53 protein-coding genes and 1 other RNA gene (2 of these 54 cut by a window edge) are annotated in these 56844 nt (G+C 59.7%); 32 read left to right on the top strand and 22 right to left on the bottom strand.

The features are described from left to right. From JZY08_RS09460 to recN, 6 genes are all read left to right on the top strand, one after another. Positions 1 to 191 carry the 3' end of a cell division protein FtsQ/DivIB gene (locus JZY08_RS09460; RefSeq protein ID WP_281357772.1) on the top strand. The gene continues 733 nt to the left of window position 1, outside the view, so the window shows 191 of its 924 coding nt (coding positions 734-924); the start codon falls outside the window, past its left edge; the stop codon is at positions 189 to 191. Further along, entirely contained in the window at positions 188 to 1519 is a 1332-nt protein-coding gene (gene ftsA, locus JZY08_RS09455; protein ID WP_003513208.1) for a cell division protein FtsA, read from the top strand. Before JZY08_RS09460 ends, ftsA begins: the two co-directional genes overlap by 4 nt. Before the next feature lie 92 nt (positions 1520 to 1611). Beyond that, on the top strand, positions 1612 to 3363 hold the full coding sequence (gene ftsZ / locus JZY08_RS09450) for a cell division protein FtsZ (protein WP_082182642.1): 1752 nt from the start codon (positions 1612 to 1614) through the stop codon (positions 3361 to 3363). Between the two features lie 272 nt (positions 3364 to 3635). Continuing rightward, entirely contained in the window at positions 3636 to 4592 is a 957-nt protein-coding gene (lpxC, locus tag JZY08_RS09445) for a UDP-3-O-acyl-N-acetylglucosamine deacetylase (protein ID WP_216329997.1), read from the top strand. A gap of 235 nt (positions 4593 to 4827) precedes the next feature. Continuing rightward, positions 4828 to 5694 (top strand): outer membrane protein assembly factor BamD, encoded by an 867-nt coding sequence (locus tag JZY08_RS09440; RefSeq protein ID WP_035242236.1) that lies wholly within the window; start codon positions 4828 to 4830, stop codon positions 5692 to 5694. 15 nt (positions 5695 to 5709) lie between these two features. Then, positions 5710 to 7383 (top strand): DNA repair protein RecN, encoded by a 1674-nt coding sequence (gene recN, locus JZY08_RS09435; protein ID WP_216329996.1) that lies wholly within the window; start codon positions 5710 to 5712, stop codon positions 7381 to 7383. Here recN and JZY08_RS09430 read toward each other — a convergent pair. Next, complete coding sequence (locus tag JZY08_RS09430) at positions 7380 to 7994, bottom strand: LysE family translocator (RefSeq protein WP_137037957.1); 615 nt, start codon at positions 7992 to 7994, stop codon at positions 7380 to 7382. The two genes, recN and JZY08_RS09430, sit on opposite strands and share 4 nt — an antisense overlap. A gap of 130 nt (positions 7995 to 8124) precedes the next feature. Here JZY08_RS09430 and ligA point away from each other — a divergent pair, with 130 nt between their 5' ends. Both ligA and JZY08_RS09420 read left to right on the top strand, forming a co-directional pair. Beyond that, positions 8125 to 10299 carry an NAD-dependent DNA ligase LigA gene (gene ligA, locus JZY08_RS09425; RefSeq protein ID WP_216329995.1) on the top strand — a complete coding sequence of 725 codons (2175 nt, stop codon included), beginning with the start codon at positions 8125 to 8127 and terminating at the stop codon, positions 10297 to 10299. A 64-nt stretch (positions 10300 to 10363) separates the two neighbouring features. Then, complete coding sequence (locus JZY08_RS09420; RefSeq protein ID WP_216329994.1) at positions 10364 to 11257, top strand: aminoglycoside phosphotransferase family protein; 894 nt, start codon at positions 10364 to 10366, stop codon at positions 11255 to 11257. 4 nt (positions 11258 to 11261) lie between these two features. Here JZY08_RS09420 and JZY08_RS09415 read toward each other — a convergent pair whose 3' ends face one another. Further along, positions 11262 to 11792 (bottom strand): GNAT family N-acetyltransferase, encoded by a 531-nt coding sequence (locus tag JZY08_RS09415; RefSeq protein WP_035242238.1) that lies wholly within the window; start codon positions 11790 to 11792, stop codon positions 11262 to 11264. Between the two features lie 187 nt (positions 11793 to 11979). Next, complete coding sequence (locus JZY08_RS09410; protein ID WP_216329993.1) at positions 11980 to 12912, bottom strand: DMT family transporter; 933 nt, start codon at positions 12910 to 12912, stop codon at positions 11980 to 11982. A 196-nt stretch (positions 12913 to 13108) separates the two neighbouring features. Here JZY08_RS09410 and gcvA point away from each other — a divergent pair, with 196 nt between their 5' ends. From gcvA to JZY08_RS09395, 3 genes are read left to right on the top strand one after another with little or no spacing between them, the layout of a single operon-like run. After that, on the top strand, positions 13109 to 14011 hold the full coding sequence (gcvA, locus tag JZY08_RS09405) for a transcriptional regulator GcvA (protein ID WP_216329992.1): 903 nt from the start codon (positions 13109 to 13111) through the stop codon (positions 14009 to 14011). Between the two features lie 43 nt (positions 14012 to 14054). Then, a complete protein-coding gene (locus JZY08_RS09400; protein ID WP_137037954.1) occupies positions 14055 to 14663 on the top strand; it encodes a 3'-5' exonuclease in 609 nt (202 codons plus the stop codon). 46 nt (positions 14664 to 14709) lie between these two features. Beyond that, complete coding sequence (locus JZY08_RS09395; protein ID WP_035242248.1) at positions 14710 to 15201, top strand: CreA family protein; 492 nt, start codon at positions 14710 to 14712, stop codon at positions 15199 to 15201. 207 nt (positions 15202 to 15408) lie between these two features. On the opposite strand, the gene JZY08_RS09390 is transcribed toward JZY08_RS09395, so the two are convergent. Continuing rightward, complete coding sequence (locus JZY08_RS09390; RefSeq protein ID WP_003522339.1) at positions 15409 to 15876, bottom strand: chemotaxis protein CheW; 468 nt, start codon at positions 15874 to 15876, stop codon at positions 15409 to 15411. A 68-nt stretch (positions 15877 to 15944) separates the two neighbouring features. On the opposite strand from JZY08_RS09390, the gene JZY08_RS27560 reads away from it, so the two are divergent. The 3 genes from JZY08_RS27560 (at position 15945) to JZY08_RS09375 (ending at position 18063) form a co-directional block, all read left to right on the top strand. Next, on the top strand, positions 15945 to 16259 hold the full coding sequence (locus JZY08_RS27560) for a hypothetical protein (protein WP_137037952.1): 315 nt from the start codon (positions 15945 to 15947) through the stop codon (positions 16257 to 16259). A 141-nt stretch (positions 16260 to 16400) separates the two neighbouring features. Then, a complete protein-coding gene (gene sco, locus JZY08_RS09380; RefSeq protein ID WP_003494931.1) occupies positions 16401 to 17000 on the top strand; it encodes a cytochrome oxidase assembly protein Sco in 600 nt (199 codons plus the stop codon). Positions 17001 to 17184: 184 nt separating this feature from the next. Continuing rightward, positions 17185 to 18063, top strand: coding sequence for a 50S ribosomal protein L11 methyltransferase (locus JZY08_RS09375; RefSeq protein ID WP_216329991.1), 879 nt, complete (start codon positions 17185 to 17187; stop codon positions 18061 to 18063). Between the two features lie 146 nt (positions 18064 to 18209). Here the strand turns inward: JZY08_RS09375 and JZY08_RS09370 are convergent, their stop codons facing one another. Then, positions 18210 to 18383, bottom strand: a complete 174-nt coding sequence (locus JZY08_RS09370; protein WP_003494935.1) for a hypothetical protein — start codon at positions 18381 to 18383, stop codon at positions 18210 to 18212. 293 nt (positions 18384 to 18676) lie between these two features. Here JZY08_RS09370 and JZY08_RS09365 point away from each other — a divergent pair, with 293 nt between their 5' ends. Next, positions 18677 to 20518 (top strand): aminopeptidase P family protein, encoded by a 1842-nt coding sequence (locus tag JZY08_RS09365; protein WP_216329990.1) that lies wholly within the window; start codon positions 18677 to 18679, stop codon positions 20516 to 20518. On the opposite strand, the gene JZY08_RS09360 is transcribed toward JZY08_RS09365, so the two are convergent. Beyond that, on the bottom strand, positions 20515 to 20829 hold the full coding sequence (locus JZY08_RS09360; RefSeq protein WP_003494938.1) for an AzlD family protein: 315 nt from the start codon (positions 20827 to 20829) through the stop codon (positions 20515 to 20517). The genes JZY08_RS09365 and JZY08_RS09360 overlap by 4 nt on opposite strands. After that, positions 20826 to 21545, bottom strand: a complete 720-nt coding sequence (locus tag JZY08_RS09355) for an AzlC family ABC transporter permease (protein ID WP_216329989.1) — start codon at positions 21543 to 21545, stop codon at positions 20826 to 20828. The genes JZY08_RS09360 and JZY08_RS09355 overlap by 4 nt, the downstream gene beginning before the upstream one ends. A gap of 150 nt (positions 21546 to 21695) precedes the next feature. Between JZY08_RS09355 and JZY08_RS09350 the strand changes: the two genes are divergently transcribed. Further along, on the top strand, positions 21696 to 21932 hold the full coding sequence (locus tag JZY08_RS09350; protein WP_035220545.1) for a DUF2164 domain-containing protein: 237 nt from the start codon (positions 21696 to 21698) through the stop codon (positions 21930 to 21932). A 7-nt stretch (positions 21933 to 21939) separates the two neighbouring features. On the opposite strand, the gene pncA is transcribed toward JZY08_RS09350, so the two are convergent. Beyond that, the gene (gene pncA / locus JZY08_RS09345) at positions 21940 to 22566 is read right to left on the bottom strand and encodes a bifunctional nicotinamidase/pyrazinamidase (protein ID WP_216329988.1); all 627 of its coding nucleotides are present in this window, start codon (positions 22564 to 22566) and stop codon (positions 21940 to 21942) included. Between the two features lie 457 nt (positions 22567 to 23023). On the opposite strand from pncA, the gene JZY08_RS09340 reads away from it, so the two are divergent. Then, positions 23024 to 24289: a DUF2778 domain-containing protein gene (locus tag JZY08_RS09340; RefSeq protein ID WP_216329987.1), complete on the top strand. Its 1266-nt coding sequence runs from the start codon at positions 23024 to 23026 to the stop codon at positions 24287 to 24289. 32 nt (positions 24290 to 24321) lie between these two features. Here the strand turns inward: JZY08_RS09340 and JZY08_RS09335 are convergent, their stop codons facing one another. The 4 genes from JZY08_RS09335 to choX all read right to left on the bottom strand — a co-directional run bounded on the left by JZY08_RS09335 (position 24322) and on the right by choX (position 27091). Next, on the bottom strand, positions 24322 to 24747 hold the full coding sequence (locus JZY08_RS09335) for a DMT family transporter (RefSeq protein ID WP_082182626.1): 426 nt from the start codon (positions 24745 to 24747) through the stop codon (positions 24322 to 24324). Further along, the gene (locus JZY08_RS09330) at positions 24744 to 25226 is read right to left on the bottom strand and encodes a DMT family transporter (protein ID WP_216329986.1); all 483 of its coding nucleotides are present in this window, start codon (positions 25224 to 25226) and stop codon (positions 24744 to 24746) included. The genes JZY08_RS09335 and JZY08_RS09330 overlap by 4 nt, the downstream gene beginning before the upstream one ends. A gap of 99 nt (positions 25227 to 25325) precedes the next feature. After that, complete coding sequence (locus JZY08_RS09325) at positions 25326 to 26156, bottom strand: alpha/beta hydrolase (protein WP_216329985.1); 831 nt, start codon at positions 26154 to 26156, stop codon at positions 25326 to 25328. Then, positions 26153 to 27091: a choline ABC transporter substrate-binding protein gene (choX, locus tag JZY08_RS09320; RefSeq protein WP_216329984.1), complete on the bottom strand. Its 939-nt coding sequence runs from the start codon at positions 27089 to 27091 to the stop codon at positions 26153 to 26155. Before choX ends, JZY08_RS09325 begins: the two co-directional genes overlap by 4 nt. A gap of 102 nt (positions 27092 to 27193) precedes the next feature. Between choX and betI the strand changes: the two genes are divergently transcribed. After that, positions 27194 to 27790 carry a transcriptional regulator BetI gene (betI, locus tag JZY08_RS09315; protein ID WP_216331533.1) on the top strand — a complete coding sequence of 199 codons (597 nt, stop codon included), beginning with the start codon at positions 27194 to 27196 and terminating at the stop codon, positions 27788 to 27790. A gap of 163 nt (positions 27791 to 27953) precedes the next feature. On the opposite strand, the gene JZY08_RS09310 is transcribed toward betI, so the two are convergent. From JZY08_RS09310 to JZY08_RS09300, 3 genes are all read right to left on the bottom strand, one after another. Then, on the bottom strand, positions 27954 to 28766 hold the full coding sequence (locus JZY08_RS09310) for a glycosyltransferase family 25 protein (protein ID WP_216329983.1): 813 nt from the start codon (positions 28764 to 28766) through the stop codon (positions 27954 to 27956). A gap of 103 nt (positions 28767 to 28869) precedes the next feature. Beyond that, on the bottom strand, positions 28870 to 31344 hold the full coding sequence (locus JZY08_RS09305) for an ATP-dependent helicase (protein WP_216329982.1): 2475 nt from the start codon (positions 31342 to 31344) through the stop codon (positions 28870 to 28872). 101 nt (positions 31345 to 31445) lie between these two features. Further along, entirely contained in the window at positions 31446 to 31856 is a 411-nt protein-coding gene (locus JZY08_RS09300; RefSeq protein WP_216329981.1) for a carboxymuconolactone decarboxylase family protein, read from the bottom strand. A 240-nt stretch (positions 31857 to 32096) separates the two neighbouring features. Between JZY08_RS09300 and JZY08_RS09295 the strand changes: the two genes are divergently transcribed. The 5 genes from JZY08_RS09295 (at position 32097) to JZY08_RS09275 (ending at position 42431) form a co-directional block, all read left to right on the top strand. Further along, entirely contained in the window at positions 32097 to 33248 is a 1152-nt protein-coding gene (locus JZY08_RS09295; RefSeq protein WP_216329980.1) for an efflux RND transporter periplasmic adaptor subunit, read from the top strand. After that, positions 33245 to 36394: an efflux RND transporter permease subunit gene (locus tag JZY08_RS09290; protein ID WP_216329979.1), complete on the top strand. Its 3150-nt coding sequence runs from the start codon at positions 33245 to 33247 to the stop codon at positions 36392 to 36394. Before JZY08_RS09295 ends, JZY08_RS09290 begins: the two co-directional genes overlap by 4 nt. A gap of 132 nt (positions 36395 to 36526) precedes the next feature. Continuing rightward, complete coding sequence (locus JZY08_RS09285) at positions 36527 to 37939, top strand: FAD-binding oxidoreductase (RefSeq protein ID WP_216329978.1); 1413 nt, start codon at positions 36527 to 36529, stop codon at positions 37937 to 37939. A gap of 91 nt (positions 37940 to 38030) precedes the next feature. Beyond that, a complete protein-coding gene (locus JZY08_RS09280) occupies positions 38031 to 41756 on the top strand; it encodes an AsmA-like C-terminal region-containing protein (RefSeq protein WP_216329977.1) in 3726 nt (1241 codons plus the stop codon). Between the two features lie 204 nt (positions 41757 to 41960). After that, complete coding sequence (locus tag JZY08_RS09275; protein WP_216329976.1) at positions 41961 to 42431, top strand: hypothetical protein; 471 nt, start codon at positions 41961 to 41963, stop codon at positions 42429 to 42431. A 108-nt stretch (positions 42432 to 42539) separates the two neighbouring features. On the opposite strand, the gene JZY08_RS09270 is transcribed toward JZY08_RS09275, so the two are convergent. The 4 genes from JZY08_RS09270 to ssrA all read right to left on the bottom strand — a co-directional run bounded on the left by JZY08_RS09270 (position 42540) and on the right by ssrA (position 44220). Beyond that, a complete protein-coding gene (locus JZY08_RS09270) occupies positions 42540 to 42749 on the bottom strand; it encodes a ribbon-helix-helix domain-containing protein (RefSeq protein ID WP_003494959.1) in 210 nt (69 codons plus the stop codon). 111 nt (positions 42750 to 42860) lie between these two features. Next, on the bottom strand, positions 42861 to 43064 hold the full coding sequence (locus tag JZY08_RS09265) for a DUF4169 family protein (RefSeq protein ID WP_003494961.1): 204 nt from the start codon (positions 43062 to 43064) through the stop codon (positions 42861 to 42863). A gap of 44 nt (positions 43065 to 43108) precedes the next feature. After that, positions 43109 to 43621 carry an SspB family protein gene (locus JZY08_RS09260; protein WP_035220594.1) on the bottom strand — a complete coding sequence of 171 codons (513 nt, stop codon included), beginning with the start codon at positions 43619 to 43621 and terminating at the stop codon, positions 43109 to 43111. 228 nt (positions 43622 to 43849) lie between these two features. Then, positions 43850 to 44220, bottom strand: a transfer-messenger RNA (tmRNA) gene (ssrA, locus tag JZY08_RS09255). Positions 44221 to 44362: 142 nt separating this feature from the next. On the opposite strand from ssrA, the gene JZY08_RS09250 reads away from it, so the two are divergent. From JZY08_RS09250 to JZY08_RS09220, 7 genes are all read left to right on the top strand, one after another. Next, positions 44363 to 44671, top strand: a complete 309-nt coding sequence (locus JZY08_RS09250; protein WP_035242256.1) for a DUF2853 family protein — start codon at positions 44363 to 44365, stop codon at positions 44669 to 44671. A gap of 91 nt (positions 44672 to 44762) precedes the next feature. After that, positions 44763 to 45557: a thymidylate synthase gene (locus tag JZY08_RS09245; protein WP_216329975.1), complete on the top strand. Its 795-nt coding sequence runs from the start codon at positions 44763 to 44765 to the stop codon at positions 45555 to 45557. Beyond that, on the top strand, positions 45554 to 46081 hold the full coding sequence (locus JZY08_RS09240; protein ID WP_216329974.1) for a dihydrofolate reductase: 528 nt from the start codon (positions 45554 to 45556) through the stop codon (positions 46079 to 46081). Before JZY08_RS09245 ends, JZY08_RS09240 begins: the two co-directional genes overlap by 4 nt. Before the next feature lie 143 nt (positions 46082 to 46224). Continuing rightward, a complete protein-coding gene (hflK, locus tag JZY08_RS09235; RefSeq protein WP_082182613.1) occupies positions 46225 to 47346 on the top strand; it encodes an FtsH protease activity modulator HflK in 1122 nt (373 codons plus the stop codon). Between the two features lies 1 nt (position 47347). Beyond that, positions 47348 to 48271, top strand: a complete 924-nt coding sequence (gene hflC / locus JZY08_RS09230; RefSeq protein ID WP_082182612.1) for a protease modulator HflC — start codon at positions 47348 to 47350, stop codon at positions 48269 to 48271. Positions 48272 to 48580: 309 nt separating this feature from the next. Continuing rightward, positions 48581 to 50122, top strand: coding sequence for a Do family serine endopeptidase (locus JZY08_RS09225; RefSeq protein WP_216329973.1), 1542 nt, complete (start codon positions 48581 to 48583; stop codon positions 50120 to 50122). A gap of 90 nt (positions 50123 to 50212) precedes the next feature. Further along, positions 50213 to 50962, top strand: coding sequence for an SDR family oxidoreductase (locus JZY08_RS09220; protein ID WP_216329972.1), 750 nt, complete (start codon positions 50213 to 50215; stop codon positions 50960 to 50962). A 24-nt stretch (positions 50963 to 50986) separates the two neighbouring features. Here the strand turns inward: JZY08_RS09220 and JZY08_RS09215 are convergent, their stop codons facing one another. Together JZY08_RS09215 and serB are read right to left on the bottom strand one after the other, a co-directional pair. Next, positions 50987 to 51559, bottom strand: coding sequence for a GNAT family N-acetyltransferase (locus JZY08_RS09215; protein ID WP_216329971.1), 573 nt, complete (start codon positions 51557 to 51559; stop codon positions 50987 to 50989). Next, positions 51556 to 52446 carry a phosphoserine phosphatase SerB gene (serB, locus tag JZY08_RS09210; RefSeq protein WP_216329970.1) on the bottom strand — a complete coding sequence of 297 codons (891 nt, stop codon included), beginning with the start codon at positions 52444 to 52446 and terminating at the stop codon, positions 51556 to 51558. The genes JZY08_RS09215 and serB overlap by 4 nt, the downstream gene beginning before the upstream one ends. Between serB and miaA the strand changes: the two genes are divergently transcribed. Continuing rightward, positions 52445 to 53341 carry a tRNA (adenosine(37)-N6)-dimethylallyltransferase MiaA gene (miaA, locus tag JZY08_RS09205; RefSeq protein ID WP_216329969.1) on the top strand — a complete coding sequence of 299 codons (897 nt, stop codon included), beginning with the start codon at positions 52445 to 52447 and terminating at the stop codon, positions 53339 to 53341. The genes serB and miaA overlap by 2 nt on opposite strands. Positions 53342 to 53350: 9 nt before the next feature. Here the strand turns inward: miaA and JZY08_RS09200 are convergent, their stop codons facing one another. Beyond that, positions 53351 to 55363: an ATP-binding protein gene (locus JZY08_RS09200; RefSeq protein WP_216329968.1), complete on the bottom strand. Its 2013-nt coding sequence runs from the start codon at positions 55361 to 55363 to the stop codon at positions 53351 to 53353. Positions 55364 to 55744: 381 nt separating this feature from the next. Here JZY08_RS09200 and JZY08_RS09195 point away from each other — a divergent pair, with 381 nt between their 5' ends. Next, positions 55745 to 56844: the 5' portion of an acetolactate synthase 3 large subunit gene (locus JZY08_RS09195; RefSeq protein ID WP_216329967.1), read on the top strand. 694 nt of this gene lie beyond the right edge of the window; the window shows 1100 of its 1794 coding nt (coding positions 1-1100); the start codon lies at positions 55745 to 55747; its stop codon lies off the right edge, out of view.

The raw sequence follows: 56844 nt of genomic DNA, 5'->3' as shown, positions 1-56844 counted from the left end.
TGCCGCAGGCGCTGCAATTGCTCGCGCGGCTCGATCTCGAGGAAAAAGTCCTGTCCCGTGATGTCGCCGCCGTCGATCTGCGGCTGGCGGATCGCACGACGATCCAGTTGACCGAGGGCGCGACAGCCCGTCGCCAGACCGCGGTGGATGCACGCACGAAGGCACTCAAGAAAGCGGAGAAGAACACATGAGCTTTTTTGGTTCTTCCCATTTCGGCCTGCCTCGTCTGAAGCCGCTTTCCTCCAAGCGCAGCCACATCGTTTCTGTTCTCGACATCGGCTCGACCAAGGTTGTGTGCATGATCGGCCGGCTGACGCCGCGTCAGGAAAGCGAAATCTTGCCCGGCCGCACCCACAAGGTCGAAATCATCGGTATTGGCCACCAGCGTTCGCGCGGCGTGAAATCCGGTGTGATCGCCGATCTGGACGCGCTGGAAGGCGTTATCCGTCTTTCGGTCGATGCGGCCGAGCGCATGGCGGGGCTTACCGTCGACAGCCTGATCGTCAATGTTTCGGCAGGACGACTGGCGAGCGACATCTATACCGCGAGCATCGATCTCGGCGGCCAGGAAGTGGAAGCAAGCGATCTGCGCAAGGTTCTGGTGGCGGCAAGCCAGCAGTCCATGCGTCAGGATCGGGCGATCCTGCATTCGCTGCCGACGGGCTATTCGCTGGACGGCGAGCGCGGTATCCGCGATCCGCTGTCGATGTATGGCGACCTTCTCGGCGTCGACATGCATGTCGTGACGGTCGAGCGCACGGCGCTGAAGAACCTCGAACTTTGCGTCAACCGCGCGCATCTTTCGGTCGAAGGCATGGTGGCGACGCCTTATGCCAGCGGTCTTGCGGCGCTGGTGGATGACGAGGTCGAACTTGGCTGTGCGGCTATCGACATGGGCGGCGGCACCACGACGATTTCGGTTTTCGCCGAAGGCCGTCTCATTCACACCGACGCGATCGGCCTTGGCGGCCATCACGTTACGACAGATCTTGCACGTGGCCTCTCGACACGAATCGAAGATGCGGAGAGACTGAAGGTGGTGCATGGTTCGGCTTTGCTGAATGGCGCGGATGAGCGCGACATGATTTCGATCCCGCCGATTGGCGAAGATGATCGCGATCAACCATCGCAAGTTTCAAGAGCACTTGTAACCCGCATCGTGCGGGCGCGTATCGAAGAGACGCTGGAATTGATCCGTGATCGTATCCAGAAGTCCGGCTTCAGCCCCATCGTCGGCAAGCGTGTTGTCCTGACCGGCGGCGCAAGCCAGCTGACGGGGCTGCCGGAAACGGCACGGCGCATTCTTGCCCGCAACGTTCGTATCGGCCGCCCCATGGGGGTTGCGGGTCTTCCGGTTGCGGCGAAGGGACCGGCATTTTCAACCGCCTGCGGACTGATGATCTATCCGCAGGTGGCGGATATCGAAATTCATGCGGCGCAAGGCGGAATGTTCTCGCCGTTTGGTACGGGTAGCGGCCGGATAGCCCGGGTAGGGCAATGGCTGAAAGAGAGTTTTTGAGTGGCCTTGTGGCGTAAGCCGGAGGTTTCAGAGTTGAGTTTTCAAGAATCGGCCAGCGGGGCGATGCGGCCAGAGAAAGAAGGAATGGTAAAATGACGATACAGCTGCAAAAGCCTGATATCACCGAGTTGAAGCCACGCATCACCGTTTTCGGTGTCGGTGGCGGCGGTGGTAACGCTGTCAACAACATGATCACGGCTGGCCTCCAGGGCGTCGACTTCGTCGTCGCCAACACGGATGCGCAGGCACTGACCATGACGAAGGCAGACCGGGTCATCCAGCTCGGCGTCAACGTCACCGAGGGTCTCGGTGCCGGTTCCCAGCCGGAAGTCGGCCGCGCCGCCGCTGAAGAATGCATCGATGAGATCATCGATCACCTGAACGGCACCCACATGTGCTTCGTCACTGCCGGCATGGGCGGCGGCACCGGCACGGGTGCAGCACCCGTTGTCGCACAGGCGGCCCGCAACAAGGGCATCCTGACGGTCGGCGTCGTCACCAAGCCTTTCCACTTCGAAGGCGGCCGCCGCATGCGTCTTGCCGAACAGGGCATCGAGGAACTGCAGAAGTCCGTCGATACGCTGATCGTCATTCCGAACCAGAACCTCTTCCGCATTGCCAATGACAAGACGACCTTTGCCGACGCCTTCGCCATGGCCGACCAGGTTCTCTATTCCGGCGTTGCCTGCATTACCGATCTGATGGTGAAGGAAGGTCTCATCAACCTCGACTTCGCCGACGTTCGCTCGGTCATGCGTGAAATGGGCCGCGCAATGATGGGTACCGGCGAAGCTTCCGGTCCGGGCCGTGCGATGCAGGCTGCGGAAGCGGCCATCGCCAACCCGCTGCTCGACGAAACCTCGATGAAGGGCGCACAGGGCCTGCTGATCTCCATCACCGGTGGTCGCGACCTTACCCTGTTCGAAGTCGACGAGGCTGCAACCCGTATCCGCGAAGAAGTCGATCCGGATGCGAACATCATCCTCGGCGCAACCTTCGACGAGGCTCTGGAAGGTCTCATCCGCGTCTCCGTCGTTGCCACCGGCATCGACCGCGTTGCGGGTATCGGCGAACAGAACGTTGCCGAAATGCGCGCTGCTGCCGCCAAGCCGCTTATCCGTCCTTCCGCGGCCGTTGCTTCGGCTCCGGCCGCAGTTCAGCCTGCCCAGACAGCATCGCAGGCACCAAAGACCGTAGACCAGATCGCCCAGACCATCCGTTCGGCGGAAGCCGAAATGGAACGTGAACTCGGTTTCGCGGCACACCAGCAGCCGGCCCAGGATTTCCGTCCGCAGAGCAAGCTGTTCGCATCGTCCCCGGCTGAAGCACCGGTTCTCCGTCCGGCCCAGCCGGTTCAGCAGGCCGCTCCGGCTCCGGTTGCCCAGGCACCGGTCTACCATGCCCCGGAACAGGTTGCCGCTCCGGCTCCGCGCCTGCAGCAGCCGCAGGCTCCTGTCTACCAGGAACCCGCCCCGGTTGCCCGCCAGCCCGAGCCGGTGCGCATGCCGAAGGTCGAAGACTTCCCGCCGGTCGTCAAGGCCGAGCTGGACCACCGCACCCACGCCGCTCCTGCTGCCCAGGAAGAGCGTGGCCCGATGGGTCTTCTGAAGCGCATCACCAACTCGCTTGGCCGCCGCGAAGAGGAAGAAGTTCCCTCCGACATGATGGATGCGCCGAGCATGGCACCGCAGCAGCGCCGCGCCCCGCTTTCGCCGGAAGCCAGCCTCTACGCACCGCGTCGTGGCCAGCTTGACGATCACGGTCGTGCGACGCCTTCTTCGGCCAGCCACCACGACGACGACCAGCTGGAAATCCCGGCCTTCCTGCGCCGCCAGTCCAACTAAGAGCGATTCCATACGCCTCTTGAAACGCCCGGATCACACGATCCGGGCGTTTTGTTTATTTTGCGTTATTAACAGTAAATTAATTCACGTTTTCAATGATTTACGCGTGTAACAATCCGAAACGAACAGTGATTTGTCGTGGCACGTACATGTGCGTATGTATTAGGCTGGGTAGAGGAAAACATTGACTTTGCCGGTCCTTAAAAACCGGCTTGAAAAACTTGAACGGCGCTTCATGAAGCGGCGCGGTTTGCAAAACAAGGCACATACGCATGACTATCGGACTGCTCGGATTTCAAACGACTATCGCAAATGCTGTTCAGCTCAAGGGCATTGGCGTGCATTCCGGCAATCCGGTTTCGATGACCTTCCAGCCTGCAGAAGCCGGAACGGGCATCGTGTTCCATCGCCTTCACGAGAATGGCAGTGTAACCGAGTTGAAGGCGGTGTCTGCCAATGTCGGCAATACCGACCTGTGCACCGTGCTCGGCCGTTCGCTATCCCAGTCAGTGGCAACGATCGAGCACGTCATGGCCGCCATCTACGCCATGGGCCTCGATAACCTCGTCGTTGAAGTTGACGGTCCGGAAGCGCCGATCATGGATGGCAGCTCCGCACCTTTCATTGAGGCGATCGAATCGGCCGGCATCAAGAATCTCGGTGCAAAGCGTCGCTATATTCGCGTCATCAAGCCGGTCCGCATTGATTCGGGTGCATCCTGGGCAGAGTTCCGTCCCTATGACGGCACGCGGTTCGAAGTCGATATCGATTTCGACGCGCCGCTGATCGGCAAGCAGTCCTGGAAGGGCGACCTGACGGCGGATACGTTCAAGAACGAGCTTTCGCGCGCCCGTACCTTCGGTTTCATGCGTGACGTGGAACGCCTGTGGGCCGCCGGTTATGCACTCGGCTCCTCGCTTGAAAATTCGGTTGTCATCTCCGACGACAACAGCGTCATCAACATGGAAGGCCTGCGTTACGCCAAGGATGAATTCGTCCGCCACAAGACGCTGGACGCCGTGGGCGACCTGGCGCTTGCCGGCGCTCAGTTCATCGGCTCCTACCGCTCCTATCGCGGCGGCCACAAGGTCAATGCGAACGCGCTGAAGGCTCTCCTGAGCGACCGCACGGCCTATGAGATCGTCGAGGCTCCGGCCGCCCGCAATCAGGTACGTGCCCGCGAATTCGTTCCGGTCAACATGCCGGAATTCGCCCCCTGGTCGGCCTGAGTTTGTTTGCAGGCTATTGATTGACAGGAAAAGCCGCTCCGCTTCGGGGCGGCTTTTTCGTAATGCGGGCGAGATGTTTCCTAATATCGCCTGATATTCATGCGATTGCGCGGGCGGATGCCATAAAAATGCGTTAATGCGTCATCATTGCGTTGCCCTGCGGATGCTTTTATGGCTAGAAACGCCAGTGCAAAGCCGATGCTTATGTATTTGCGCGGGAAGTGGGAACTGTCGAATGAAGCATGTAGGGTCTGGTGCAATGAAGGGTACGATGCGGGGGATCGCCGTTTCGTTGATGTTGGTCGGTGCGAGTGTCGCCGTCACGGCCTGCCAGTCCGATCCGGATATCGACATTACCAAGCTCGGCGTTGAGACCGATCCGCCTGACGTTCTGTACAAGCAGGGGCTTGCCAACATGAACGCCGGCAACATGACCGAAGCCTCACGCAAGTTCGAGGCGATCGACAAGCAATATCCCTTTACCGAATGGGGCCAGAAGGCTCTGGTGATGCAGACCTTCATCGCCACGCGCACCAACAAGAACGACGTGGCCATCGCATCGGGCAGCCGCTTCCTGCGCCAATATCCGCGCTCCAAGGATGCTGCCTACGTTCAGTACATGATCGGTCTTGCCTATTCTAAGCAGATTTCCGACGTAACGCAGGACCAGCGCGCCGCGCAGCGTACGGTCGAGGCGATGAACAAGGTGGTCAACGACTATCCCGATTCGGAATATGTCGCCGACGCGCAGGCCAAGATCCGTTTCGCGCGCGACCAGCTCGCCGGCCGCGAAATGCAGGTCGGTCGTTATTATCTTGAGCGCAAGGAATATCTCGCCGCCGTCTCGCGTTTCCGCATCGTCGTCGAGCAGTACCAGAACACCAACCAGATCGAAGAAGCGCTGGCGCGTCTGACGGAAGCCTATTACGCAATGGGTCTTTCCGACGAGGCGCAGACTGCGGCCGCCGTTCTCGGTAACAACTATCCCGACAGCCAATGGTATGCGGATTCCTACAAGCTGCTGAAGGGCGGCGGGCTGGAGCCGCGTGAAAACAAGGGGTCCTGGATTTCGCGTGCCGGCAAGAAGCTTATCGGCGCCTGAGACAGGGCATAGGCCATGCTGGTCCAGCTCTCGATACGCGATATCGTTCTGATTGAAAGGCTCGACCTCGGCTTTGAGGCGGGCCTTTCCGTGTTGACGGGTGAGACGGGCGCGGGCAAATCCATTCTGCTCGACAGCCTGTCGCTGGCTCTCGGCGGACGTGGTGATGGCGGCCTGGTGCGTCACGGGGAGGAGAAGGGGCAGGTTACCGCCACTTTCGAAGTCCCGAACAGTCATCCCACACGGCTTCTCCTGCGTGAAAACGGTCTCGATGATGATGGCGACCTGATCTTCCGCCGCGTGCAATCCGCCGACGGGCGGACCAAGGCCTATATCAACGATCAGGCCATCAGCGTGCAGATGATGCGCCAGCTCGGGCAATTGCTGGTCGAAATTCACGGCCAGCATGATGATCGCGCCCTTGTCGATACCGATGCCCACCGCACGCTGCTGGATGCCTTTGCCGGGCTCAGCGACGATGCCCGTGCCGTGCAGGGTTTCTACCGCACCTGGAAAGATGCCGAGCGGGCGTTAAAGACCCACCGCGCCAAGGTGGAGGCTGCTGCCCGCGAGGCTGATTATCTGCGTTCCTCCGTCGAAGAGCTTGAAGTGCTTTCGCCACGTGACGGCGAGGAGGACGAGCTTGCCGACCGCCGGGCGATCATGCAGAAATCCGAACGTATTGCCGGCGATATCGCCGAAGCAAGCGAGTTCCTGAACGGCAACGCTTCGCCTGTGCCGATGATTGCTTCGATGATGCGGCGTCTGGAGCGCAAGAGCCACGAGGCACCGGGATTGCTGGAAGACACCGTGCAATTGCTGGATGCCGCGCTCGACAGTCTTTCCAACGCGCAGATGGAAGTGGAGGCGGCGCTGCGCCGCACCGAGTTCGATCCGCGTGAGCTGGAACGGGTGGAGGAGCGGCTGTTTGCGCTGCGCGCCGCCGGACGCAAATATAATGTCCCGGTGCCTGATCTGCCGGCGCTTGCGGAAAAAATGGTCGCGGATCTTGCAGATCTCGATGCGGGCGAGGAAAAGCTCGGCAAACTCGAAGCCAATCTCGGCGTCGTAAAAGCCGATTTTGACCGTGCGGCGAAGTCGCTTTCCGAAAAGCGACGCCATGCGGCAAATGCACTTTCCGAGGCTGTCATGGCCGAGCTTCCGGCGCTCAAGCTGGAGCGGGCACGCTTCACCGTCGAAGTCAGCTCCGATCCGGAGCAGGCGACGGCTGATGGTATCGACATTGTCGAATTCCACGTCCAGACCAATCCGGGAACGCGTCCCGGCCCGATTATGAAGGTTGCCTCGGGCGGCGAACTGTCCCGTTTCCTCTTGGCGCTGAAAGTGGCGCTGGCGGATCGCGGTTCCGCACCGACGCTGGTTTTCGACGAAATTGACACGGGCGTCGGCGGGGCTGTGGCGGATGCCATCGGCCAGCGGCTGCGTCGTCTGTCGAAAACCGTGCAGGTTCTGTCAGTCACCCACGCGCCGCAGGTGGCCGCGCGGGCGGCGACGCATCTTCTCATTTCCAAGGGTCCTTCCGGCGACGGAAGCGAGCGTATCGCCACACGCGTGGCGACGATGGAGCCAAACCACCGCACGGAAGAAATCGCCCGCATGCTTGCGGGCGCTTCGGTGACCGATGAGGCGAGGGCTGCGGCCGCCCGCCTGCTTGCCGCCAAGGATTAACGGCTAACGGCCACCGCCACGCCGGAGCCGATCATGACCCCGCCAGCTGCCCGGTTCACCCTGCGGACGATTCTCGGCTCCCGCAGCAGCTTTCTTGCCCGCACGGCAAGAACAACATGACCGCCGATAACAATCGCTTCCACCGCGACGATGACGGACGCCAGCGCCAGAAGGTGATCGACGGTCAGCGAAGCGCCGACGACGTTTGGCAGCAATGCCACGTAAAAGAGCGGCATCTTTGGATTGCCGAGGTTAAGTGCGGTTCCGGTGGCGAATATCGAGATGAGGCTACGGCCGCCATTCATGGGTTGCAGATCGGGAACGACAGGTTCCGCTGTCCAGAGCTTGAAGCCCATCCAGATGAGATAGGCTGCGCCGCCATAGCGCAACACTGCCATAACCGTCCCCATTTCGGCGGCGAGGATGGACAGGCCGAAGGCTGCAAGTGTGAGGAAAATCAAGATCCCAGCGACAGTCCCGGCCCCATAGGCGAGGCCGGAGGCGGCGCCATGGGTGATGGTGCGGGCGACGATGGTCATATTGTCTGGTCCGGGGCTGGCCGCGAACACGAAGAAGGCTGCTGCAAAGGCAATGAGGGTGGTGAGTTCCATGGGGGCTCCGGCATCCGTTTCATCCGGATGTTCAGAATAGCGGATTCCCCCCTGTTGAAAAGCGAGGATGGTTTTGTGTTTGCCAATAATTCGCTAAAAGCATTGCAGATTCATCCGTGAGGCTTCTTCCATGTCGAAAGACCAGACACCCGTCGAAAACCTGACCGAGCTTGAGGCCTCTTCCGAACTTGCGTTTCTGGCGGCCGAACTTGCCCGCCATGATGCGCTCTACCATGGCAAGGATGCGCCGGAGATTTCGGACGCGGACTATGATGCGCTGAAGCGGCGCAACGATGCCATCGAGGCGGCGTTTCCGGCGCTGGTGCGGGCCGACAGCCCGTCGAAGAAAGTCGGCTTCACACCGCTTCCGACCTTTGCGCCGATCGTGCATGCGCGGCCGATGCTCTCGCTCGACAATACGTTTTCCGAAGAAGATCTGCGGGATTTCGTTAGCTCCGTCTATCGCTTCCTCGGACATCTGCCGGATGATTCCATCGCTTTTACCGCCGAGCCGAAGATCGACGGCCTTTCCATGTCCATCCGCTACGAGAAGGGCAAGCTGAAGACGGCCGCGACGCGTGGCGACGGCACGACGGGCGAGAACGTCACCGCCAATATCAAGACCATCAAGGAAATTCCGAACGAACTGCCTGCCGATGCGCCCGATGTGGTGGAGGTGCGCGGTGAGGTCTATATGGCCAAGAGCGACTTCATGGCGCTCAATGCGCAGATGGAGGCCGACGGCAAGCAGACCTATGTGAACCCGCGCAACACGGCCTCCGGTTCGCTACGCCAGCTTGACGCCAATGTGACGGCGAAACGCAAGCTGCGGTTCTTCGCCTATGCGCTCGGCGAAGTCTCGAATGGCGGCCAGCCGGCGCGGATTGCCGACACACAATATGGCATCGTCGAGAAGTTCCGGGACTGGGGTTTTCCGGTCAATCCGCTGATGAAGCGATTCACTTCGGCCGAGCAATTGCTTGAACATTATAATGAAATCGGCGTCGCGCGACCCGACCTCGATTACGATATCGACGGTGTGGTCTACAAGGTCGACCGGCTGGACCTTCAGGAACGGCTTGGCTTCCGTTCGCGCAGCCCGCGCTGGGCTACCGCGCACAAGTTTCCGGCCGAACAGGCCTTCACCACGGTCGAGAACATTGAAATCCAGGTAGGACGCACCGGTGCGCTGACGCCGGTTGCGCGTCTGACGCCGATCACCGTCGGCGGTGTCGTCGTCACCAATGCGACGTTGCATAATGCCGATTACATCGAGGGTATCGGCAATAGCGGCGAGCGCATCCGTCCTGAAGATCATGACATCCGCATTGGCGATACCGTCATCGTGCAGCGTGCTGGCGACGTCATTCCGCAGGTGCTGGATGTGCTTCTGGAGAAGCGCCCGGCCGAGGCGGTGAAGTATGCGTTTCCGGAGAAGTGTCCGGTTTGTGGCAGCCATGCGGTGCGGGAGCGCAATGAGAAGACCGGCAAACTCGATTCGGTCACGCGCTGCACCGGCGGTTTCGTCTGCCGGGCGCAGGCGGTGGAGCATCTGAAACATTTCGTCTCGCGCAATGCCTTTGACATAGAAGGGTTGGGCACCAAGCAGATCGACTTCTTCTTCGAAAGCGACGATCCTTCCCTGTCGATCAAGACTGCGCCTGATATCTTCACGCTGAAGGCGCGGCAGGAGGCATCGCATCTTACCAAGCTCGAAAATATCGACGGTTTCGGTAAGGTCAGCGTCAAGAAGCTGTTCGATGCCATCGATGCCCGCCGCGAGATCGATCTTCACCGGCTGATCTTCGCGCTCGGCATTCGTCATGTGGGCGAAACCACGGCGAAGCTTCTGGCGCGCTCCTACGGCACCTATGAGCATTTCGAGGAGGCCATGAAGGCGGCCGCCGATCCGGCGAGCGATGCCTGGGCCGAGCTCAACAGCATCGATGGCATCGGCGAGGTCGTGGCCCGCGCCATCATCGAATTCTACAAGGAGCCGCGCAATCTCGATGTCATCGACCGGTTGATACGGGAGTTGCAGCCGAAGGAGGCCGAGAAGCCCTCGACGGAAGGCAGCCCAGTGGCCGGCAAGACGGTGGTATTCACCGGCTCGCTCGAAAAATTCACGCGTGACGAGGCGAAGGCTCGCGCGGAAAGTCTGGGCGCCAAGGTGGCCGGTTCCGTATCGAAGAAGACGGATATTCTGGTAGCCGGGCCGGGGGCAGGTTCAAAGCTTGCCAAGGCGGCGGAGCTGGGTGTGCAGACCATGGACGAGGACGAGTGGCTGGCGCTGATCGGCGGCTGAGGCACCGTCATCGCCGCGTTGTTCTGCACCGCTACTGGTCTCATCCTGAAACGGGGAACGGGACATGGATGATCGCATCGTCATCTCTACGCAGCAGGTTCGAGCGCTGATCGCAGGCCAGTTTCCGCAATGGGCGGCGCTCGATGTCAGGCCGGTAGAACTGAGCGGCTGGGATAATCGCAGCTTCCGCCTCGGTGAGGATATGCTCGTTCGCCTGCCAAGCGCTGAGCGTTATGTGGCGCAGGTGGAGAAGGAGCACCGGTGGCTACCGGAACTTGCGCCTCTTTTGCCTCTTCCGATCCCGGAGCCACTGGCGCTCGGCAAGCCCGGAGAGGATTATCCGTTTTGCTGGTCAGTCTATGGCTGGCTTGAAGGCGAGCCTCTCGCCCGGCATCTCGGGCATATCGATCTTCCAACCATAGCCGTTGATGTGGCGGCGTTTTTGAAAGTCCTGCATGGCATCGATGCCTCCGATGGCCCGCTTGCGGGTGAGCACAATTTCCACCGCGGCGGGTCGCTTGCAGTCTATGACGGCGAGGCGAAGGCGGCGGCGGCGCGTCTTGACGATGAGATCGATCGCGCGCTGGCCATGGAGATATGGCAGCTTGCCCTTTCCAGCCGCTGGCAGAGGCCGGGTGTGTGGGTGCATGGCGATATTGCAGAGGGCAATCTGCTCGTCAAAGATGGCCGCCTTTCAGCGGTCATCGATTTCGGCAGCTCCGGCGTTGGCGACCCGTCTTCCGATCTCATTCTCGCATGGAATGTGCTCGATACGGAAAGCCGAGCCGTGTTTCGCCGGGCACTGGATAGGGATGATGCCACCTGGCAACGCGGACGTGGCTGGGCGCTGTGGAAGGCGCTGATCACGCTTGAAGCGCAGCGCGGCCGCAACGAACAAATGGCCGAATGGTCGCGCCGGACCATTCGGGAAGTGTTTGCGGATCATCTATCTGCCTGAAACATCAACGCAGACGCGCCATCACATAGGCGTCGACATATTTGCCGTCGCGATACGCATCGTTGCGCAAGGTGCCTTCACGTTCGAAACCGAATTTCTCATAAAGCCGTATGGCGGCGGGGTTGTCGGTGAAGACGTTCAGTTCGATGCGGCGGATGTCGTGCCAATTGTCGGCCGCATCGATGAGCGCCGCCAGAAGCCTTGAACCAACGCCCTTTCCGGCGAAATCGTCGTGAACGGACATCGCAAGATCGGCGACATGGTACTGTCGGCCGGCTCTGCGGTATAATCCGGCGTTTCCGATGAGTTTCCCATGCCAGTCCGCGACGATGGCAATATCGGTGGGAGCTCGGTTCTCTATTGATTTTCTCGTCTTTTCAACCGTCTGAAAAGGTTGCCGAAGGGTACCGTGCCGGACGCCGGGCAGGTTGAGCATTTCGGTCAAGGCTTCGACGTCTTCAAGCCGGGTCGCGCGCAGGACAACGTCCTTCAGATCAAATGGCTTGTTTGTAATATCCGCTGGTTTCATGTTCATGCCTGTCTCCTTGTGGCGCGTTCGGAGCAGGCGTGACACCCCTGCTCTTATCGGCAGGGGTGGATGTTGATCGCTCAGTGCGCGGACATGCCTCTCCCTGCCGGTTGACCGGTAATTGTCATGTGGCGGGTGGTTGTCGTCTTGATAGCGATCATGAAGGGGAGAATGCTTTTACGATCTGTCACTGTCAAGCGGGTGCCTTGCGCAGGAAATTCCTTAGTTTTGCCGGCAGCCTGCCGTCGATTGCCGCAAGGCCGGCCGCGATCATCGCCATGCCTGCGAAATGCTTGATTTCCAGCTGTTCGCCGAGAATGAGCGAACCGAGCAGGATGGCGCTGACGGGGATGAGGAAAGTGACGAGCGCGAGGTTGGTGGCGCCGGCTGTGGCGAGAATGCGGAAGAAGATGAGATAGGCGAGCGCCGTCGACAGCAGGGCGATGCCGATGAGCGCCCCCCAGGTGCCAAGGCTCGGCATGGCAAGCGTCCATGGCTTGTCGATGAGGAGAGCAGCCGGGATCAGCATCAGCGTCGAGGAGGATATCTGGCCGGTGGCGGTCATCAGCGGCGGCACGCCCATGGCCTTGAAGCGGCGGCCGAATATGCCCGCGAAGGAATAGGAGATGGCCGCGCCGAGAATGGCGATCTGACCCCAAAGGCTGGAGACCGCGCCGCCGAAGGCTGCCGGGCCGATCATGGTGGCCACACCGACAAACCCGATGAGAACGCCGGCCAGCTTGTTACCGGTCATCTTCTCGTCGGCGGTCAGAAAATGGGCGACGATGACGGTAAAGAGCGGCGTCGTCGCATTGAGGATCGAGGCCAGCCCGCTGGCAATATGGGTCTGGCCCCAGACGATCAGGCAGAAGGGAATGATGTTGTTGAGCAGTCCCATGCCGAAAAAGGCGCGCCATACGGCCCATTGGCGCGGCAGGTGAAGGCCCATGATGCGGCAGACGATGAGAAGCGCCAGGGCCGCCATGCTGACGCGCAGCGTGACGATGGTGACGGGCGGCAGTTCCTTGACGGCGATGCCGATGAAAAAGAACGATCCGCCCCACAGGAGCGAGAGCGCGACGAGCATCCCCCATTCGCCGGCATCCATCTGTTTCTGTATCGCCATCTTCGTCTCCCAAGGGCATGAATTTTGACATGGTCGCAGATCGGATCGCTGCCATCCACCCGATATGGGTTGAGTTCACCTCAATTGGATATTCGCGGTTTCCGGTCGCTTCGCGTCCTGTTGCTTCTATTTACTCCCCGTTTTATGGTGTTTTCAAACGATAGTTTCTCGTCAGATAATTGAGCTGAGCTAAATCATGGCAATGGAGCTTCCGTCCCTGAAAGGATTGCAGGCCTTCGAAGCTGCCGCGCGATATCGCAGCGTTACGCTTGCTTCCAACGAGTTGAATGTCACGCCCGGCGCGGTTAGCCTGCAGATCAGGGAGCTCGAAGCCCGGCTTGGCGTACAGCTGTTTGTCCGCAAACCACGCAGCATCCAGCTGACGCGTGAGGGTGAGCGTTATTATGGCTCCCTTCGCACCGCATTCCGGATGATGCGCGAGGCGACGGCGGAGCTGACGGCGCGATCGGAGATTACGGTGTTGACGCTGAGCTGCACGCCGACATTTGCCGTGCAATGGCTGATGCCGAGGCTGCCCGGTTTCCAGCAGCGACACCCGCATGTGGATGTCCGCATCAGCGTCACCAACCGGCTGGTGGATTTTTCAAGGGACGATGTCGATCTGGCCGTGCGGCATGGTTTCGGCCGGTATGAAGGGCTGGAGAGCATCCGCTTCATAGATGACAGCACCTTGCCCGTCTGCTCGCCGCAGCTTTTTGAAAAATACGGGCCGCTTCGGGTGGCGGGCGATCTGCAATCCGTTCCCCTGCTGCACGACGAAAATCGTAACGAATGGCGGCGCTGGCTCGAAACGGCGGGGGCGAGAGAGGTCGACGCTTCCGGTGGCACCGTGTTTATCGACAGCAATGGCGCGCTGGATGCGGCCAAGGCCGGACATGGTGTTGCCCTGACACGGCGCTCGCTTGTTTCCCGTGAACTTGCCGAGGGCGCGCTGATTGCACCCTTCGGCACGGATATTGCCAGCACGCTTGCCTACTTCCTCGTCTACCCACGGCGAATGCTGGATAATCCCGATCTCGCGACGCTCATTGACTGGATGCTTTCGGAAGCGGGTTCGGGCGAAGTCGGTTCTCTTTGACGCCAATCCGGTTTATGCCGGAATGAAACAACGGGAATCACTTTTGAAAACTATCGCCATCGATTTCGAGACCGCCAATGAGGAAAGGGGCAGCGCCTGCTCCGTCGGACTTGCGTGGATAGAAGACGGTGAGATCGTTCGTGTCGAGGAACGGCTCATCCGGCCGAAGGATATGCGGTTTTCGCCCTTCAACATCGCCGTGCACGGGATTCGGCCTGCCGATGTCGAGGACGCGCCGGAATTTCCTGATGTGATGGAGGAGTTCATCGACGATTTTCAGGGCGCCACGATGATCGCCCACAATGCCGCCTTCGATTTCAGCGTCATGCGCGCCTCCTTCGACAAATACCGGCAGTCCTATCCTGATCTTTCCTATCTGTGCAGCGTCAAGATCGCCCGCCATGTCTGGCCGCAGCTGGAATCGCACAAACTGAATGTGATCGCCCATCATCTCCAGTTGCGTTTCGTGCACCACAATGCCGCCGAAGATGCCGTCGTCTGCGCGGCGGCTTCGATTGCTGCGGCCAAGGCGCTGCGTGTTTCCCATATCCGCGACCTGCCGGAAAAGATCGGCATGGTCGCCGGCCGTCTCACATCCAGCGGCTATCAGCCCTGCAGCATGAAAAAACGCGTCGTCTCCCGGGTTGCGTAACTCTTCCCCGCACTTATGTTTGAAGCAGCGTAACGGAGAAGATGCGATGACGATGAAAACTCTCTCGGGTTTGTTTGCGGGCTTTCTGGCGTTGCTTCCGGTGACAGCGGCGCATTCGCAGGTCGTCGGTGAGGTTGGGGTCGACTGGATCGGCAATGATATCGTCATCGAGGCGATCGCCGATCCCAAGATCAAGGGCGTGACCTGCCATGTCACCTATTTTTCGCGCGGCGTCATTGATCGGCTGAAGAACGGCAACTGGTTCGAAGACCCTTCGAACAATGCCATTTCCTGCAGCCAGACGGGACCGGTCGAAATCGGCAACATCGATCTCTCCAAGGGTGGGGAAGAGGTTTTCCGGCAGGGCATGTCGCTGGTCTGGAAAAAGCTCGTCGTCAGCCGCGTTTACGACAAGGCGAATGACACGCTGATCTATCTCGTCCATGCGCGGGAACTCACCGATGGTTCGGCCAAGATGGCGATCTCGACGGTGCCGCTTTATAACCAGCAGGTGACGTGGGAGAAGGGCAAGCCATGAGGTTGCCGACCCTCAACCGTCATGCCGGACTTGATCCGGCATCCAGTCACGGCGCGCCTGCGCCGTGAAGAGTCTTACGCGATCAAGGACTTGATCGCACTGGACCCCGGATCAAGTCCGGGGTGACGGAGCTTTACTGAAACGGGACTGCCAAATTGAACATCCCGCCGCTTATACGGCGCTGACGTAAACGGTAGCCCGGCCCGATCAGGCCGCTTCGCGCGCCAGCTCGTCGGCGATGACCGTATCGAGGTTGAGGAAGCAGACCATGCTCTTTTCCAGCGCAACGATGCCGCGGCAGAAGCTGCGCTGTTCTTCCGGGATGATATCGGGCGCGGGCTGCAGGTCTTCGGAGCGGATGGTCATCATGTCGGAGACCTGTTCCACCAGAAGTCCGACCAGCTTGCCGCCGATATCGGTGACGATGATGGCGGAGCGTTCGGAAGGCTCGGTCATTTTCATGCCGAGGCGGCCGGCCATGTCGATGACGGGAATGACGGCGCCGCGCAGGTTGATGAGGCCGAGAACATAAGGCGGCGTGTGCGGCATCGGGGTAACCGGCGCCCAACCGCGGATTTCGCGGATCGCCATGATGTCGATGCAGAATTCCTGATCGCCCAGATGGAAGGAAACGATTTCGAGATATGCGCCGGATTGCTTGATGGCGTTGGACATGACGGCAGGTTTCCTCTGATGGCTCTCTAACAGGCCCGCGCAGGATTGAGCTTTATGCGGTGGCCGGAATGGACCGGGAGACATCATGTCGGGGCTTTGAAAACCGCTATGGTCATAATGCACAGCAAGATTTTAAACTTTCCCTAACAATTGCCGCGCTCCCACCTGCAAAACCCAGTATTTTGGCGGTTTTCGCGCCCGCGCAAAAAGGTTATGATGGGGACATGAACGCGCTCGTTTCCAATCCGCTGAAGTTTATTCTGGCAAGTCTTGCGGTTGCGGCTTCGCTCGCCGTCGTGCTTCTTGCCTTCGATGGCTGGGTGCGCCACAGCACGGATATTTTCCTCTCCACCGTGCAAAGCGGAATTGCCTGGTGCCTGTAAGCCTCTCCGCATTCCAGGCTTTGTGACAAATCAGCGCGGTAGGCGCAAAAACGCCCAGTTGATTTGCGGTCGCCGCTGCCGTTCGTTATCAGACGACAAGGCCTGCAATATCCAGCCGGCCTTTCGGGGTAGGATTGGACAATGAGAAATATTCGCATCGTATTGTGGGCCGTGGTGATCGTTCTTGCCGGTGTTGTCAGCTGGTTGACGATCGAGATGACGAAGACCCGTGAGGAAATGATTGAAACGGCCTATGGCGTGCCGTTCGAACTCACGGCGCAAAACGGCCAGCCAATCACCGAAAAGGCCTTTCAGGGCAAACCGACCGCACTGTTTTTCGGTTTCACCCATTGCCCGGAAGTCTGCCCGACAACGCTGTTTGAGCTGAACGGCTGGATGGAGAAGGTGGACCCGGCCGGCGACAAGCTGCAGGCCTATTTCGTCTCCGTTGATCCAGAACGCGATACGCCTGAGATCATGCAGCAATATGTTTCCAACGTTTCGAAGCGCATCACCGGCATCACCGGGCCGGCCGACAAGATTGCCGAAACGCTGAAGGGCTACCGCATCTACGCCAAGAAGGTGCCGGTGGACGAGAAGGATCCGAATGGCGACTACACCATGGATCACACGGCATCCGTCATCCTGCTTGATGCCAACGGACGCTTCTCCGGCACCATTGCTTATGGGGAGAACCCCGAAGTTGCCGAGCAGAAGCTCCAGAATCTTCTGAAGGGCTGATAGAGGCGGCATAATTGCGCCGGGCTTATTGGACTGGCGCAGCTTTTGTGGCAAAGGCAAGCACAGGACCATTAAAGCGCGTCGCCATGCGGCACGCTTTAATTTTTGTTTCGACGCATGCCTTCTTCCCAAAGCCGCTGCACATTTTTGGGAGGCATGCTCTAGCCAGAGAAGGCAGCCTGCCGTGAGCGAAATCCGACTTTATGTCACCACGACCGAAATCAAGGCCGGTGAAATCCTCGATCTCATGTCGGACTATTTCGGCGAGGAGGATATCGCGATCGCCACTACCGAGGTGGATGAAAAGCGCGACATATGGGAAGCCTCGGTTTACCTCATGGCCGAGCAGGAAGACGAATATCGCGAGCGCGTCAGCGCCCTGCTTGCTCCGGCCTTTCCCGGTCTCGTCATCGAGAAGGAGATCGTTCCGGATGTGGACTGGATCGCCAAGTCGCTCGAGGGGCTGAAGCCGGTGCGGGCAGGACGCTTCATCGTTCACGGCGCGCATGATCGCGACAAGGTGCGGCCGAACGATCTGGCAATCGAGATCGAGGCCGGTCAGGCTTTCGGCACCGGTCATCACGGCACGACGGCCGGATGCCTTGAGATGATCGAGGAGGTTCTGCGGGCGCGGACCGTGCGCAATGCACTTGATCTCGGCACCGGCAGCGGCGTTCTGGCTATTGCGGTGCGCAAGATGCGTCCCATTCCCGTACTTGCGACGGATATCGACCCCATCGCCGTGAAGGTGGCGAAGGAGAATGTTAGGCTGAACGGCATCGTCTCCGGGATGGCGCTGGAGACCGCCCCGGGCTTCCACTCGGACGCCTTCCGCAAGCATGGTCCGTTCGACCTCATCATCGCCAATATTCTGGCGCGGCCGCTCATCAAGATGGCGCCGCAGCTCGTCACGCATCTGGCACCCGGCGGCACCGTCATCCTGTCCGGCATTTTGGCGTCACAGCGCTGGAAGGTGCTTTCCGCCTATAATGGCGCCCGGCTTTCCCATGTCCGCACCATCTGGCGCAACGGCTGGGTCACGCTGCATCTGCGCAAAGACTGAACCAGCGGCAATATTCCTTTCAGGCAAAAGAAAAGGCGGCGCTTTCGCGCCGCCTGGAAACCCGCGAGCATGGGAGGAGCTTGCTCAAGCGGGTCGACGTATTCCTGTTGGGCGCGGTGGAGGGAGGATCGCCGCGCCCGACGTGATCAGAATACGTAGCTGGACTTTGCCTTGCGGCGAAGATCGGCGCGGTTCATGCCGAGCGCTTCGAGCGACTTGTCGTCGAGGTTCAAAAGTGCGGCGTTGACGTGACGGCTGACCTGACGCTCGCGTGCTTCAACGACGCGATCGAAGGCGTTGCGGAGGAAAGATTTTGCCATTGCTTCAAATCCTTGTTTGCCAGGAGAGTGTTTCTCTCGCTGTGTTGATCTGAAGATAAGCGATGTGTTTTTGTTTAGTTAGAGGGAATGTCTCAGGGGAGATATGCGCTTAACGCATTACTCTCTGTTCTCAGTATTACTTAATTTGCAAAATATGCACAATTTATCACCGCAATCGGTTCTGTCATATATGGCTTGAAACCGGGTTTGCCCGCATGGCATTGTCCTTGCGCGCCAATGATTTTCCGGCGTGACCGAACAGCTTTCCTCATGACAGTTCCCGAAAGACGCCCATGTTCCAGACCTTCGAAAACAAATCCGCGCCGCAATTCGGCAAGGCCCGCGTCGAGGCGCTGCGCGCCGGTTTCGACGCCCTCGGCATCGACGGTTTCCTGGTGCCGCGCGCCGATGAATATCAGGGAGAATATGTACCGGAATCCTCCGAGCGCCTGTCATGGCTGACCGGATTTACCGGTTCTGCCGGTATCGCGCTGATAACGCGCGCAGAGGCGGTGGTGTTCGTCGATGGCCGGTATACCACGCAGCTCAAGTCGCAGGTTGACCAATCGGTGTTCAGCGGCGGTGATCTGGTCGGTGCGCCGCCCTCCGTCTGGTTATCCGAACACGCGACCGGGGGCTTTCGGCTGGGCATCGATCCCTGGCTGCATACCGGCGCTGAATTGAAGCGGCTGGAAAAGGCTGTTGCGGCCAAGGGCGGCTCGGTCGTCCTGCTCGAAAGCAACCCGCTAGACGCCCTGTGGCAGGATCGCCCTTCCGAACCGCTGGAACCCGTCGTCATCCAGCCGGAGGCCTTCACCGGCAAGCTGGCGAAGGACAAGATCGCCTCGCTGGCGGAGACGGTATCGGCCAAGGGCGCGGATGCCCTGCTGGTGACTGATCCCTCATCCATTGCATGGATTTTCAATATTCGCGGCAATGATGTGCCGCACACGCCACATCCGCTTGCCCGCGCCATCATCTATGCGGATGGCAAGGCGGATATTTTTCTCGACAAGCGCAAGACCGGTATCGAGGCAGAGGCTTATCTGGCGCAGCTGGCAACACAATTGCCGCCGTCGAAGATTGCTGATCGTCTGCACGCCATTGCCAGTGCCAAGGGCCGCATCATGGTGGATGCCGATCTGGCGCCCGTGGCGCTGACAGGAGCGATCACGGCGGCGGGCGGCACGTTGATCGAGGAGGCGGATCCCGTTCGCCTGCCGCGTGCATGCAAGAACGAAGCGGAGCTTGCCGGCTCTGCTGCCGCCCATGTGCAGGACGGTGCGGCCATGGTTGAATATCTCTGCTGGCTGGATCAGCAGCAGCCGGGCAGCGTCACCGAAATCGCGGCTGTGAAGGCCCTGGAGGCAGCGCGGGCCAAGGTGGGGCAGGGGCTGCAAAACCCGCTGAAAGACGTGTCTTTCGACACGATTTCGGGTGCTGGCGCACATGCAGCCATTATCCACTACCGTGTCACCACCGATACCGACCGGACACTTGCCGATGGCGAGATGTTCCTCGTCGATTCCGGCGCGCAATATGTCAACGGCACCACGGATATCACCCGTACCGTGGCGATTGGCAATGTTCCGGAAGAGCAGCGGCGGTTCTTCACGCTGGTGCTGAAAGGCGTTATCGCCATCAGTGCCGCACGGTTTCCGAAGGGAACGCGTGGCTGCGATCTCGATCCGCTGGCGCGCATTGCATTGTGGAAGGCCGGGGCGGATTATGCCCATGGCACCGGCCACGGTGTCGGTTCCTATCTTTCGGTGCATGAAGGGCCGCAGCGTATCGCAAGGCTTTCGACGCAGGAGCTGCTGCCCGGCATGATCCTGTCGAATGAGCCGGGTTATTACCGACCCGGTGCCTTTGGCATTCGCATCGAAAACCTGATCTATGTGCGCGAGGCGGAAGCGGTGGCGGGCGGCGACCAGCCGATGTTCTCTTTCGAGACGCTGACCTGGTGCCCCATTGATCGCAGGCTGATCGTGGTGGGGCTGCTGACCGACGATGAGCTTGACTGGCTCAACGCCTATCACGCCGGCGTTCTGGAAAAGCTGTCGCCCTTGATCGCGGACGAGGATGTGAAGGCGTGGCTCGTCGCCGCCACGCTTCCATTGACGCGGGTGGCTTAAAACAGCGACGAGTGCCTTATCGCAATGACGATTGCCCAGCCGACCGCCAGCATCGTCAGGCCGGGGAAACGCAGGCAGACCAGAAGTGCCGCCACCATGCTGACCTTGACCTCGTATCCGCCTTCGAAAAAGGCGGGTGCGACCAGCGTGGTCAGAACGGCAACGGGAACGGCGTTCAGTCCCGCCTCCATGCGCGGCGGGATGGATTTCATCCGCGTCATCAGAACATAACCGCCGATGCGGGTAAGATAGGTGGCGATGGCGGCGAGCGCGATCAGGATCAGTGTGTCGGCGTGCAGAAAATCGCTCATGGCGTTTCCACCTTGCTTTCAGCATTGGCCTCGCCGCTCGGTTTCGGCGGGTAGAGAACGGCAACGAGAATGCCGGCAAGCGCGCCGAGGCTGACATGCCAGGGCGAACCGACGATGTGATAGGCGACCGTTGCGCCGAGTGCACTTGCCAGCATCACCGGGTAGAAGTTCTCGCGCTGACGGAAGCTTAGAACCATACCCATGAAATAGATCGGCAGCAGCACATCGAGACCGATGGCTTTCGGATCGCCGACCATGTTGCCGAGCGACGCGCCGACAATCGTCATGGCCAGCCACAGGACATAGACCGGTGTGGCAAAGCCCATATACCAGGCAAAACCGACCGTGCCGGTATTTTCATATTTTCTGACCGATTCGGCGAATTGCGGATCCACCAGCACGAAGAAGCCCGCCGCTTTCTGCAGGAAAGACCAGTTTGTGATCATTCTGGCGATGGCGGCCGAATAGAGGATATGGCGGAAATTGACGGCGAAGACCGACAGGACGATCAGCCAGGGCGCGACCTTCTGGCCGAACAATTCGATGCCGACCAGCTGGCTGGCACCAGCATAAACGGTACCGCTCATGATCGTGGCCTCGACGATGCTCAGCCCGTTATCGACCGCGACCGCGCCGAACAGCGCGCCGAAGGGGGCGGCGGAAAGGGCGATCGGAAAGCCGACCTTCAATCCCTCGCGAAAATCTGTTTTGGACATTTTTGGGAACTCCTTGCCGCCGCTCTATCGCCGTCCCGTCTGGCTGGCAAACAAATTGCATGAATGGATCGATTGATTCCCTTGAAGCATCCGTTACGTTAGCTGCATCCCGGCGCATCGGCGCCCAACTCACGAATTGACGGATGATGAATGCTTGAGAAGCAGGAAAAGGCGGTCCTGGCCGCGCGTATCAAGGACTATCTTGCCCGGGAAACGGAAACCGAGATGGGTCTGCTGCAGGCGGAAATCTTCGTGGAATTTCTGGCCGAAGAGGTTGGATATGTCTTTTACAATCAGGGCCTCAAGGATGCGCATGCCGCGATCCTGAGGCGTCTGGAGGATGCGGCGGGCGATATCGACGTGCTGGAGAAGCCGAGGCTGCGCTGAAGGTTACTCAGTCGCGCAATATGTCGCGGCTCCTGAGAATGGCCACGCCTTTTTCCCGCATGGTCGCAATCGACGCCTTTATGCCCTGTGGATCGATGCCGCGGCTCGCATCCTCGATGAAACGCACCTTGACATCGGGTAGCATGTCGAGCGCATCGAGCACCGAGAAACTGACGCAATAATCGGTGGCGAGGCCGCAGATGTCGAGCTGCGTCACGCCCTGGCGGGTCAGATAATCGGCAAGGCCGGTGGTTGCCCCCTGATCATTGTCGCGAAAGGCGGAATAGCTGTCGACAGCGGGATTTTCGCCCTTCTGCTGGATGTAGTCGAAGGCGTCTGCCTTCAGATCGGGGTGAAATTCCGCATCCGGCGTGCCCTGCACGCAATGGTCCGGCCACATCATCTGCGGTTTGCCGGAGAGTTCGCCCATGTCGAACGGTTTCTTGCCGGGATGCTGCGAGGCGAAACTGCCGTGATTTTCCGGGTGCCAGTCCTGCGAGGCGACGATCAGGTCATAACCGCCATTATCGATCAGGGCGTTGGCAACGGGTACGACCCTGTCACCCTCGGCAACGGCCAGATTGCCGCCTGGGCAAAAGCCGTTCTGGATATCGATGAGCAGCAGCGCCTTCATGATTTTCCTCCCTTATTTGCGGGCAGGATGCCAAGCCGGCACTGGCGGATCAAGTGCTCTTTCAACCTTTGTGCAGGCATGACGGCGTTGCAGCAAAGCGATATCCGTCGCTTTCCTGCCGCATTTGCAGCAAATTTCCGGCCAAGTCGGAATTTACCTGACGATGCGGCGACGGAAACTTTAAAGGCCGATGACGCCCTTGAGGGCATTTTTCCGGGACGAGGCGGTGCGGATACACGCCTTATCCACGCAAGTCATTGTTTTGCCTTCGCCCGATAATGCGCAGACCTTAACGAATTATTTTTGCAGGGACTCGTAAACACTTTGGTTACCATAATTCGTCATGCTTCGAACCAGTCAGTTCCGAAACAGGCGTGGTGTCCGCCCGCTGTTCGGATGCCCCAAAATCCCTCCGGCGTTGTCCGGTTGTGCGTGAACGGTTCGAGTAACGAGTATCATGGCGTTTTCTGCTGCGGCCTATAATGGCGCCGGTCCTGCCCGGTCGTCCTGCCTCAAGAAGAGCAAATCCTTTTCGCCTGGCCGAATGTCGGCGCTGCTTGGCGGTGGTGCCTTTGCGGGTCTTTTCGCCTTTGCTGCCTTCGCCTCGCTTCACGGCATGGCGGCTGCTTCACATGGCGTCGGACAGTTTGAAAAGACGCTGGTGGCCAGGCTCGATTCCGCGGAGACGGCGATCGACCGGGCTGTTGCGCGGGATATTCACGTCCGCAAGTTTTCCCGCCTGAGCGACCACAGCCATGGCCAGCAGAAGGCTGTCCGCCTTGCCGGCATGATGCCCGAGATCGGCGCGAAGGAATTTGGCGAGCGTTTCGGTGCGGCTGCAAATGCGAAAGGGCAGGCGACGGTCAAGGAGCTTGCTGCACTCAGGCCGTCGGCAATTGTCGATTCCGCGCTTGGGCGTACCACCGAGGTTGCCTATCAGAGTGCAGCTTCCCATCCGGCATTTGAAGTGGCGCTGGCGCGTCCGCAGATCGAGGAAGAGGCGAGCAGCCTGCTTCCGGACGACGTGCCGCTTCCAAGCTTCAGGCCCGATGTGGCGGCTGCCGAGACCGTGGAGCCATCGCCGCGTCCCGCTCTCTCCAAGGCCGCCGTTGCTTCCGCACCTGCTTTCGATACGCCTGTTCCGCTGCGCGCGCCGCAGCCGCCGAAACAGGGCACCGGCGCCATGCTCGCCTTTGCAAAGCCTGATAATCCGATGCGCGAGCCGAGCAAGATGGATGCGGTTCCGTGGCCGGATCGCGGCAACGGCACGGCAATCTACGATATCTCCTCCGGCGTCGTTCACATGCCGAACGGCGAGAAGCTGGAAGCGCATTCCGGCATCGGCAAGATGCGCGACAATCCCGACTATGTTCACGTCAGAATGCGCGGCTCGACGCCGCCTTCCAGCTACAGGCTGACAATGCGCGAGGCGCGGTTCCATGGCGTCGAAGCCATTCGGCTGACGCCGGAAAACGGTGTCAATCCGCATGGCCGCGATGGTCTTCTTGCCCATACTTACATGCTGGCGAAACGCGGCGAATCGAATGGCTGCGTGGTGTTCAGGGATTATTCCCGCTTTCTGGCGGCCTTCAAGCGCGGCGAAGTGAAGCGCATGGTGGTAGTGCCGAAGCTAAACGGCAATCGTCCGACACTCGCCAGCAGCGGCGGAAAAAGCGGTGGCAAGACCCTTCTCGGCATGTTCTCACGCGGCAGCGATTCCTGAGTTCCTGATTTGCGCGTCTTGCTGGAAGTGGGCTAGCGGCCGCGCCGCTGCGTCAGCACCATGCCGCCGAGGATCAGCAGAATACCGAGCGCGCTTGCCCAGATTTCCGGTGGATGATCGCTGAAGAGATCAAGGACGACGCCTGACACCATCTGGCCGCTGATGACCAGAAGCGCCGTATTGACCGCGCCGATGCGGGGGATCAACCAGCTTCCCGAAGCGATGAAGACAACACCGATCGGGCCGCCGATAAAGGCGAGCCAGGGTGCGTCTGCCGCACCTGGCGGAATGAGACCGCCGACGATGAGGCCGATGACTGTCAGCACCGCAAACCCGACGGCATGGTTCCAGAAGGAAGCAATCAGCGGCGAGTTGGACAGGCTGAGGCGGCCGTTGATCTGTCGGCTGAGCGCAACGAAGACGCCGCCGGTGAAAGCCATGGCGATCCAGACGATCATGCCGTTCTCCCGACCAGAATGATGAGCGCGCTGCCGCAGAGGATCAGCGCCACTGCTGCCATGTCACGTAGATCCGGCCGCCGTTTCGGCAGGCCGAAAAGGCCGAAAAGATCGGCCAACAGGCTGAAGATCACCTGTCCGCCGAGACCCAGCGCGATGGTGCCGGAGAGCGCCAGCGGCGAATTGACGGCGGTGGAGGTGAGGATGACGATGGCAGCGCCGACGACACCCCCGCAATAGGCCCAGAGCGGTGCCCTCGGCTTTTCTGCCACGCTCGCATCTTTCTTCGGGCGCCTGATCGCCAGATAGAGCAGCGCCGCCACCGTGCCGGTGCCATGCGCCGTCCATGAGGAAAAAAGCGCATTGCCGTAATGGGCAAGCTGTCCGTTGAAATGCACCATCAGCGTCAGGAGGCAGCCGCTGGTGAAGGCGGCGGCAAGATGCAGCGGGTTGAGGCGGGAATGCGTCGTTTCTGTCATAGCGGGCCGGTATATGGTTACGCAGCAAAGCGTTACAGCATCGGCACCTGAATCGAAATCGATTTATAAGACGTTTTTATAATCAGCCGTTCCGCCCTATCAATTCATGATGTCCGACATCACATCTGCAAAAAAATCGGCTATCAGCGCCGATACACCCTGCGGGTCTTCCCAATGAGGATTGTGGCCGTGCCCCGTAAGTGTGACGTTTCGAGCCTCGGGAAATGCCTCGACTAGTCGCTGACGGTGTGATTCGTCGAAAAGCGGATCTTCAGCACCGGCAAGGCAGAATACCGGTTTCGTTATTTTGACGGCGCTTCCATGCAGATTCGTTTCGGCAAAGCCTTTGAGAACCCCATGCCATGTCGCGGCGGGCATGTTGGCTGCGGCCTGTTTCATTTTCGTCAAAAAATAATGGTCGACTGGTTTGCTGCATGAGTACCAATCCTGCAAGAAGCCTGCAGTGGACCTGATCGGGTCTTGAAGCGCAAGAATGTCTTTGGCCAGCTGGCTTCCCTCGCCGAAATCGGGCTCAACAGTTGCCGATATGAGGGCTATTGCCCGGATAGCATCACCTCTCCGGGTGGCAAGTTCGATGGCCGTCATCGCGCCCATGGAGTGGCCGAGCAGGAACAGCCGTGAAACCCCCATAAGAGTTAGAAACTGGTCGATTGTTTCGGCGAAATCTTTCACATGAAAGCCTTGTCCGATGGAGGAAACTCCATGTCCGGGCAGATCGGGAACAATGAGCCTGTATTCGCGGAAATAAGGCTCCAGCATGGAAAAGCTGCGGCTGGTATCCGAAAAGCCATGCAGCATCAGCAGCACAGGGCCGGGCCCGCCGCTATCTATGAACGCCATTCGGTGGCCACGGGGCAATTCGACGTGTTGCTTGCGCTTCTCCCAGTCATCAAAGAAGGTCGGCGTCATAGGCCGAGCCCCGATTTGACGGCGGCAAGGCCATCCTTTCCATCGAATGTTGATACGCCCTTCAGCCAGACCTCCAGCCGTTGTGGTTCGTCTTTGATCGCCCGCATCGCCGCGTCTTCCGGCGTCATTGCGTCGTTCATGATATAGCCCATGCCTTTGTTCTCGTAATCAATGTCGAATGCGAGATTTTCGAGCAGCTTCGCCACATTTGGGCATTCCTGCAGGTAACCTTTGCGCACCTGCGTATCCACCGTGGCGGCGCCGAAGTCCGGGCCATAAAATTTGTCGCCGCCGGTCAGATATTTGATGTCGAATTTGCTGTTCATCGGGTGCGGAGCCCACCCCTGGAAAACGATGAAAGACTTGTTGCGGATAAAACGGGCGACCTGCGAAAGCATGCCCTGCTCACTGGATTCGACCACCTCCCAGTTTTGAAGGCCAAGTGCGGGGTCCTTGATGGCGTCAAGCATCAACTGGTTGGAGCCCGGCTCGATGCCGTAAAGCTTGCTGTTAAATTTCTCCGCGAATTTCTGCAGGTCGGAAAAGTCCTTGACGCCCGCTTCCCACACGTAGGTCGGAACCGCGAAAGTGTATTTGGCGCCCACAAGGTTCGTTCGAACTTTTTTGACCGATCCATCTTCCTTGTAGGGCTTGTAGTAATTCACCATCGCCGGATCCCAATAGCCCATGAAGACGTCGAGATCCCTGGTCTTGAGGCTCGTATAGATGACGTCAATGCCGAGAAGCTGGCTTTGCGGTTCGTATTGCAGCGCTTTTAAAAGCGACATGGCAATGCCGGTGGTGAAAGCGAGATCATTCCAGCCTGGTTCTGCCAGTCGCACCACCCTGCAATCTGCGGAATCAGCCGCAAACGCGGAAGTCTCCACCGTCATCAGGAGCGCTGCGGCTGAAAAAACGCGTGCCCATTTTTTCATTGTTCCACCTTTTTTTTGTCTGTTGGGTCATTAGATTGACCAGTGGGACAATAATTGATCTTTGCGGAAAATTTGTCAATGTACTCCTCCAAGGAGACAATGATGCGACTAACCAGAATAAGCGATATTCGCCGGGCGGAACTCAGACGGGCAGCGTTCGAGGTCCTACAGCGGGAAGGCATGGCGGGCGCGACGCTTGAAAGGGTGGCGGCGCAGGCCGGGGCCTCGAAAGGCATCGTGCTTCACTATTTTGCCAACAAGCAGGAATTGTTCGAGCACGCCATGCGTGAGGCCAATGTGAAGCTGAAGGAGGAGGTGGTGGCGCGTCTCAATAAGGCAAACAGCCCGCGTGAGCGCCTCGATGCTATTATCGAGGGAAATTTCGATGAAAGATTCTTTCAGCCATCCATATGCCACGCCTGGCTGTCGCTTTGCGCCGAAGTGCCGCGGGAGCCGCAGCTGGCTCGCATTCAGAAGGTGATCCATGCGCGAATGCGATCAAATCTTCTCTCGGCTCTGGTGCACCTCTTGCCGAAGGAAGAGTGCGGCACCGTTGCGCTTGGAATTGCCACGCTTATCGACGGACTTTGGCTGCGTTCGGGTCTTCAATCGGGTGGTTTGACGCGTGCGGAAGCAATGGAACAAATGCGGGACTACCTGTCTCACAGGATCCCGATGACGCAAGCTGAGGTCTGCTAGGGAACCACTTCTTGCGCACCGCATTATTCCATCATGAAGAAAACGACGCGCAAACCATTGAACCGGATGACGATTTTCGTCATTTCGATTTTCATTCTCGCAGCCGTGATCGCGGCGGTCTATCTGGTCGGCTTTACACCCGGAGAGGTGTGATCCAGCGAGTTCAGTTGCCGGCCGGAACAGTTTTGCCTTTGCCGCCCTGCAGCGCGACGCTCAACTTGGCGATGGCCAGGCGGATGCCACGCAGCAGGAAACGGCTGGTTTCCAGATAAGCGCGATAGGGCAGCACGGTGAAATAACGCCAGCGCGGCAGGCGATAAATGCGCAGATTGTTCTGGATCTGGCTTTCCCCGTCCGCATCCTGCGTGGCGCAGAGAGGGTAGATGAAGGCGCCCTTCAGGCCCGCGAGATATTCCAGATCGAACGCTATATCGTAAGCCAGCCGCATGGGAATGAGTTTCGATATCCATTTGCCGGCGCGGCGGTTGACGACATAGGCTCCCGAACCTTTTTCCCGTGTCAATGCGATCGCGAGCGAGCGGCCGTTGGAAAGCGGGCGGAAGGCGAATTTACGGCCGTTGCTGACGGTCGTCAGTCGCAGCAGATCCCAGTCGCCGCCATTCAGCACAGCCTCGTCGATCGCGTTGATAAAATCATTGTCGAAGATAACATCGTCTTCGAGGATGAGGGCGATGTCGGCATCGCCATCCATGAACCGGTTGGCGCAGGCGACATGGCTGAGATAACAGCCGATTTCCGGCGGCGAGGTGCGGCGGCCATGCATGAGCATGTAGGAAATCTCGCTGAATTCCGGGATCGGGTAATTCAGTTCCCTGCCATTGACGCCGGGAACGCGCTCCGCTTTCAGCCCGATGGCGTCGAGGCGGGTGTTCATGTCCTCGAGGCGCTTGGTGGCGCTGTCCATGTTGATCAGAAAAACGGCGAGCTTGCGCTGGCTTTTCGGTAAAATATGCAAAGCAGTCCTCGCCCGGTTTTCACACCCTGTTGCAACTCCTTTATTGCAATGGCGCGACGCGGGCTACGGAAAAAGCTTGGTTCGGGCACTCATAGTTGTCTAATCAAACCTTTTCCACAAATCCATCCAGCACGCGCTTTTGTCCGGCGCGGTCAAAATCGATGGTCAGCTTGTTTCCCTCGATGGCGGAGATATTGCCATTGCCGAACTTGATGTGAAAAACGCGGTCGCCGACAAAGAATTTCGATGGTGTGTCGGCGACGGATTTCGCCACCAGTTCGCCATCGATCGTGCGGGTGCGTGGGCCGCTTTCGCCATAACCGATCCGCTCGACCGCATGGCCGGAGCGCGTGCCCCAATTGTCGCGGGTGGCGTCGGAGCGGTTCTGCTGCGCGCGTTTCCAGCCGGGGGTGGAATAATTATTGGCGAAGGGCTCTGCCTTGTCGAAACGGGACTGGCCGTAGCCGCCGCGTCCGCCATAACCGCCGTAATTGCTGTCGGATGCCGCAACGTCCACATGGGCGGGCGGCAGTTCATCGAGGAAACGCGAGGGCAGGGTGGATTGCCATAGGCCATGGATACGCCGGTTCGACACGAACCAGATATGGCAGAGCTTCTTGGCGCGGGTGATGCCGACATAGGCAAGACGGCGCTCTTCCTCCAGACCGGAGCGCCCACCTTCGTCCAGTGCGCGCTGGTGCGGGAACAGGCCTTCTTCCCAGCCGGGCAGGAAGACGGTGTCGAATTCCAGCCCCTTGGCGGAATGCAGCGTCATGATGGAGACGGCATCGAGATTTTCATTCTGTTCGGCATCCATGACAAGCGCCACATGCTCAAGGAAGCCGCGCATGCTCTCGAAGGCCTCCATGGAACGGATGAGTTCCTTCAGGTTCTCAAGCCGTCCGGGCGCTTCGGCCGTCTTGTCGGCCTGCCACATGGCGGTATAGCCGCTTTCGTCGAGAATCTGTTCGGCAAGCGTGGTGTGCTCGGTGTTTTCCAAGAGGCCCTGCCAGCGGCGGAAATTCTGAACTACATCGAACAGCGCCTTGCGCGCCTGTGGTTTTAGCTCGTCGGTCTCGATGATGTCGGCGGCTGCCGCGAGCATTGGAATATCGCGTGCGCGGGCGTAGGCATGTAAAGCGCTTTTAGTGGTGTCGCCAATGCTACGCTTGGGCGTGTTGACAATGCGCTCAAAAGCCAAGTCATCGGCCGGTTGGCAGACAACGCGAAAGTAGGCCATGGCGTCGCGGATTTCGAGGCGCTCATAAAAGCGCGGACCGCCGATGACGCGGTAATTGAGGCCAAGCGTGACAAAACGGTCTTCGAATTCGCGCATCTGGAAGGAGGCGCGAACGAGGATGGCCATGTCGTTCAGCTTGTGGTTCTTGCGCTGGAGCTGCTCGATCTCCTCGCCGACGGCGCGGGCTTCCTCCTCGGAATCCCAGGCAGCATGCACCATGACCTTTTCGTCATCAGGGCTGCTGCGTTCGGTGAACAGGGTCTTGCCGAGACGCCCTTCATTATGGGCGATCAGATGGCCGGCCGTGCCGAGAATATGTTCGGTGGAGCGATAGTTGCGTTCCAGCTTGATGACCTTGGCGCCGGGGAAATCCTTGTCGAAACGCAGGATGTTATCCACTTCGGCCCCACGCCAGCCATAGATCGACTGGTCGTCGTCACCAACACAACAGACATTCTGCGGTTCGCCCTTGGCGCGCTGTGCGAGAAGCCTGAGCCACATATATTGCGCCGTATTGGTGTCCTGATATTCGTCGACCAGAATGTAACGGAACTTCTGGTGATACTCCTTCAGAATATCGGTGTGGCGGCGGAAGATACTGATCGGGTGCATCAGAAGATCGCCGAAGTCACAGGCGTTCAGCGTTTTCAGCCGGTTCTGATAGGCGGTGTAAAGCTCGCGGCCCTTGCCATTGGCGAAGGCGCGGCTGTCACCCTCTGGAATATCCGGCGGCGTCAGCCCCTTGTTCTTCCAGCCATCAATCATGCCGGCGAACTGTTTTGCCGGCCAGCGCTTGTCATCCAGACCTTCAGCCTGAATGAGCTGCTTGATCAGCCGCACCACGTCATCGGTATCGAGAATGGTGAAGTCCGATTTCAGGCCGACGAGTTCCGCATGGCGGCGCAAAAGCTTGACGCCGATGGAGTGGAAGGTGCCGAGCCAGGGCATGCCCTCGACAGCGCCGCCGACGAGAACGCCGATACGTTCCTTCATCTCGCGGGCGGCCTTGTTGGTGAAGGTCACGGCAAGAATCTGGCTTGGATAGGCGCGGCCGGTGGCGAGAATATGGGCGATGCGGGTGGTCAGAACGCGGGTCTTGCCGGTGCCGGCGCCGGCGAGCACGAGAACGGGACCATCCAGCGTCTCTACTGCCTCGCGCTGTTCCGGGTTGAGACCGGAAAGATAGTCGGGCGCAGCACGCGTCTGATCGCGCGCCGCCATGGCGCGGGCGGCAATGCCAAGCCCGCCGCCGCTTTCCGCACCGGCATTGTTCGTCGCCTTGCGTGGCGCCACGGGTTCCTCATCGAAGAACGGCATATCGTCAAAACTGTTGCTCATGCGGCCCAATGTAGTGATTCGGGATATAAAGGCCAGAACCGTGTTCTGCTTTTATTCCGGTATCGTCAGTCAAAACGCCTATTCCAAGGCATTTTTTCGCTTCATGCCTGCCTGTCGGCGTCGAAAGCGGCGTCAACGGGCACTTGCAGCGCCACCGCAAGCTGGTTGGTCTTGGCGGCAAGCGCGATGACGCGCAGCAAATCGGCATGCTGCTCTGTCGTCATGCCTTTGGCTTTGGCGGCGGCCGTGTGGGAATGGGCGCAATAGGAGCAGCCATTGGTGACGGAAACGGCGATATAAAGCATTTCCTTCACCACGGGATCGAGCGCTGAAGGTGTCGCCATCACCGCCTTGACCTCGCTCCAGGTCTTTTCAAGCAGATCGGCATCGAAAGCGAGGTAGAGCCACATATTGTTGATGAAATCCGATTTGCGGGTGGCGCGGATATCATCGAACACCGCTTTCACGCGCGGCTCGGTTTCCGGGTTTTCGATTTTCGTCACGGTGCTCATGGCTTCCTCTCATTGTGGTTCGCGGTGGCGCAGATTAGCCCAATGGCGGATATTTGCGACAGGAATGCACGGATGGATTGCGGATTGGCTGCTTCTGGCGGCAATTGCGCCCAAATTACAATTACGTAAGGAACGGATTTGTGCGTTGCCTTGCCTTGGCCAAGCGGGAATACTGCACCTGTCCCGGAACGTGTCGTTTTCGGGAATATATCGTGCTGCGCGGATCAACCGGAGAAATATATGCGGGTCTGGAAACAGGTGGGTGTCAGTGTTGCCGTGGTAGGAGCGGGGCTCTGTCTCTGGGGATTTTATTCGCCCGAAGCCCGCAATGTGCTGGCCAGCATCGGGATCGGCAAAACGCCTGCCGGCGCCGTTGAGGTTGCCGCCGCTACGCCCGGTTCGGGTCAAAACGCCGGCGGCGGACGCCGCAATGACAATGCGACCCTGATCGTGACCGCTCCCGTCAAAAAGGGCACGGTGAACGACCGGCTGAATGCCATCGGCAATGGCGAGGCGATCCAGTCTGTTGTTGTCATGCCGCAGGCTTCCGGCACGCTTTCCGAAATCCGCACCTCTTCCGGCGCACGTGTCGTGAAAGGGCAGGTGCTTGCGCGGCTCGATGATGAAGAGCAGGTGATCGAGCGCGACAAGGCACAGGTGGTGCTGCGCAGCGCCGTTGAAAAATCCAATTCCTATAAGAACCTGAAATCCGTTTCCCGCCTTGACGTGATGGATGCGCAGATTGCCGAAGAAGCCGCCAAGCTTGCGCTGAGCACCGCCGAACTCAATCTCAAGCGCCGCGACATCGTTGCGCCGATAGAGGGTGTGGCGGGTATTGTCGCCGCCAATATCGGCGATAATGTCACCACGCAGTCCACCATCGTCAGCATCGACGACCGGTCCGAAATTCTCGTCAATTTCTGGGCTCCCGAGCGGTTTGCAACCGCAATCAAGGTCGGCATGCCGGTGGAGGCCACGTCCATTTCCCGGCCGGGTGAGACTTTCAAGGGCGAGATCGAGGCCGTCGACAACCGCGTCGATGAGGCAAGCCGCACGATCCGTATCCGGGCGAAGTTCGGCAATGAGGAAGACGAGCTGAGGGCCGGCATGTCCTTCGGCGTCACCATGCGTTTTGCCGGGGAAACCTATGCCTCGGTCGATCCGCTGGCCGTGCAGTGGGATGCGGAAGGCTCCTATGTCTGGCGTGTGACCGACAATAAATCGAACAAGGTGCGGGTACAGATCGTGCAGCGCAATCCCGATGCGGTTCTCGTCAAGGCGGAACTGGCGGATGGTGAGCCTGTCGTGATCGAGGGCCTTCAGCGTGTCAGGGAAGGCGGCGCGGTCCGCGTCGGCAACCAGCCGAAGCCCAAGGAGGTCGCCAGCCAATGACGACGCAGCCGCCCTCGGTTAAGGATTCCAAGCTCGCCTTTACGGCACTGTTCGTGCGCCGGCCCATTCTGGCGGCGGTTATCAATACGCTGCTGGTCGTTGCCGGCCTTGCCGCGCTGGTGGGCGTTGAAGTGCGCGAACTGCCTGACGTCGACCGGCCGACGATCAGCGTCAGGACCACCTATGAGGGGGCTGCGCCGGAAACCATCGATCAGGAGGTGACGCAGACTATCGAAGGTGCGGTGGCGCGTGTCAGCGGCGTCAAGTCCATCTCGTCCAACTCGCAATTCGGCACCAGCCGCGTGACGCTGGAATTCGGCGACAATGTCGATCTGGCGGTTGCCGCCAACGACGTGCGCGACGCCATCGGCCGCGTCACCAACCAGTTGCCCGATGATGCCGACGAACCGCAGATCATCAAGGCGGATTCCGACAGCCAGCCGATCATGCGCCTTGCCGTCACCTCCTCCACGCTCAGCATGGAAGACCTGACCAAGCTGGTGGATGACGAAATCATCGACCGTCTGGCCGCCGTCGACGGCGTTGCCGATGTGGAGCTTTACGGCGACCAGGAAAAGGTTTTCCGTGTCGATCTCAATCAGGCGGCATTGGCGAGCCGTGGTCTGACCGTGACCGATGTTTCCAATGCGCTTGCCAGCGCCGCCCTCGATGTGCCGGCGGGATCGCTGAAAAGCACGACGCAGGATATCGTCGTGCGCGCCACGGCCAGCCTGACGAAGCCTGAGGATTTTTCCAACCTCCTCATCAAGGACAATATCCGCCTGCGGGACGTTGCGACCGTGATGCTGGGGGCGGACGACGAATCCACCTCGCTGCGTTCCAACGGCGTGCAGGGCGTCGGTCTCGGCGTCATCCGGCAGGCGCAATCGAACACGCTCAACATTTCCACCGGCGTGAAGGCCGCGGTCGATGCCATGTCGGCCAACTTGCCGGAAGGCACGCGCATCGTCATCACCAGCGATGATGCCGTCTTCATCGAAGGCGCATTGCACGAGGTCGAACTGGCGCTCGGTCTTTCCGCGCTGATCGTGGTCGTGGTGCTTTATCTCTTCCTCCGCGACTGGCGCGCCACCCTTATTCCGGCGATTACCATGCCGGTTGCGCTGATCGGCACCATCGTCGCGATCTACATGGTCGGCTTCTCGGTGAATATCCTGACGCTGCTTGCCATCGTGCTGGCGACCGGTCTCGTGGTTGATGACGCCATCGTGGTGCTGGAAAATATCGTGCGCCGCCGGGCGGAAGGCATGGGGCCGCGCGCCGCCGCCGTTCTCGGCACGCAGGAAGTCTTTTTCGCGGTCATCGCGACGACGGCGACGCTTGCCGCCGTTTTCATTCCACTCTCTTTCCTGCCGGGTCAGCTTGGCGGTCTGTTCCGCGAATTCGGTTTCGTGCTGGCCTTCGCGGTGGGTTTGTCCTCCATCGTGGCGCTGACGCTTTGCCCGATGCTCGCTTCGCGCATGCTGAAGGAGGGGTTGAAAGAGCCGACGGGGCCGCTCGCATGGTTCGGCAATGTCTTTGCCTCCACCTACAAAACGACGCTTTCCGCCTGCCTTAACAATCCGCTGATCGTCATCGTTGTTGCGCTCATCTTTTCCGGCCTGTCGTGGATCGCCTTCGGCATGATCCAGAACGAGCTGACGCCGCGCGAGGACCGCGCCTCGGTCATGATGCGGGTCACCGCACCACAGGGCGTCAGCCTCGAATATACCCGCGACCAGCTGCAGCGGATCGAAGAAAACCTGCAGCCGCTGCGCGATAGTGGTGAGATCCGCAATATCTACTCCATCACCGGCATGAACGGCTCGTCCAATACCGGTTTCATGGTGTTGACGCTGGCGCCCTGGGCCGACCGTGAGCGCACGCAGAACCAGATCGCCGCAGATGTCACCTCCGCCGCCAACAGGGTGCCGGCGCTGCGCGGCAATGCGATGCAGCCGAACAGTCTGCGCATTCGCGGTGCGGGCAACGGACTGCAGATGGCGATGGTCGGCAGCAACTATCAGGCACTGACTGCCGCGACGCAGAAATTGCTGCTTTCCATGGAGGAAAGCGGCCTGTTCGACACGCCGCGTTTCGACAATGAGCCCAACCAGGCGCAGCTGTCCGTTTCCATCGACCGCGAGCGCGCTTCCGATCTCGGCATCGATATCACCGGTCTGTCGCGCGCCATGCAATCGCTTCTGGAAGGGCGCTCGATTGTCGACGTCTTCGTGGATGGCGATGCGATCCCCGTCCGGCTGCTGTCGTCCACACGGCCGATCAACGATCCGACCGATCTTGAGAACGTCTTCCTGAAAACGGGCGACGGCAAGATCGTGCCGATGTCCGTTATCGCCACGCTCAAGGAGAATGCGGTTGCGCCGCAGTTGAACCGCGAACAGCAGCTTCCCTCTGTCGGCTTTACCGCCAATCTCAAGGAGGGCGTGTCGCTCGGCGAGGCGCTGCAGAAGGTGAATGAGCTTTCGCAATCCGTTCTACCGCCGGGCGCCCGTCTTCTGCCGCTTGGCGAGGCGGCGACGCTCGAGGAGAATTCGAGCGGCATGCTGCTGACCTTCGGTTTCGCCATCGCCATCATCTTCCTCGTGCTGGCTGCGCAGTTCGAAAGCGTGCTGAGCTCGGTCATCATCATGTCGACGGTGCCGCTTGGTCTTGCTTGCGCCGTCATCGCGCTGCTTGTCACCGGATCGAGCCTCAACGTCTACAGCCAGATCGGCCTTGTGTTGCTCGTCGGCGTGATGGCGAAGAACGGCATTCTCATCGTCGAATTCGCCAATCATCTGCGCGATCAGGGTGCTACCGTGCGCGAAGCCATCGAAAAGGCGACGAGCATTCGCCTGCGCCCCGTGATGATGACGATGATCGCGACCATTCTCGGCGGCGTTCCGCTGGTATTGGCGCAGGGTGCTGGCGCGGAAGCACGCATCGCACTCGGCTGGGTTATTGTCGGCGGTCTCGGCTTTGCGACGCTGGTGACGCTCTACATCACCCCGGTCTCCTATCTCCTGATCGCCCGTTTCGCCAAGCCGCAAGCGGATGAGGAAATCCGCCTCCACCGTGAACTGGAGCTTGCCGCGCGCCGCAAGGCGTTGGAAGAGGACAAGCAGCTGCTGGCGGCGGAATAAAAACTGCTGCGCCAAACGCTGTTTGGCGCGCCCGCGATGCTGGACAAAGCGTTAACCTTATCCCATACCACGCAACGGAATTTCGTAACGGGTCGAGTCCGTTACGGAGGTATCTTGCGGTGGAGATGGACGATGGCGCTGAAAGATGTGGTGGCGGGAAAACGCAACGAAGAGGGCATCGCCTCTGCGCTGGCGGTGCTGAAGCAGCAGCTGGGCGACAAGCTCCAGACCGGCCAGGCTTTTCGTGAGCAGCATGGCCACACCACCACCTATCTCACCTTGCAGGCGCCTGACGGCGTCGTCTTTGCCGAAAGCTCAGACGATGTGAAAGCCGTGGTGAACGCCTGCGCGCACTATAAGGTGCCGGTCATTCCCTTCGGTACGGGCTCGTCGCTGGAAGGGCAGGTCAATGCGCCCAGTGGCGGAATCTGCATCGATTTCAGCCGGATGAATCGTATCCTTCAGGTGAATGCCGAAGATCTGGATGTGACGGTGGAACCGGGTGTCACACGCGAAGACCTCAACGTCTATCTGCGCGATACCGGCCTGTTCTTTCCGATCGATCCGGGCGCTAACGCATCCATTGGCGGCATGGCTTCCACGCGTGCTTCCGGCACCAATGCCGTGCGTTATGGCACGATGAAGGACAATGTTCTGGCCGTCACCGCTGTTGTCGCCAATGGCGAGGAAATCCGCACTGCGCGCCGTGCCCGCAAGTCGTCCGCCGGTTACGATCTGACGCGGCTATTCGTCGGCGCTGAGGGCACGCTGGGGGTTTTGACCTCGGTCACGCTGCGGCTGCAGGGAATTCCGGAAAAGATCGCCGGTGGCGTCTGCACCTTCGACAGCATCAAGGCGGCCTGCGATGCCGTCATCATGACGATCCAGATGGGTGTTCCGGTTGCCCGCATCGAATTGCTTGATGAGGTGCAGGTGCGCGCCTGCAACGCCTATTCCGGCCTGAATTACGCTGAAAAGCCGACGCTGTTTGTGGAGTTCCACGGCACCGAGGAGACAGCGGCGCTGCAATCGCAGCAGTTTGCCGAGATCGCTGCCGAATGCGGCAGCGTCGATTTCCGCTGGACCAGTGATGCGGCAGAACGCAACAAGCTCTGGAAAGCGCGGCATGATGCCTATTGGGCATCGCGCGCGCTTGCCCCCCATCTCGACGGGCTTTCCACCGATGTCTGCGTGCCGATTTCGCGGCTGGCGGACTGCGTGGTGGAAACCCAGCAGGATATTGCGGAAAACGGCTTTCTGGCACCGATCGTCGGCCATGCGGGCGACGGCAATTTCCATGTGCTCATCCTGTTCGATGGCAAGGATGCCGAAAGCGTTTCGAAAACCGAAGCCTTCGTCGCCCGCCTCAACCGCCGGGCCATCGCCATGGACGGCACCTGCACCGGTGAACACGGCATCGGCCAGGGCAAGATGAGTTTTCTGGCCGAAGAGGCGGGAAATGCGCTCGATGTGATGCGTGCCATCAAAACGTCGCTCGATCCCGATAATATCTTCAATCCGGGCAAGTTGTTCCGTCTTGTCTGATCATTCTCACAATTGATTGGTACAAAAGGCTGCTTGCCGTTAAGGCAAATAAGAATAGGTTTGCAGCGTTCGCGAAGGGAGATGCAGGTCAGTGCTCGGGCGTATTCTGGTTTTTCTGGGCGGACTGCTGGCCGTGGTGCTGTTTTCGGCGCTGCTTATTCCCTATTTCGTCGACTGGACGGATTTCCGCCGCGATTTCGAGGATCAGGCAAGCCGTATTCTGGGCAAGAAGGTAGTGGTGCACGGCCGCGTCGAGGCCCGACTTCTTCCGTTCCCTTCTGTGACGCTGCATGATGTGCGCGCCGGAACGGATGCAGATGGATCGCCGCTCATTCAGGTCGCCCGTTTTTCCATGGATGCCGAGCTGGCACCTTTCCTTTCCGGCGAAGCGCGCATCTTCGACATGCGCATCGAGGAGCCCAAGGCCAAGATCAGGCTGCTGAAAGACGGCACTCTGGACTGGATGCGCGGCAGCCGGGCGGAAATTCCGGCCCGCACCGTGGTTCTGGAAAGCGTGCAGATCGAAGGCGGGCAGATCGAATTCATCGACGAGCAATCCGGCCGCAACCGCGTGGTGACCGGTCTCAATGCCGACATGTCCGCCAATTCACTGGCCGGGCCATGGAAGGCGGAGGGGCGTGCTGCGGTTGATGGGCATCCCGGCTCGTTCTCGCTCTCCAGCAGCGAGCCGGATTATGCGGCCGGGCGTATGGGCCTGCGGGTCCGTGTGGTGCCGGACGAGCATCCGGTCGAGGTTGATCTGGATGGTGCGATTGCCGCAACGGCTGGAAAACCCGCCTATAGCGGTTCTTTCTCGTTCAGTTTCCGCGAAGACGAAAAGCAGAAGCAGCAGGCTGGACAATCGCTCTTTTCCTCGCCGCGCACCCGCGGCAGTTTCGAGCTGACGAATGAAAGCGTGCGTATACCGAGCTACCGCATGGAACTCGGCGGCAGCGAAAATCCTTATGTCGTGACCGGCGAGGCGACGCTCGATACCGGGGCCAAGCCGGAATTCCTGCTGACGGCGGATGGCCAGCAGATCGATGTCGCCCGCTTCGCGCCGCCCGTCGTGCAGACGGGCAAGACCTCGCGCCAGCCAACCGCCTCCGTGCGCCAGCGTATCGAGGCTTTTGCCGCGATGGTTGCCCGCATTCCGGTTCCGCCGGTTCCGGGCAAGGCCAGCATCAGCCTTCCGGCGCTCGTTTCCGACGACACGACCATTCGCGACATCCGGCTGGATGTGCGTCCGCAGGGCACTGGCTGGCAGGTGGTGAACGCCGTGGCGACGCTGCCCGGCAGGACGCAGCTGGAGGCCAAGGGATCGCTCACGCTGCTTGGCGGCCCCGCCTTCAACGGCAATCTGCTTCTCGCCTCCAACCAGCCTTCGGGTCTGGCAAACTGGCTTTCCGGTTCCGTCGATCCGGCGATCCGCCAGCTCAATGCCGCCGGTTTTTCAGCCGATGTCTCTCTGACGACGCTCAACCAGCGTTTCGACAATCTCGAGCTTGCGATTGGCGACGCTTCGCTGAAGGGGCAGCTGGAACGGCGCTCGGACGGCAAGACCTCCAATCTTTCGATCGATCTTGCTGGCAACGAGATCGACCTCGATGCCCTGAAGGCGCTCGGTAGCCTGGCGCTTGGCGATCAGGTCGGAAGTTCCGTTCTCGACCATCGCATCGACGCCAAGTTCAAGGCCGACCGGTTCAATATGGCCGGCGTAACCGCAAATCATGTCGAAACCGCCTTCACCATGGCGGGCGGCGTTCTCTCGCTTGAAAAGATGACGGCCGGTGACATTGCCGGTGCTGAAGTCAAGGCGAAGGGGCAGCTGCAGGGCTCGCTGCTGAAATATGCGGGCAAGGGCACGGTGAACCTGCATGCGACGGACATGCAGCCGTTCTTCACCATGCTGCAGCAGAAATTGCCAGATCATCCATTCCTCAGCCGTCTGGCGGCGAGTGCGCCCTGGTACGCCAATTCCGACCTTGCCATGGATGTTTCGGTCAACAGCGAAAATGGCGGTGCCAATGTCGCGGTTTCCGGCACCGTCAATGGCAGCCGCCTGTCGGCCGTCGCCAAGATGCCGGATTTCCTGTCGATCACCGACGATACGGCGATGTCGCTGGAAGCGGTCCTGAAAAACCAGTCGACGGCCATCCTGTTCGGGCAGGCCGGGCTTGATCCATTGCCGTTCGATGCGGATGGGGAGGGGCTTCTTTCCATCAAGCTCAACGGCACGCTCGGCTCGCCCGCCCAGACCGACATCCGCTTCTCGACGGAGCGCACGCATTTTTCGATGAATGGCTCCTTTGCCGTTGCGGCCGCCAATTTCGGTGAGGGCAGTGCGGATGTGGCGCTCGAAAGCGCCGATATCGAGCCATATCTCATCATGAACGCCGTGGGCCTGCCGCAGCTTGGCGGCGGCATGGCGTTGAAGGCCAATGGCAAAGTGGCGGTGGATGGACAGAAGATTGCTCTTTCCGGGATCGGTGGGCAGGCTGGCGGCAACCCCTTCTCGGGCAATCTGACGGTTGAACGTGCCGCGCCCTATCCCGTTACCGGCGACCTTGCCGTCAGAACTGCCGATCTCGCCTGGTTGGGAGACGCGATTTACGGACCGGTGATCGATCCGGAAACCGGCGCGCTCGATGCCAAGCCTCTTGCCATGCCGGCTTTCCCGCAGCTCAAGGCGTCGCTGTCGCTGAAGGCGGAGAGCTTCGAGGCTGGTCCCTTCGGCACTGTCACCGGCCTTTCGGCCAAGGTCACGCATGATGAGGGCAGTCTGGCGCTTGACGACGTTGCCGGCACCTTCATGGGCGGCAAGCTGAGCGGGCGGCTCGCCATGTCCACGGGGCAGGGGGCGGGCATCTTTCGCACCAAGATCGCGGTGGCCGACGCCAATCCGGAGCCGATATTATGGGCGAACGCCAATGGCCCGGTCGCGACCGGCCGGGTGGCGATTGACCTGACCGCTGAATCGACTGGCAAAAGTGTTGCCGAGATCCTGAAATCGGCAGGTGGCTCGGGTGAAATCCGTGCCAGTGGACTGGTTCTCAAGGGTCTCAATCCCGGCGCCTTTCCGCCGATCCTGCAAGGGGCGGATGGTCTGCAGCAACCGATCGACGCGCCCAAGGTGCGGCCGCTGGTCGACCAGAGCCTCTGGCAGGGCGAAGTTGCGCTCGGCGATGTGGCCCTGCCTTTCTCGCTGAATGGCGGCGCGCTTCACTTCCAGAATTTGCGCGCCGGGATCGATCCGGTGACGCTGACTGCCGATGCGACGGTCGATATTGCCGCTTCGACCGTGAACGGCGACCTTGATCTTCTCTTCAATCCCGGCACGGAGACGGTCGCCGGGGCCGAACCGTCGGTACGCCTCAACTACAACGGCCCACTTGCCGCACCGGCTTTGACGACCGATGTTTCGGCACTCAGCAACTATCTGTCGCTTCGGGCTTTCGAAAAGGAACGCCGCCGCGTCGAAGCCATGCAGGCAAGCGTTCTTGAAAAACAGCGCCTGCGCCGCGAGGTGGCTCTCTACCGTTTCGAGGCGGCCGAACGTCAGGCGGAGAAGGAGCGGGTGGAGGCGGAAGCCAGGGCCAAGGCGGAAGAGGAGGCGCGGCTGAAGGCCGCGGCCGAGGAGCGGCTTCGACAGGAAAAGGAACAGCAGGAGGGGTTGCAACAGCAACAGCAACAGCAACAGCAACAGCAACAGCAACAGCCCGCTCCCGAGCGACAGTCCGCACCTGTTTTGATTGTGCCGCCGACGGAGAACGCCATCAGGGAACTTGCGCCGGAAAACGCGCCGGCTAATCCGTAAGTTTTTCGCAATGGGCAGCAATCTTTCTGCCGGTTGCAGAAGTTATGAAACCCTTCCCCAAACGCCTCGTCATCCTCGGGCCTGACCCGAGGATCCACAATTGGGCGCGACCATGGATCCTCGGGTCAGGCTCGAGGATGACAAGGCGTTTGGCGAGAGGTTAGAGACTTTGTCTCAGGATGAATTTTGGAGCGGTCCGGATACGTGACGCTTCAACTGCTTTGCCAAAATTATCCGATAGCCCGTCAAATCCAGCTTTCGCGCTCGCCGAAAGGCGTATCAGCGTCGAAGTTTTTGGTGCCGATCCTGCTGCTTTCTCCGGACAGGATGGGCTTGTCCGCGCTTTCGCCTGGGGAGGCCGATCTGTCGGCGTTGTTTTCGAGCGCTTCGAGCTCAGCCTTCATAGATGCGATTGCGCTCTTCAGCTCTTCCTGGGCTTTCGCTTCGGTGACCTGGGAAAGCTCCGACTGCTTTTCGGCAATCTGCGCTTTTAATTCGGAAACGGTTGAAGACGAGGTTGAGGAGGAGAGGACGGAAACAGCGATGCTCGTTCCCGAAACGGCGGAAACCATGGGGCGCCTCGTGGCGGAACTGTGGTTGGAAAGGTCTGAAACAGAAATTGAAAGCAAGGCTACGCAATACGGGGATGCCTTGGAGCGCAGATTAATCAGCTAATGTTTAATGAATGCTTTCACTGCGTTACGAGTTTTCGGCGGGAATATTAGTAGTTACCCGGCGCGGAAACCGGGCTCGGGTTTCAATCGCTCACGCTACCGAAAATGTTCAGCGGGTCTTGAGCCAGTTCAGCACATAGACCCGCAAGGATGAGGACAGATTGCTGTCGGCTGGCCGGTTGTCGTCTATTTCGGCAAGCAGGGCGGCGAAGCTGATCTTGCGCTTTTCGGCGATGATTTTCAGCTCGTCCCAGAAGGCATCCTCGAGCGAAATGCTGGTGCGGTGGCCGTGCAATGTCGCGGAATGCTTGCGGATCATCAGATCGCTCTCCGGCTGGAAATCTCAATCATATTTCGCCGGTAAGCCTCTGTTTCGCTATTGTGTGATGATTTCCCGGGAGGATTTTTCCGGGCCTTCAAGGCCGGATGATCAGTCCCTGTCAGTCCTGTCGTCGTCTTTTTCGAGCCGCCCCTGGTCGAGTGCCTTTTCGGCTTTCTCGTTAAGGGCCGATGTCAGATTTTTTTCCGCCTTTGTCCGGCCGAAGGACAGGCGGTTTTGCTCCGCCTGTTTTTCTTTTTCGCTGCGGGCTTTCTGCTTTCGAAACTGACGCAGATTGACGATATCGGCGGCCATGCGGATATGTCTCCTTGAGTTTCGCGCGGTCAGACAGGAAGCTGTTATTGCTTCTTGCGGAAAGCATCCAGTGAAACGACGGAGCCTTCCTTCTTTTCCTCACCGGCCTTGGGGGCTTCGGCGGTGGAAGCCGGTTTTGCCTCGTTGGAAACGGGGTAGGCGGTAATTTCGGCGTCTTCCATCTCTTCCTCGTCGGCCAGGGGCACATCGAACTCAAGTTCGAAATTGACCGAAGGATCGTAGAAACCGCGAATGGCGTTATAGGGAATGACCAGCTTTTCCGGGGTGTCCGAGAAGGACAGGCCGATTTCGAAGCCGGTTTCGGTCACCTTCAGGTCCCAGAACTGGTGCTGGATGACGATGGTCATCTGCTCGGCATATTTCGCCTTGAGGTGCTGGGAAATCCGCACCCCGGGCGCTCCGGTCAGGAAGGTGATGAAGAAATGGTGGTCGCCGGGCAGGCGGCCGGTAGCGGCCACTTCACCCAAAACTTTACGAATAACGCCGCGAAGGGCATCCTGTGCGAGAATGTCGTAACGGATATGATCCTGCCCCATGCGGTCCTGTCTTTCCCTTATTCGAACGTCTTTTAAAGCGCGGCGCGTCATGCGCGCCAAGGACGCTGTAACACTTTGAATCTTTGCGTAATCCTTGAGCCAGTATCTATTCGGTCCTGACGGCTACGCGTTGCCCAAGTATACGCAATGTCCTGAACGGCAGCAACGGAAAAGCCGATGCCGATCGCAAGTCAGCTATCATATAACCAATTCAGGCAAAATGGAGAAGGTGGAGGTTTCTGTTGCCAGGTACCTCCGAACCCCGCCTCACGGGGCTAACCGTGAGGACTTAGAGCGGAATTCCCGCACCGCCATTAGGCAGCGAGAGCGTATTCCTTAGCGTTGTTGTCGTTTGCAACTACACTTGTGACCCGATAACGGCGGTATCATGCCGAGCAAAAGTTCGATCTTTACGCCCTTGTCGATCCTATTTCGCCCCCATCAAAAGCCGGCCTTGTTCAAGAAAGCCGCCGGTTTTTGGTGGAGGCGCCGGGTACCGCCCCCGGGTCCAATAGGTTTATTACACCGACCGTTTATCGCCATAGCCGGGTTGCCCCGGCAAGGCTCATATAGGCGTTTCCCGTGGCCGAGAAAAGGGGGGCGATGACAATTCCATGAAAAGGTTTCGTGTTTGCGCCCGGCAATTTAGACTATTCTTGACGACGAGGGATTGCTGACACATTCTCCCTGCAACCGGTCACCAGAAACAACACCGGGCCGGGGACACACGAAGGAGTGGACATGACCGACTATCTCGCAGATGTGAAGAAATACGATGCAGCAGCCGACGAAGCCATTGTCGGCAAGATCGTCAAGCATCTCGGCATTGCCTTGCGCAACCGGGATTCATCGCTGGTGTCCGCTTCCGATCCGGAAGAGCTTGCGCGTGTGAAGGCGAGCTGGTGCGGCAAGAAGCTCGGCGTGACCGATGACAGCGCCGACAAGGCGATTGATGCCACCGCCAAGGCCATGGCTGCTGATCGCTCCAAGTCGCGCGTCACTTTCTATTACCTTGTCGCCAAGGAACTGGGCAAACTCCAGTCGCTCTGATTTGAGCCGGGGATAGCCCTGAATAGGTGATTGGTTCTGCCGCCCTGTGCTATTATATTCCACTGATATCAGGGAATCGGCGGCAGAACGCATGAAAGAATATCTCGATCTTCTCCGGCATGTGATGGAAACCGGCTCCGACCGTGGAGACCGCACCGGCACCGGCACGCGCTCGGTCTTCGGTTACCAGATGCGTTTTGACCTTTCCGAAGGTTTTCCGGTTCTGACCACCAAGAAACTGCATCTGCGCTCGATCATCCATGAACTGCTGTGGTTCCTGAAGGGCGACACCAATATCGCCTATCTCAAGGAAAACGGCGTTTCCATCTGGGACGAGTGGGCCGACGAGAACGGCGATCTCGGCCCCGTCTATGGCGCGCAATGGCGCTCCTGGCCGGCACCTGACGGCCGCCATATCGACCAGATCGCGCTTTTGATCGAGGCCCTTAAAACCAATCCCAATTCCCGCCGTCATATCGTTTCGGCGTGGAACCCGGCGCTGGTGGACGAGATGGCGCTGCCGCCCTGCCATTGCCTGTTCCAGTTCTATGTTTCTGATGGAAAGCTGTCCTGCCAGCTCTACCAGCGCTCGGCCGATATTTTCCTCGGCGTGCCATTCAACATCGCTTCCTATGCGCTTCTGACGCTGATGGTGGCGCAGGTCACCGGCCTGAAACCGGGCGATTTCGTCCACACGCTCGGCGACGCGCATATCTACGCCAACCATTTCGAGCAGGCGAAGCTGCAGATGACGCGCACGCCCAAGGCCCTGCCGACGATGCGCCTCAATCCTGACGTGAAGGACCTTTTCGCCTTTAAGTTCGAAGACTTTACGCTGGAAAACTACGAGGCTGATTCAAGCATCAAGGCGCCGATCGCGGTATGAGTGAGCCGCGCGTCACCCTCATCGTCGCGGTATCGGAAAACGGCGTTATCGGCCGCGACCTCGACATGCCGTGGAAGCTTTCCACCGACCTCAAGCGCTTCAAGGCGATGACGATGGGCAAGCCGCTCATCATGGGCCGCAAGACGTTTCTGTCCGTTGGCGAGCGTCCCCTGCCGGGCCGGCCGCACATCATCGTCAGCCGCAATGCAGACTACAGACCGGCGGCTGTGGATGTCGTTTCATCGCTGGAAGACGCCCTGAAGCTTGCCAAGACAAAGGCTGCGGAACTTGGGGTGGATGAGGTTTTCGTGGCCGGCGGCGGGGAAATTTACCGTCAGGCCATGCCGTTTGCCGATCAACTTTCCGTCACCCATGTGGCGGTAAAGCTCGATGGCGACACTTTTTTTCCGGAAATAGATCCGGCCGTGTTTGAAAAAGTCGAGGAAAATGCCGCTCCCGCAGGGGAAAGGGACAATTATCCCGTTTTGTTCACCACTTATTTGCGAAGAGCCGCGTCAAAGTGAACTATTTACCCTGATTGGGTATTTAGTTACCACCTCTGCGTTGAAACGGACGCTTCTCCTTCTTATAACGGGTCGATATTCCCGCCGCACGCGAGCAATCGCTTTCGAACGGAACCGGGAGAGGCTTTTATAAAGAGGTATTGATGCCCTGGAGCAATCAGAATGGCGGCGGCGGCCCTTGGGGCGGCGGCGGTGGAGGAAACAACCAGGGCGGCGGTGGCGGCCCATGGGGGCAGGGGCCTAACCGGCCTCGCGGCGGTGGCGGCGGCGGCAATGGCGGCCCGCCCGATCTGGAAGAGATCATCCGGCGCAGTCAGGACCGTTTCAGGAATGTCCTGCCGGGCGGCTTCAACGGCGGCGCGGTTGCAATCCTCGTTCTCGTCGTTCTGGTTTTCCTCGGCATCCAGTCCATCTACACCGTCCAGCCGGACGAGCGCGGCGTTGAACTGCGTTTCGGACGTCCGAAGGACGAAATCTCGATGCCGGGCCTGCATTTCCATCTGTGGCCGATCGAGACGGTTGAAATCGTCAAGGTGACCGAGCAGCAGCAGAACATCGGTTCGCGCGCCTCGTCTTCCTCGTCGAGCGGCGTGATGCTGACCGGCGACCAGAACATCGTCAACGTACAGTTCTCGGTGCTCTATACAGTTTCCGATCCGAAATCCTACCTCTTCAACGTTGACAGCCCGGCTGAGACGCTGCAGCAGGTATCCGAAAGCGCCATGCGCGAGGTCGTCGGACGCCGTCCGGCACAGGACATTTTCCGTGATAACCGTCAGGCGATCGCGGCAGATGTGCGCACCATCATCCAGTCCACCATGGACGGTTACGGCGCCGGCATTTCCATCAATGCCGTGGCTATCGAAGATGCGGCGCCGCCGCGCGAAGTGGCCGATGCGTTCGATGAAGTGCAGCGTGCCGAGCAGGACGAGGATCGTTTCGTTCAGGAAGCCAACCAGTACGCCAACCAGAAGCTGGGTGCCGCACGTGGTCAGGCCGCGCAGATCGTCGAAGAGGCGAACGCTTACAAGTCGCGTGTCGTCAACGAGGCACAGGGTGAGGCGCAGCGCTTCATCTCAATCTACGATCAATATCGCACAGCGCCGGATGTGACCCGTCAGCGTATGTTCCTGGAAACCATGGAACAGGTCCTGAAGGGCTCCAACAAGGTCATCATCGACGAGAAACAGGGCGTGGTGCCTTATCTGCCTCTGAATGAGATCATGCGCGGCAATACCGGCGCAGCACAGCAGGGAGGCAACTGATATGAGCAACCGTCTTACGGCCGTTCTCGTCGGTCTCGCCGTTCTGCTTTTCTTCGGCTATTCCTCGATCTTCGTCGTCAACGAGCGCCAGCAGGCCATCGTCGTGCGCTTCGGTCAGATCCAGGACGTGAAAACCGCGCCGGGCCTCTATTTCAAGCTGCCCTTCGCCTTCATGGATGCCGACCGGGTCCAATATGTCGAGAACCGGGCCCTGCGCTTCGATCACGACAATATCCGTGTTCAGGTATCCGGCGGTAAGTTCTACGAAGTCGATGCCTTCGTGGTCTACCGCATCACGGATGCACGCCGCTTCCGGCAGACGGTCTCCGGTGACCAGATGTCGGCGGAATCGCGGCTTCGCACCCGTCTCGACGCGTCGCTGCGCCGGGTCTACGGTCTTCGCGGCTTTGAATCCGCCCTTTCGGATGCACGTGCATCGATGATGCAGGAAGTGCGTGACGACCTGCGTCCCGACGCGGAATCGCTCGGCATCAGCATCGTGGATGTCCGCATCCGCCGTACCGATCTGACGCAGGAAGTGTCGCAGCAGACCTTCGAGCGCATGAAGTCGGAACGTCTGGCTGAAGCCGAACTGATCCGCGCCCGCGGTAACGAAGAAGCGCAGCGCCGCCGCGCTATCGCCGATCGTCAGGTGGTGGAGTTCGAATCCGACGCGCGTCGCCAGTCCGAAGTGCTTCGGGGTGAGGGCGATGCGGAGCGTAACAAGGTGTTCGGCGAGGCTTTCCAGCGCGATCCGAGCTTCTTCGAGTTCTATCGTTCGATGGCCGCCTATTCCAGCTCGCTCAGCGGAACCGGCACGACGCTGGTCCTCTCCCCGGACTCGACCTTCTTCCGTTATTTCAACAACATCGACGGTGCTCCGTCTACGCCGCCCGCCGCGCCTGCGCCGGCACCGGCGAACTGATAACGGATCAAATACTAGTGGAGGGGCCGGTTTTTACCGGCCCCTTTCTTTTTGACGGCCCCCCGCGCACGACGTCATCCTTGGGCCTGACCCGAGGATGACGGAGGAGAGGGTTGAGCAGCCGTGTTGGTAATTTTAGGACGGGTTTTGGCCGGCCCTTTCCTTTGGGTCGGTTTTCGTGGCAAAGCTGTAGGTCGGGGGCAGGGCGTCATCCGCCTGTTCACGAAAAGGTATTTTTACACTTCATCATTCCGCCTTATGCTTTGACGATATATGCAGGGCAAGACTATTTGAAACGCGAGGACGCTTATGGCCGTGACCCTTCTTTCGCCTTTTCGCAGCAGCATTGCCGCAGTCGCGGGCATCGCGCTTGTGGCGGGTAGCCTTTCGGCCCCGGTTGCGGCATGGGCGCAGAGCCACGGGCCGGCATCGGTGGCCGATCTCGCTGAGCCGCTTCTGGATGCGGTGGTGAATATTTCGACGTCGCAGAACGTCAAGACCGAAGGCAAGGGCCCCGTTCCCCCGAAGCTGCCGGAAGGGTCTCCCTTCCAGGAGTTCTTCAAGGATTATTTCGACAACCAGAAACCGGAAGGTGGCGACAAGGTCAGTTCGCTGGGATCCGGCTTCGTCATCGATCCGGCCGGCTACGTCGTTACCAACAACCACGTCATCGAGGGCGCTGATGCGATCGAGGTGATTTTCCCGAACGGGTCGAAGCTCAAGGCGACGCTGGTCGGCACCGATACGAAGACCGATCTTTCCGTATTGAAGGTGGAGCCGAAAACGCCGCTGAAGGCCGTCAAGTTCGGTGATTCGCGCAGCATGCGCATCGGCGACTGGGTGATGGCCATCGGCAATCCCTTCGGCCTCGGTGGATCGCTGACGGTCGGCGTCATCTCGGCGCGGGGCCGCAACATCAATGCCGGTCCCTATGACAATTTCATCCAGACGGATGCGGCGATCAACAAGGGCAATTCCGGCGGCCCGCTCTTCAACATGAAGGGTGAGGTAATCGGCATCAATACGGCGATCATTTCGCCGAGCGGCGGTTCGATCGGTATCGGTTTCGCCGTTCCGACGGAACTCGCGCAGAATATCGTGCAGCAGCTTATTGAATTCGGCGAGACGCGTCGTGGCTGGCTCGGCGTTCGCGTGCAGCCTGTCACGGATGACGTGGCCGCGAGCCTCGGCATGGAAAGCGCAAAGGGTGCGCTGATTTCCGGTGTCGCCAAGGGCGGTCCGGTTGAAAACGGCCCGATCGTGGCCGGCGATGTCGTGTTGAAATTCGACGGCAAGGATATTCACGAGATGCGCGATCTCCTGCGGATCGTGGCGGAAAGCCCTGTTGGCAAGGAAGTCGACGTGGTTGTGCTGCGCGACGGCAAGGAAGAGACCCTCGAGGTGAAGCTCGGCCAATTGCTCGACACGCCGGATGAAAAGGCGTCAACGGATGATCCGCAGGCCGAAGACGGCGACGGCGGCGTGGTGACACCTGATGATGGCGGCAGCGACGATCAGGCGCAGGACCAGACCCCCGAGGTGCGCGAAGCACCGCAGAGCGTGCTCGGCATGAACCTCGTTGTTCTGAGCAACGAGCTGCGAGCGGAGAAGGGTATCGCCGAAAGCGTCGAAGGCGTGCTTGTCGCGAGCGTCGATCAGGGTTCGCCTGCCGAACAGAAGGGCATGAAGCCGGGCGATATCATCGTCGAGGTCGGGCAGGATTTCATGGAGGTTCCGGGCGATGTGCTGGTGCGCATCAACGGCCTGAAATCCGAAGGCCGCAAGAATGCGCATATGATGGTTGCAGATGCTCAGGGCAATCTGCGCGTCGTGGCGCTGCCGCTGGAATAAAGCGCCTTTCGCTCGGTTCGTCAGGAATCGGGTGGTTGTGATCCCGGTCGCTCTTTAATTCTTGGTCTCCATCGAACGGAGGCCAAGGATATGAAATTACTCGAAAACAAGGTTGCAATCATCACCGGTGCGTCATCCGGCATCGGCCGGGCGACGGCAAGGCTGTTTGCCGAACAGGGTGCGGCCGTCATCATCAACGCGCGTGGCGCAGCGGCACTTGAGGATGTGGCTTCCGCCATTCGCCAGGCCGGCGGTCGCGTTCACACTGTCGCGGGTGACGTCGGCATTGCGGAAACCCATGCCCGCCTGACGGAGGTGGCCATGACCATCTTTGGCGGTCTCGATATCGCCGTCAACAATGCCGGTGCGGTTGGGGCGATGAAACCGCTTGCGGAGATTTCGGTCGAGGAATGGGATCATGTGATCGCCGCCAATCTTACTTCCGCATTTCTCGGCGTGCGCAGCCAGATCCCCGCGATCTTGAAGCGGGGAGGCGGCTCGGTCGTCTTCATCTCCAGCTTCGTTGGCACCAGCGTTGGCATACCCGGCATGGCAGCCTATGGCACATCGAAGGCGGCGCTGATGGGGCTGGTGAAAGGCATTACTGCCGATTACGCCGTCAAGGGCATTCGCGCCAATGCGCTGCTTCCGGGTGGCGTCGATACGCCGATGGCGGGAGATGCAACCCAGAAGGAGTGGGCCGCGGGGCTGCATGCGATGAAACGCATCGCGGAGCCGGAGGAGCTGGCGCAGGCCGCCCTTTTCCTCTCCAGCCCGATGTCGAGCTTCGTTGCCGGATCAGCCCTGTTTGCCGATGGCGGCAATGCGGCGGTGAAATAATTGCCGAACTGGCGGGCGAGGGCGTTACTGCGGCTGTCGTGCCCGCCATTCCTCCAAAGTCAGCGCATAGGTGACGTGCGGACGCAAATGCGGGTGGCTGTCTTCCGGCACACGCGGATGATCGAAGTCGCGTGAAGGGTCACGCTTCAGGCCGATGCGCTCCATCACGCGCGTCGAACGCCGGTTATCATGGACGGCAAAGGAGACGATTTCCGGCGTCTCCTTTTCATCGAAAGCCATGACGAGCAGCGATTGCGCGGCTTCCGTCACATAACCGTGCCCCCAGAAACGCGTGGCGAGCCGCCAGCCGATTTCCATGGTGCCGACCGGGAAGGGCGGATCGAGGTTCATGACGGGGGAGATACCACAGAAGCCCATGACTTCGCCGGTCTCGCGCAGCTCCATGGCATAAAAGCCGTAGCCGCTGCCGCGGATCATGCCATTGATGGTTTCGAGAACCGCGTCCGCTTCCGCATGGCTGCGGCGGAAGGGGAAGAATTCCATGACCTTTTCGTCGGCATTGATTTCGCGGAACAGATTGCGGTCGCTCTCCTTCCACTCGCGCAGAATGAGCCTTTGTGTCTCGCGGATGATCATGGAATGACAAAATCCGTCTTGCGGTAACCCTGAATGTAAAGAAGCGCGGTCAGGTCGCCATGGTCGATGCGCATCTGCGCCTCTGCCGCAACGGCAGGCTTGGCGTGCAGGGCGACACCGGCGCCGGCCAGATGCAGCATGCCCAGATCGTTGGCGCCATCGCCGACTGCCATTGCCTCATCCGGCGAGATGCCGAGTTTTGTGGCGATATCGTTCAGCGCATCCACCTTGGCCTGTTTGCCGAGGATCGGTTCGGCAACGGTGCCGTCGAGCTCACCATTGGCTTCGCCGAGCAGATTGGCACGGTTCTCGTCAAAACCCAGCATGGCGGCGACGCGGCCGGTGAAGACGGTGAAACCGCCGGAAACAAGGGCGGTATAATAGCCCTTGGCCTTCATGGTGGCGATCAGCTCCTTGCCGCCGGGGGTGAGCGTGATGCGCTTTTCGATGACGTCGTCGATGACGGAAACCGGCAGGCCCTTCAGCAGCGCCACACGCTCCCTGAGCGCCGGCTCAAAAGCGATCTCGCCATTCATGGCGCGGGATGTGATGGTGGAGACCTTGTCTTTCAGTCCCACTTCGGCAGCCAACTCGTCAATGCATTCCTGGCCGATCATGGTCGAATCCATATCAGCGATCAGAAGCTTCTTGCGTCGCTTGTCCTGTTCCTGAACCACGATATCGATCGGCTGGCCGGCAAGCGCGCCTGCAATGGCGTTGCGGGCCGCTTCCGCATCCGTGCCGGAGGGCAGGGCAATATCGCAGGCAATGCCGTCAGCCAGCCAGTAGAGGCCCGATGCGTTGACGGCCTTTGCGGCGGCTTCGCCGAGGGCCGGTGTCAGAACAGGATTTGACGGATTGGCGATAAGCGTGGCAACGAAAGCCATGATGAAAAACCTTGATGAGAATTTTGATGCGATCCTGATAACCGGCCCGACGGCAAGCGGCAAGTCCGCGCTTGCGCTTCGTTTGGCACGGGAGCGGGGCGGTGTCGTCATCAATGCCGACAGCATGCAGGTTTACGACACTCTGAGGGTGCTGACCGCCCGGCCATCCGAGGAAGAAATGGAGGGCGTACCGCATCTGCTTTACGGCCACGTGCCGGCGAGCAGCCTCTATTCCACGGGCGAATGGTTGCGAGAGATTTCGGCCCTGCTTCCCGATCTGCGCAAGCAGGGGCGTTTTCCGGTCATCGTCGGTGGCACGGGGCTTTATTTCAAGGCGCTGACGGGTGGCCTTTCCGATATGCCTGCCATTCCAGACGAAATACGCGACAGGCTGCGTGCCCGATTGATTGAAGAGGGAGCGGCGGTCCTCCACGCAGAATTGTCGCAGCGCGATCCTGCGATGGCACAGGGGCTTCAGCCGGGGGACGGCCAGCGGATCGTCCGGGCGCTTGAGGTCATCGAGGCGACCGGAAAGTCGATCCGGGATTTCCAGAAGGCCAGCGGCCCGGTGATCATCGATCCCGAGCGTGCGCAGAAATTCGTCGTCCTGCCGGAGAGACCGGTGCTGCATGACCGTATCAACCGACGTTTCGAAACCATGATGGAGAGCGGTGCGGTGGAAGAGGTGAAAGCCCTTCTCGCCCTCAATCTCCCGCCCGATGCGACGGCGATGAAGGCGATCGGTGTTGCCCAGATCGCCGATATGCTGGCCGGCCGTATGAACGAGGCCGAGGTGATCGAAAAATCGGCGGCCGCCACCCGCCAATATGCCAAGCGGCAGATGACCTGGTTCCGCAATCAGATGGGACCGGACTGGACGCGTATTCAGCCGTGACGGCGACCGTCAATCCTTGCGATAGAGGCTGCCGAGCGGCTTTTTCAGCAGGCTTTCCCGCAACGAAGGACGTGTATCGCCGGGGGGCGGGCCATTCTGCGCCTGCATCTGGAAACCGGCCCTGCGCAAGTCGTTGACGGCACCGGCGGCGGTGTCGGCTGCTGTCGTCGGATTTTGCGGCGCTGAGGTCGCGCGTCCGGGCAGCATGTCGGGGCGGTAAGGTTCGTATCCGTCCGTTGCTGCTGTCCCTAATTCGCGTTTCCAGCGGTCGATGTCGTCCGCCTCTTTTGGGATGGAAACCGGTTCCGGCAGATCGGAAAAAGCTGCTTCAACGCTTTGCTGGAAGCCGGTGATGACTGGCTTGGCTGTGGCGCGCATACGCGTCACGATGTTGTTCAGGTCGACCGTATCTGGTGTTTCGTGGGGTATGTGGCTGACCGTGCCGCTCGCCTTCGGCAATTTGGCCATGGGCACGCGGTTGAAGCGCATGCGCATCGGCACGCCCACCGCTTCGCCAAAGGCGATGGCCTCGCCGTTGCCGATGGACGACAGAAAGCTGGTGGTCGAGGTTGAGGCATTCGGCACGGCGGACAGAATGATCTTCTGGTCGATCTCGTTTGACAGCCGCATGGCGAAAACGGTCGAGCATTGCGACAGGATGGTCTGGTCCAGTTCACTCGGCCGCTGGCTGATGACGCCGAGCGAGATGCCGTATTTGCGGCCTTCCTTGGCGATCTGGGCGATGGATTGCCGGGTCGGGAAGAAGCCGCGCTCGGGGTCGGCCGGGACATAACGGTGTGCTTCTTCGCAGACCACCAGCATATGCAGCGAACCGCGCGCCAAGACGGCAAGTTCGAAGGACATGCGGCAGAGGACGGAAACCACCGAGTTCACCACCTCGGAGGGGATGCCGGAAAGCTGGAAAACCGAGATGGGTTTGCCTTCCCCGGGAATACGGAAGATATGCGCCACCGTCTCCAGAATGGTGTCGCTGATCGTATTGCTGGAGAACATGAAATTGTAGCGAGCATCGTTGATGGCCGAGAGGATGCGGCCTTTCAGGGAGCGCAGCGCCGGCTTTTCGCCGCGCCCTTCCAGCCGTCCGATACGCTCGTCAACAAGCGCCAGAAGGTCGGCCATGCGGTAGGGCACCGGCGTATCCGGCGTGATCGCGCTCTTGTCGGATGTGCGGCGAACGGCGGAGCCATCCGTGCCGCGAAATGCCTTTTTCGCCTCCGGAATGATGTCGCGAAGGACATCCATCTCTTCCGGCACCGGCTTGCGGCCCCGGAAAATCACTTCCGCGAATTCCTCAAGGCGCATCAGCCAGAAGGGAAGGTCGAGCGTATCGGTATCGATGACGACAGAATGATCTGGAAACGCGGCCGCAAATTCATTGTGCGGATCGAGAATGAGGACACGCAGCTTCGGGTCAGTCTCGATCGCCTTGTTCAGCAGCAGGGAGACAGCGGTGGTCTTGCCCACGCCCGTCGATCCAACGACGGCGAAATGTTTCGCCAGCATCTGCTGGATGTTGATGGCGGCACCGATCGTGTCGTCCTGCGTCAGCTTGCCGATGACACAGCTGTCGCGCTTGCCGCCGTCGTAGATCTTGGCAAGGTCTCCCGTGCGGATGCGATGTGCCACCGCACCCAGATAGGGGTAACGTGAGATGCCGCAGGAAAAGCGTTCGCTGCCGTCCTCGGTGCGATAGACTTCGCCGACGAGTTCCACATCGATCAGCAGCCTGTTCGCCCTGTCCGAGGACCAATATTCCTCGCCGGTGCGCATGGCATATACCAGCGCCGCGACACGGCTCGTTCCCATTTCGATGGAAATCAGGCGGCCAACGGACCAGAGCTGGGCGACATCGGTTGAGCCGATCTCGGTTTCGGCGGCAATGGTCGCATGGGCGCCATCACAGGCGATGACGCGGCCCAGCATGCGGTTTGGCGGCTGCTGGCCAGATCGCCGTTCGTTTTCGTCCATTCGGGACGCTTTATGAAACTCGTCGTTATTCACGTCATATCCCGGTACATGCGGATGATCGCGGTGGTTCGGGCAGTATCTGCGGCTTCGATAGTAAAAGATTATATTTAACAACCGGTGTATCGGTTGTGTTCGAAAATTTCGTCCACGGCGTCTTTCGGGCAATAAAAGAAGCGGACGCCGATTTTTTCCGCAATATGCGTTGACGACTGGCGCTTTTCTGGCTAACACTCCGGCCCATGAAAAATCTTAACGTACTTATCGTGGTGGGACGGCGCATGGGCAGGATGGTGTAATCATCCGGCGAAAGCACCCATGCGCTGAACGAGGCTCCTTAAGGGGCCTTTTTTTATGTCTTCAAACAGGCCCTCGGGCTCCTCGATATCCAAAGCCAAAGCGGGATGGAAACAGGCAATGACGGATAAGGACAATACGGAAAACAGCAATCGCATGACAGGTGCGGAGATCGTTCTGCAGGCGCTGAAGGACAACGGCGTCGAGCACATCTTCGGTTATCCCGGCGGTGCCGTGCTTCCGATCTATGACGAGATTTTCCAGCAGGAAGACATTCAGCACATTCTCGTGCGCCATGAGCAGGGCGCCGGCCATGCGGCCGAAGGTTATGCCCGCTCCACCGGCAAGGTCGGTGTCATGCTCGTCACGTCCGGTCCCGGCGCCACCAATGCGGTGACGCCGCTGCAGGATGCGCTGATGGATTCCATTCCGCTCGTCTGCCTTTCCGGTCAGGTTTCGACATCGCTGATCGGCTCCGACGCTTTTCAGGAATGCGACACCGTCGGCATCACGCGCCCCTGCACCAAGCACAACTGGCTGGTAAAGGACGTCAACGAGTTGGCGGGCATCATCCATGAAGCCTTCCGCATCGCGCAGACGGGCCGTCCCGGTCCCGTCGTCGTCGATATTCCGAAGGACATCCAGTTCGCCACCGGCACCTACACACCGCCTTCCGCCGCCATTCAGCAGAAGAGCTACAAGCCGAAGGTCCAGGGCGATCTCAACGCCATTCACGCGGCTATCGAACTGATGTCGAAGGCGAAGAAGCCGATCTTCTACACCGGCGGCGGTGTCATCAATTCCGGCCCGGAAGCGACGCGGCTGCTGCGTGAGCTGGTGGAATTGACCGGTTTCCCGATCACCTCGACGCTGATGGGTCTTGGCGCCTATCCGGCCTCCGGCAAGAACTGGCTCGGCATGCTGGGCATGCACGGTTCCTACGAGGCCAACATGACGATGCATGATTGCGACGTCATGGTCTGCATCGGTGCGCGTTTCGATGACCGAATTACCGGTCGCATCAATGCGTTTTCACCGAACTCCAAGAAGATCCACATCGACATCGATCCGTCGTCGATCAACAAGACGGTTCGCGTTGACGTGCCTGTCATTGGCGATGTCGGCCACGTTCTGGAAGATATGGTCCGCCTGTGGCGCGCCTTGCCGAAGAAGCCGGAAAAGGTGCAGACAGCCGACTGGTGGGCCCAGATCGAGCGCTG

Origin of the sequence: Rhizobium sp. X9 (assembly GCF_018873185.1) — a bacterium.
GTDB classification, from domain to species: Bacteria; Pseudomonadota; Alphaproteobacteria; order Rhizobiales; family Rhizobiaceae; genus Agrobacterium; species Agrobacterium oryzihabitans.
Note: the sequence above shows the minus strand (reverse complement) of the source record. Positions and strands in the feature narration are given on the sequence as shown.

Excerpts from the sequence above, each read along its gene's own strand:
- JZY08_RS09220 (WP_216329972.1), top strand. The coding sequence starts at position 50,213 with ATGAAATTACTCGAAAACAAGGTTGCAATCATCACCGGTGCGTCATCC.
- JZY08_RS09285 (WP_216329978.1), top strand. The coding sequence starts at position 36,527 with ATGGCGCTGAAAGATGTGGTGGCGGGAAAACGCAACGAAGAGGGCATC.
- hflK (WP_082182613.1), top strand. The coding sequence starts at position 46,225 with ATGCCCTGGAGCAATCAGAATGGCGGCGGCGGCCCTTGGGGCGGCGGC.
- JZY08_RS09410 (WP_216329993.1), bottom strand. The coding sequence starts at position 12,912 with ATGGCGATACAGAAACAGATGGATGCCGGCGAATGGGGGATGCTCGTC.
- serB (WP_216329970.1), bottom strand. The coding sequence starts at position 52,446 with ATGGCTTTCGTTGCCACGCTTATCGCCAATCCGTCAAATCCTGTTCTG.
- JZY08_RS09245 (WP_216329975.1), top strand. The coding sequence starts at position 44,763 with ATGAAAGAATATCTCGATCTTCTCCGGCATGTGATGGAAACCGGCTCC.
- JZY08_RS09290 (WP_216329979.1), top strand. The coding sequence starts at position 33,245 with ATGACGACGCAGCCGCCCTCGGTTAAGGATTCCAAGCTCGCCTTTACG.
- pncA (WP_216329988.1), bottom strand. The coding sequence starts at position 22,566 with ATGAAGGCGCTGCTGCTCATCGATATCCAGAACGGCTTTTGCCCAGGC.
- ligA (WP_216329995.1), top strand. The coding sequence starts at position 8,125 with ATGTCGAAAGACCAGACACCCGTCGAAAACCTGACCGAGCTTGAGGCC.
- JZY08_RS09420 (WP_216329994.1), top strand. The coding sequence starts at position 10,364 with ATGGATGATCGCATCGTCATCTCTACGCAGCAGGTTCGAGCGCTGATC.
- JZY08_RS09265 (WP_003494961.1), bottom strand. The coding sequence starts at position 43,064 with ATGGCCGCCGATATCGTCAATCTGCGTCAGTTTCGAAAGCAGAAAGCC.
- JZY08_RS27560 (WP_137037952.1), top strand. The coding sequence starts at position 15,945 with ATGGACCGGGAGACATCATGTCGGGGCTTTGAAAACCGCTATGGTCAT.
- JZY08_RS09305 (WP_216329982.1), bottom strand. The coding sequence starts at position 31,344 with ATGAGCAACAGTTTTGACGATATGCCGTTCTTCGATGAGGAACCCGTG.
- JZY08_RS09395 (WP_035242248.1), top strand. The coding sequence starts at position 14,710 with ATGACGATGAAAACTCTCTCGGGTTTGTTTGCGGGCTTTCTGGCGTTG.
- JZY08_RS09325 (WP_216329985.1), bottom strand. The coding sequence starts at position 26,156 with ATGACGCCGACCTTCTTTGATGACTGGGAGAAGCGCAAGCAACACGTC.
- JZY08_RS09225 (WP_216329973.1), top strand. The coding sequence starts at position 48,581 with ATGGCCGTGACCCTTCTTTCGCCTTTTCGCAGCAGCATTGCCGCAGTC.
- JZY08_RS09365 (WP_216329990.1), top strand. The coding sequence starts at position 18,677 with ATGTTCCAGACCTTCGAAAACAAATCCGCGCCGCAATTCGGCAAGGCC.
- JZY08_RS09240 (WP_216329974.1), top strand. The coding sequence starts at position 45,554 with ATGAGTGAGCCGCGCGTCACCCTCATCGTCGCGGTATCGGAAAACGGC.
- JZY08_RS09250 (WP_035242256.1), top strand. The coding sequence starts at position 44,363 with ATGACCGACTATCTCGCAGATGTGAAGAAATACGATGCAGCAGCCGAC.
- JZY08_RS09415 (WP_035242238.1), bottom strand. The coding sequence starts at position 11,792 with ATGAACATGAAACCAGCGGATATTACAAACAAGCCATTTGATCTGAAG.
- JZY08_RS09370 (WP_003494935.1), bottom strand. The coding sequence starts at position 18,383 with ATGGCAAAATCTTTCCTCCGCAACGCCTTCGATCGCGTCGTTGAAGCA.
- JZY08_RS09430 (WP_137037957.1), bottom strand. The coding sequence starts at position 7,994 with ATGGAACTCACCACCCTCATTGCCTTTGCAGCAGCCTTCTTCGTGTTC.
- hflC (WP_082182612.1), top strand. The coding sequence starts at position 47,348 with ATGAGCAACCGTCTTACGGCCGTTCTCGTCGGTCTCGCCGTTCTGCTT.
- recN (WP_216329996.1), top strand. The coding sequence starts at position 5,710 with ATGCTGGTCCAGCTCTCGATACGCGATATCGTTCTGATTGAAAGGCTC.
- sco (WP_003494931.1), top strand. The coding sequence starts at position 16,401 with ATGAGAAATATTCGCATCGTATTGTGGGCCGTGGTGATCGTTCTTGCC.
- lpxC (WP_216329997.1), top strand. The coding sequence starts at position 3,636 with ATGACTATCGGACTGCTCGGATTTCAAACGACTATCGCAAATGCTGTT.
- JZY08_RS09340 (WP_216329987.1), top strand. The coding sequence starts at position 23,024 with ATGGCGTTTTCTGCTGCGGCCTATAATGGCGCCGGTCCTGCCCGGTCG.
- JZY08_RS09350 (WP_035220545.1), top strand. The coding sequence starts at position 21,696 with ATGCTTGAGAAGCAGGAAAAGGCGGTCCTGGCCGCGCGTATCAAGGAC.
- betI (WP_216331533.1), top strand. The coding sequence starts at position 27,194 with ATGCGACTAACCAGAATAAGCGATATTCGCCGGGCGGAACTCAGACGG.
- JZY08_RS09330 (WP_216329986.1), bottom strand. The coding sequence starts at position 25,226 with ATGACAGAAACGACGCATTCCCGCCTCAACCCGCTGCATCTTGCCGCC.
- choX (WP_216329984.1), bottom strand. The coding sequence starts at position 27,091 with ATGAAAAAATGGGCACGCGTTTTTTCAGCCGCAGCGCTCCTGATGACG.
- miaA (WP_216329969.1), top strand. The coding sequence starts at position 52,445 with ATGATGAAAAACCTTGATGAGAATTTTGATGCGATCCTGATAACCGGC.
- JZY08_RS09355 (WP_216329989.1), bottom strand. The coding sequence starts at position 21,545 with ATGTCCAAAACAGATTTTCGCGAGGGATTGAAGGTCGGCTTTCCGATC.
- gcvA (WP_216329992.1), top strand. The coding sequence starts at position 13,109 with ATGGCAATGGAGCTTCCGTCCCTGAAAGGATTGCAGGCCTTCGAAGCT.
- JZY08_RS09390 (WP_003522339.1), bottom strand. The coding sequence starts at position 15,876 with ATGTCCAACGCCATCAAGCAATCCGGCGCATATCTCGAAATCGTTTCC.
- JZY08_RS09215 (WP_216329971.1), bottom strand. The coding sequence starts at position 51,559 with ATGATCATCCGCGAGACACAAAGGCTCATTCTGCGCGAGTGGAAGGAG.
- JZY08_RS09295 (WP_216329980.1), top strand. The coding sequence starts at position 32,097 with ATGCGGGTCTGGAAACAGGTGGGTGTCAGTGTTGCCGTGGTAGGAGCG.
- JZY08_RS09260 (WP_035220594.1), bottom strand. The coding sequence starts at position 43,621 with ATGGGGCAGGATCATATCCGTTACGACATTCTCGCACAGGATGCCCTT.
- JZY08_RS09440 (WP_035242236.1), top strand. The coding sequence starts at position 4,828 with ATGAAGCATGTAGGGTCTGGTGCAATGAAGGGTACGATGCGGGGGATC.
- ftsZ (WP_082182642.1), top strand. The coding sequence starts at position 1,612 with ATGACGATACAGCTGCAAAAGCCTGATATCACCGAGTTGAAGCCACGC.
- JZY08_RS09335 (WP_082182626.1), bottom strand. The coding sequence starts at position 24,747 with ATGATCGTCTGGATCGCCATGGCTTTCACCGGCGGCGTCTTCGTTGCG.
- ftsA (WP_003513208.1), top strand. The coding sequence starts at position 188 with ATGAGCTTTTTTGGTTCTTCCCATTTCGGCCTGCCTCGTCTGAAGCCG.
- JZY08_RS09300 (WP_216329981.1), bottom strand. The coding sequence starts at position 31,856 with ATGAGCACCGTGACGAAAATCGAAAACCCGGAAACCGAGCCGCGCGTG.
- JZY08_RS09360 (WP_003494938.1), bottom strand. The coding sequence starts at position 20,829 with ATGAGCGATTTTCTGCACGCCGACACACTGATCCTGATCGCGCTCGCC.
- JZY08_RS09270 (WP_003494959.1), bottom strand. The coding sequence starts at position 42,749 with ATGATCCGCAAGCATTCCGCGACATTGCACGGCCACCGCACCAGCATT.